Here is a 49,734-nt window from a genome sequence, read left to right on the forward strand (position 1 = left end):
TCTCCAAAAACTGATTTGATTATTCGTTTCGTATTTCGTTTCGATGTGGAGAAGTATAAGTATGACTGGTGGTTTTTAAAAATTATCAATAATTATAAAAATGATAACATAACGTTATTAACGGCTTTCATAGGGCGTGTGCTGGCAAACATAGGCGTTTCGTTGTTATCCAACAGCCTTCGAGAGCAGACAGATTGCTAGCAAGTGTCGAAACAGGCTTTTCTCTATTTCTGAAAGGCCGATGTCCTTTATGAGTTTGATGTGGGTATACTCCAACCTCAACCCCTGTTGGTTGACCTACTTTCCAAACATTGGGAGTGCTAAGTATGCGGTCATATTTATTTATCCATTACAAATAGGAAATTTTCTCCATGCGTAAATCAGATAAGAAAGTTGAAAATTTAATCAGAGACGTACTGACCGAAGTATGTGAAGGGACGCTAAAAAGCTACGATGGTTTTCTTTGGGTGACTCATACTGTCAAATTCAATTCTTTTCCACAGAGCTTAAAAATCGTCTGCGTATTCGAAACCAATCAAGATAGATCAAACTTTTTAATGGGAGAAGGTCAGCAGCATGTCTCAACGACTATCCAAAAGGCGTTTAGTAAGGTCGGGGTGCAACTAAAGAACGTAAGTAAGCAAATTAGTTACGATATACGGTAAAGTGCCTAAATCTAGTCATTCCTGTAGCTTACTTTTGCCCCATTAATTGGTAGACCTTTACTCATTCACATCCTGTTCATGGGCTTTTGCCCTATTAAAAGTTATCCATTCTTCTCATGTTGTTGGCTGTTAATCCCCGATATGTGATACGGGGTGAAAGTCTCTATTACAAATGCAATCAGCCACGTAAAACAAGTAGTTCAGTACCTTTATCTTTGATAGATTTATGTTCTTATGAGCATATGCTTGATTTCAAAAATTATTCTTTATGGCTGGGCTAAAGATTGGGAAATCTATACAAACTCGAAAAGCAGGTCAGGGATACTGATGCTAAACACAAAAAGAAGCCACTCCGTCTCACAAAGCTGGTTGATTATCTGTTAGAAAAAGAAAGGTATTTGGAGGCAAAATTCTATTTTGAGCAACTATTTAAATTGAAGCCAGACTCTCTTTCAACAGCAATTCTTGGGATGAAAGTTAGCACTGCTACTTTTGATTCGCATCGCGCTAAACAATTCAATGAGACACTTTTTAAGCTTAAGTATGACTCAGAAAAACATCGTCTTTTGCTTCTATCGTACTTCTATGCAGTGCACGACATTCCGAAGTGCATTGAAGTTTTCGACCTGTTCAACCAACAGAACAAACTTAGTAATGAAACGATAGATAAGATGTACGATATTACAGTGAACAATACCAACTATGCTTTATTGACTGTTTTGTTGAAAATATTAAAGCGAAATAAAAAAGTGCTTAATAATCGAGGCTCGAATCACTTAAGACCAATTGCCATCACGGAGTTACTTAACACAATTGTGAGAGTCGCAAATAATGGATAGTTACTTAATCGTAAAAATACTGGACTCTAATAGCCTAGTTAGTTCTTTGACTGAAGTGTATAAGGATGCCGAGTTGCGCTCTTACAAAGCAGACAGTGACGACGAAATCCAGCTGTTTAAAGACTCTGCCAAGCTCAATGACTACGACTATGACTCTATACAAGTTTATTCTAGGATTTGTACCATAACTGAGGCAAATGATACCGAGAGCGCAATCACTATCGCAAATAGCATAATTTCCGAAATTCTCGATTTAAAGGCAATTAACCACCCAATATCTCGCATTTCGTGTACCAATGTAGGTTTTATTAAAAACCTTAATACAGGTATATCTAGTGCTATAAGCAAAGATGGCTTCAACCTAACGACTTCTTACATGACTCGATATACCGAAGTAAATAGGTATGACTTTATAAATGTCGTTCAAGCGAATGATTCTGAATTAGCTGAACGCTACATTAAAGCAACTCATTGGTTCCGCCACGCGAAACATGAATCTAATGTCCAACTAAAAATTCTCTTTCAGTGGTTTGCTTTAGAGGCTCTACTCAAGGAAAATGATAACGATAACATTATCCCCACTGTTCGCTGGTTTTTAGGTTTTCCTAACGGTAAAAAGCAAGCCGAAGTGTCTCCAAGTATGATGCAATCACTACGTGATAATAGTGACTATGTTTTTTGGAGCAAAAGGATAGATGACCTCTTAAATCAAATTAGAATTTTGAGAAACAAATCAATTCACGAGGGAAATAGACAAAAAGATTATGCGGATAATCTATTAGACCTTTACGAAAAAATCATGATTTACTCTGTTTCTCGGTGTTTGGGAGCTGTTCAAACTGCTATACAATCAAGGATATTGACGGTATCTGAGTTCAAAGACTATGTCCCTGTACTATTTCAATACGGCACTCGGCAAGTCGAGGATGTTCTTTACAACATAATACACACGTTTAACGAGCATCGTTCAGCTATTCAGAATTGACTATTTAGCTTTTAAATTGGAAAAAATAACGTCTATCTTTATCATGAGATAGTTCTAAACGACTATGGTGGCGTCTTAGCCTCTTGCATACTTTTGGAATTGTTTGCCCATTATCCCAGCACTTGATTGTCCTCACTTTTAAAACAAAGTTCCGCAGTCAGCTCTAGCGTAAGGCCGCATTAAAATTCACGAAAAATATAGTTTTTAGTCATTTCGTGATACTTCATAGTTAACTCTCTCTAAAGAGAAAGAGTTTATGAATCGTGAATTAGAATAGACGTAAGCTGCATTAAACATAAGGGCACAAAGCGCGCACTGTACGAAGGCGTATTGATTAGTAATGTTTGCCTTATAAAAAGTCATTCACGAATTGCTAATGTTCGTTTTTAGTAACGCATTTATGTCCAATAATCTGTTATAAAGCTGTTCCGAATAGAACAAGTATCTCTCCGAGAAAGCAACGCCTCAATGAGTTTGATGTGACTATATATTTAAGGCGTTTTGAGAACACTTACTCGGTTAAAGCACCACAAAACGCTATGCCTTGGCTTATGTTACTCTTTTGCATTTCGGCTTGTGATAGCTCCATCACTTAAGTTTCATCCTAACGGGTTTGTCCCAGTCTTCTTTTGGCAAGCCTGTCGTTGGGTCTTGTTCTCGACAAAGCCATGCTCTGACTTCTACTTTCAACTCCCCAGTTTTGGCTTTGTTGAAGCGCAATGTCATGAAGTGTTCTTTCGTTCGCTCGCGTAGGTATTTAATCTCCAAAAGGTCGAACTCTGTACTAACAGACCATGGGTTGCCATAACCAATTTTAACTTTGTCTACGCCATCAATATCAATGGCAGGAAAATACTCAAGACGTTTGTCTTCATCGGCTTTGGAAACAGCAAGACTGCTCACGCCACTTAAATTGGACATGGGTGAAGAAACGACTTCAAACAGGCGGTTTGCACGTCCTTTGAAGTTCACTTTGCAGATGCGTCCATAGTGAATATCACCGCTCAGAACCAATATGTCATGCGGGGCATCTTTGATTGCTTGGACAACAGTACTGTAGTCCTTAGTGTAGGAAACGAAGTTTCGGTCGGAATCACTGCCTTTGGGTTCAATTATTGGTTGAGACAACACAAGTACCCCTGGTGATTTCAATTTCTTTATCCAAGTGCAGATTCTCTCTATGTTTGCGGCTGGAAGGATTCTTGATTTCTGTCGAAAGCTTCTTAGATCAGCAGTACAGAAGGATACGTCGTTTCCGATATCGAAAATTCTTACTGGTGTTACTCGCTGTACATGAATCAGACCGTCTCGCGCTGTGCTTTGCCATGCTCGCTTAATTGCGGGAACTCGAAGTGCCTGAATGAATGGAGACCAACCTTCGATAAATGGGTAGTTATTCCAATATTCGTGGTCGTCTGCTAAAAACCAAGTTCCACCGTTAGAGAGTACGCCTCGAAGGCCCTGCCACTGCATCGCATAATCATCTGCAACTCGTTCTCTGACTTCTTTAGGTATGGGGCTTAAAGAGTCCGCCCCGATATCAAGGTAGACTTGATCACCGGTTAGGAAGGATATGTGTGGCCTTGCTTTGGCTTTTTTGCTTTCCATTAAAGCTTGGTAGCTTGAACTTGTTTGTCCGCCATCATGTTCTTCATAGAAACAGCTTCCAAGCGATACGGTAAAGCCTTTGTCTAAACTATCCACACTGTCGGGGAGTGTCCAAAAGCTTCCTTTGGCTAGGATTAGTTCCTCGTCTTTCTTTGTGTCTTCATTAGGAAAGTGTTCGACAACCTTGATCCAGTATCTTTGGCCAGGATTGAGATTAATTACGTTGGTTTTTTTATAGAAGCGCTGACTAGTGATGGCTTTGAATGGTCTTTCCCAGTCAGATTTTCTAATCTTAGTTATTTTTGTTGTGCCGTCGGTATCATTTGAAACAATGATGCTTACTTTGTGTGGCTTTCTCATGTGGTGATAGAGTGTGCCAAACCATAGTGTCGCACATGTTTTCGTTACTTCATGTACAACGAGACTCCATTTACTTTCATTTATAGGTCGCCATTGCTCATCCATAGATCGTCTCTCCCTTGTTCAAACCAATCAAGTTTAGGTGACCATATAGGTTAGGTCATTTATTGACCGAAAATCAGTGAATGAGCTTAAAAAAAAGAGCTCAAATGAGGAAGGCATTGCGCTTTGGTGGTTTTCATACCAAAAAAACTCAGTAAAGTATTGGTCAGTGGATGACTAGACTAAATTACATCGTCTTACGTAAGCAACTTGCTCTCCTACTGGCTTGGAAGCAAATCGTCGTACACTTTCAGGTTCAAACAGAACTTGGCATTTTGCTAGTTCAATCTGTTCGTCCATTCCTGCATATCTAGCAGATATCTTTATCAACATACTGCTATTCTCGACCTTGTCTGGCTCTGTATTAAATCTATCCCGAAATTTTGAATACTTTAATATAGATTCAGAAAAAATTGGCGAGAATTGGACTTCAAAGCGACGGTGCTGACCATTATCAAAGACTTGATTATCCCAAGGTACTAGTGATGTAGACTTGACATAATTGGTGACACCTTCTGCAACTATATGTGTGACAGGAAGAGATATTTCTCGCTCTATTAACTCGGATTCAATGGTGACAGACATGTCGACGAGAGTACGAAGAATTGTGTCGTTGTTTTGCATTAGTACTTCAAATGATATTGCTAGAGGAGCCTCACCACACGCCTTACCGAAATCTAAAACAGCTTCTTTAACCTTTGCGTCAGAGTCAAGAATAACTCCACAACGAATTTCGATCACGTCAATATTGGCAGCAAAGTTAGGCGTAGTAAACCGATCCAAAATTTCATTCCAATAAAGCATTGAGGCTAGAATGGCACTTGGTATACCTACAAACGCTGCGATCTTTCCAAAAACATCACCTATATGAAGAGCACCAGAAAAGATACGTTTAAATAGACTATTTTGTTCATCCATATTTTAGTCTCTTAATTGGTTTAGACTACTGAACTCAGGCTTATCTAGTAAATACTTAAGATTCTTTTGATCAAGACTGGCTTCGAGAGTGTCAAACTGCTCAGACAATTGTTGTTGGTTTCGTTTAACTACCATTTGATTTACTGCCATCCACCTAAGTTGCACTTCAGCTTCATAAGTTTCTGGGCATTTACACCTTGGAGCAATAGGGTTTGGTACGCTGGGAACTCCAATTATTACTCCCTCGCTCTTGACCTTTAAAGAATTACCTAGTTCAGGGCTACACTCTTGACCTTCCTTACTTTCTAACAAATATTGGCCGCTGATGATTTTGTCTAAATATTCCGATGAGGTCATCGCGGCGTACTCGCAACTTACAATGACTTGACCTGATTCATCAACTTTGATGTCAAAATCATTAGCTTCAGAGGCTGGTACGGATAAACCTAAGCCAATTGACATACCGATGATCGAAACAAATATACTTTGGTTCATATCTACCTCCTTATGATTCGATGTGAATATCCGTATTACTGATTCATTGTAGTTTATAACTGAAGTGGCCGACAAAATTGGCCTCTCGATAAGAGGTTTTGCTATACTCTTGTTAATTCCTCATAAGCTAAATTAGCTAGAACGGTAACTCACCTTTGTCCAAAAGTGAGTCGAAACTCTCATGTAGGGTTCATTCCTTAACGAATGCTTTCCGAGTTTCCACTTAGTCAATCAGGCTATTTCAATAAGCTATACGCACGCCTCAAGTCTTGACATCATGCTATGGGAAGCAACTCCCCAGTGGAGTCTCAAGAAGGGGTGGGGTATATTTGGAAGCGCCGAATCGCTATAAAAACAAGCAGCTAAGATTGCTTGAGGTTGATCGATTTATCGTCAAAATGTATTAGATATCAAAATCTAACCTACGATTTTCCTACACATAACACCAAAAACAACAAAGGGCTAGCAATCACTAACTTGCTAGCCCTTTTAATATGGCGCTCCCGACAGGATTCGAACCTGTGACCTGCCCCTTAGGAGAGGTGGAAATTAGGTTTTTGGGAGATTTTTTGGATTTTTACAGTCTTTAAATATGTTTTTAAATTCAAAGGGTTACTGGATCTTGTTGTGTTTTTTAGTTTCACTGCCTTTCATAGTACTTCACGCTAACTTGACCCGTTACTTGACCCAATATTCACTGCAAAATTGGTAAAGTTACTTGTCAATATAGTTTGTTGCATTCAATGAATCTATGGTCAAAGTCTTCATTTCTGCACAATACCCATAATTAATTTAGGTAGTACTTTATGGGAACGACACTTACACAGACAAAGATCAATGGCGCAAAACCGAAGAAAAGCAATGCGTACTATATTTGGGATAAAAATGGGGAGAGAGGCTCGGGTGTTCTGGGAGTAAAGATTACTCCATCGGGGAATAAGCTTTACTATTTCAGATACATAGTTGGCGGAAAATCAAAGTTCATAAAACTGGGGTCAGTCTCGGGAATGAGTCTTAAAACTGCCCGAGAACATAGAGTGGAACTTTCTGCTCTTTTGGCTAGCGGAATAGATCCAAAGGAGAAAATGGAGAATGACAAGCGCAAAGCCGAAGAGGAGCGACGTCGCCAACAAGCGCATGGGGCTTTCGCTGACCTTCTAGATGTGTTTTTTGAACATCTTTCATCAAAACACAAAGACCCAGAACAGCGAAAACGTTGCCTAAGCCGATATGAACGGCATGTTAAATATTATATTGAAGGCCAGATTGCACCTGACCGTAGGGTTAATACAATCACTAAACAGGACATACTTGCTCTTCTTGGGAAAATAACACCTTCGGCTCCTGTGCAGGCAGATAAGATTAGAAGTATCCTTCACAAAATGTTCGAACTAGCCATCGATTTTGATGACGATCCTGCTAACTACCAAAAAAACTTGAGGTTCTTCACTCAAGTTAATCCTGTAAGTCGAATCAAGAAACAGAACAAAAGCAAGCCTGGTCGCAGAAGTTTATCGCTTCATGAAATCCAAAGGTTTATGGATCCAAATAATGAGAAGTACTTCGACAAGCGTATATTTTTGTTGCTCAAGATGTCGATTTTTCTGGGCGGGCAGCGACCACTAGAGCTACTTCTTTCCAAACGGTCATCGTTTATAGGTTCTGATGACATGTTAGTACTAGAAGAGAACTGTACCAAGACCTCGGTAGCAAATGTTCTCCCCATTGGACAAAACGTTCAATCGATGATTGATGAAGTTGATAGTCTTCGTTTTATTGATGAAGCTCATAACCCATTACTGTTTTCCGCATCCAATACTATGGGGCATGTTGACCCTAGCTACGTAGCAAAACAGTTAAGGAAATTTTGTGAAACGACGGGATTTCCCAAGTTCACTCCAAGAGATCTTCGGCGTTCAGTTAAAAACATAATGCTTGAACTGGATATTAGGCGAGATATAACGAACTATATTCAAAATCACTCGTTTGGTGACGTAGCCGAGGCGCACTACATCACCTATGAGTTCATGACACAGAAGAAGAGTGCCTTGTCGTTGCTTGAGAGCAAGCTGACTGAAATACCACCAGCCAAAGCAAATTAACAATCGCCTATTTTTAATGGAAAGCTACTGAGGCTGCATTTATGGTGCCTCAGTTCTTTCTCGCTATTTCACTAGCATACAAATGGTTATGACATTTGGGGCAGGTAGGTTGCCCTGGTAATGAAGCTTGCCATTGGCAGTTACACATGATGCATTCGAATGTTGCTGTTCTTTTGGGTATCGGTGGCGGAGGAGCTATCGGTTTGCTTCTTGGCGCAAGCCAAGGGTCGTTGTGTAGAGAGAATGAACGGCCTCTAGAACCAGAATGATTAGTTGTTGAGTGAGGTTTGGCTTGATAGCTAGCGATAGCCGAGTTCAAACGTTGATATGCTGCTTTCTGCATTGATGCTTTTCGCGGGTGAAATACCCAACTTTTTGATGAAAGGTCATTCTGTAGAAACTGCTCCAGCCTATCTAGTTGCCGAGTTCCAGTTCGATCTTCTTTAAACAAGTAGTGTGTATCATCGAGTTTAATTTCTAGCACACCACTTTGTTGATTGTTCGAAGCATCAAGCTCAGTAGGGAGTGGGCGACTTGGATGGGTAAAATAGATGGCAAAAGAGAAACCTTCAACCTTACCAACAATGTCGACAATACAATTTGAAAACGGTACTTCCTTATGGACGTCATTTAGTTCGATAGTTGATTGCTTTGCTATCAGAAACTCTTCTTTGAAGTGGGCTCCCTTAGCTAGGCGATCTACCGTGCACTTGAACTCTGGCAGAGCGATCTTAATCCCTGTTTCAATTACTTGTCTTGCCATCATTCTGACTGAAACAAAGAAGGAAAAGTCACACTCCTTATCTGTTTTATCTACCTTGCGAGTTGCATGAGCAAAGTGCCATTGTTTCTCCTCTCCTTGTCGGGCTATGAGTGGGGTGTGACAAGACGGGCAAATACAGCCACATTTCTTTCCGCGAGCAACATCAGAGACATCCACAAAAGAGTGGTCTTCGTTTCTCAAGCCAAAAGGAACGTGCTGAAGAGTCATATTGCGTTATGCTATTAATTGCTAGGCCGTTGGAATCATAATAAGCTAGAAAGCCTGATCAATATGTTAGACAGTTAGCAATAATGCTAATGGCTTGATATGTATTAGTTCGTATTACGCGGTTCGTAATTTACGAACTGAGACTGGAGTGCTTTAATCTCAATCAAACTTAAGAGTGCAACGATGCCATATTGCAAAACAACTTTAGCAATCACTTCAGAAATGAATCCTAGAGAAGTGATAAACCAATTGTCCAGAACAAAGTTTAAAGCTAGAGCTGTTAGATGTGAGTGGAAAGCGCATCAATTTGCGATCGACAACGGTATGAACAACGTTCGTGCTGAGATTAGCAGTGACAATGCTCAAATCTTGTTTTGTTGTCGCTATTCTCAATACGTCAATGTGATCGAGAGCATAGTTAGAGAGTTTGCTGATGAGCAAGGACTATCACAAGATAGTCGTTGAGAGTAGTGTTTAAAGAAGAAGCGCTGAAGTTAGCGGAGAAAGTTGGAGTAGCTGCGACAGCGAAGCAATTGTTGTTACATGAATCTCAGAACTATGGTGACGTGGGGAGCTAAAAGCGATATCAGTATCAGTCAGCGAGGAAAAGATTTAGCCGCGGAAGTGCCCAAACTCAAAAGACAATTGGCTGAGCGGGCTGAAGAGCGAGATATTGTAAAAAGGCCCCACAACCTAAAGTAGATTGCTACGAATTTATGCTCTAACACTCGCTGAGCTTCAGCATTGCCCATATGGCTTAGGTGTTCGGCGTTTCACGAATTGGGTTTTATGACTGGATTAAGCATCGCCACAAGGCTATCCAGCATAAGGTAACAGATACGAAGGCCAAAGAGGAGTTTTGATATTAGCAAAGGCCGTGATGGCTCAGGGCGCATCCAGAAAGAGCTGGCGGAGAACGGTGATAACGGCAATGTTAACACCATTGCCGCGAGTATGAAGTGGCAGGATTTAATGCCGAAAGCGGCACGTAAATATAGGTGTACAGCGGACAGCAAACATACTTTGCCAGTTGCTCCGAACCTGTTGGCTCAAGATTTCAATGCGGAGTCTCCGAATCAAAAATGAGAGCGAGATATCACTTACGTGGCGACAAGTGAAGGCTGGTGGTATTTGACGGTGATTATAGACCCTTATTCAAGGCAAGCTATCGGTTGGTCTAGGGATACTCGAATGACGGCAACTCTGGTCTGTGATGCGTTATCAATGGCCTTGTCTCGTCGTGGCTTCCCCGAGCAAGTTATCTTTATAATCTAAAGCAAAGTATGAGTAGGAATGGAAATTGCTGGGACACTGTTTGTGTTGAGAGCTTTTCCATTCAATGAAAGTGGAAGCGATACAGTATGAGCCACTCATGAGACGAGATGCGCTAAACGATCTTTGAATACATAGAGGTTGATTATAGTTGGACAAGAAGGCACTGTGCTCTCAGGTATCTAAACCCAGTTAACTTTGAAAATCAAAATGTCGCTTAATAGAGTGTCCAGTCTTGCTGGAACTGTTCAAAACACTCAAACGACCTTATTTCACATTCAAGGAGTTCTAATGAAATATGCAGCAGCGCTGGCTTTAACTCTTTTAGTTAACATCGCACGCGCAAGTGAATGGTCATGGGAGTCAAACAATAGTCTTGACGACACATACACCACAGCTCAGATAGCTACTCGAATCAACCCAGATGATGGAACTAAAGATTTATACATCTCTGTAGCTAGTATTGAAACACTTGATGATACCTTCGAAAGGTATGTGTTGTTCACCAATGCTAATAATTACGCATCACTGTGTTTCAAACCAGAAGACTTCCGTCAGGAAGTCGTACTTGAAATAGGTAACGCTAACATTGCGTACACACGCAAATGTACACCCACAAGTGACTTTCTTCGTAGAGGTTGGACATATTACCCATCAAGTAAACGTGCAGCAAATGCTGCTATCACACAATTCAAGTATGCCAAGAAATGGATACGCGTTCAGTTCCCTGATGATAGTAGTGGTAACGAACGTTTTACTTACTTCGATACCACTGGATTTACTAGAGCTTTTAATAAAGCGAAAGTAATCAAATAACTATGCGCTTTAGTCCAAAGAGACATCCGTCCCTTTTTTATGGGACGTCTCCTCAATGTAACTGAAGCAACGTAGGAGACTATTGTGTCTACATTTAACGTATAAAGCCCAGTTCAACCAAAGAACTAAGATGCAACCATCATCTAGGGCTTGATTGTTCAAAGCCCTCAGTACATCACTGAACAGTATGTGTCATTCACTGAGTTGGAATGTTACCTCGTCATAAAGTGATTTGCCAAATCTTATAGATTCGATTCCGCTCGACTAAGAGTAGGGGTAAAGAACCTATAGTTGCTTGGGCTTCGAATGAGTAATATAGCGTCAGAGGATTTATGACTAAGAATAAACAGAGAAAAGAGCGCAAGAACTTCACAGAAGAAGAAGCAAAAGCTTTTGCCGAAGCTGTTAACTCATCAGCGAGAAAAGTGCACCCATCCAAAAAAAATAGTACGAACAACATTGGTTGAATTTTGCACACAGATAGTGCGGAGAGGAAAGGGTTTCGCACTATCTGTGTGCGAGGCTTTGGCAGGGAAAGTGCCGTTAATGGCAGTGTTAGTGCCAAGCTTGGCAGAGAAAGTGCCATTAATGGCAGTGTTTTGAAGTGCAGGAATTAGAGAAAACTCTGATCAAACGTCCTGAAAAAATTTCGTTCCTTACATTAGTGATATAAATTTATAATTGTTATGAAAGTTATAATAGTTATACCACATTTTTCGATTGAAATAAATTGAAAATCAGTACTAAATCTTGCAGCTATGGCTTGAATTGGTTTTTTATACTAAATAATTAGTTGTTGTCAAACAGCTAAAAAACGTGGAATTTCTCTCATATCGTTCGCACTCACTGAGTGTGAAGGTCACAGTATTCAAAATCAGTACGTAATTTAAACAAGCCATAAATAATCATTTACTTCACCACTTATCTTTATTGTTCTTCAATTATTATAGCGTAAATAATTGAAATAAAAGGGCTATTTGACCATTTGGTTGTTCTGGGTATAAGATGTTGACTATGGCTCAGTTGATAGGGGTGAACAACATGTGTGACGTAGACAAAAACTCTAACAACTCAAATGAACTAAGAAGATTCAAACGCACGGTAGAGCTGCTAAACAGCCTGAACTGGATACTCTCGTATCAAGTTCCTCACGATTCTCAAGCAATGGCACTTAAGCTCATTCATCAGTCAGAAACATACTATCTCTCAGATCAGTTCTGTAATAACGGAAAAATCCTACCTGCTTTGGAAAAATACATCCCTAACTTAAGGCGCATGGGGGATCTAAATGCCATTGACTGGCTGTACTCAGAAAAATGTGTATTAGTTCATCGGGTAGAGGCTGAAAGGTTTCAACACGAGGTTGCTTTTGAGAATGGCTTAGATGTTAATGACGCCCTAACCGCCATTATCGCTAAACAAAATAAGTATGTCACTGCGTCACCAATGTCACTGTTGCTATCAGGAGATATAGATGCATTTGAAATTTTCTTCGATGATTGGCATGACAGTGACCATCGTGAAATCACTACATCTGAGATCGATTGGTTTAAAGCGTGGCTAGAACTATATCTAGAACATAATCCCCGTTGAAACTTGTTCATCTCGGAGGCAATTATGAGCCAGATCCAAAATGCGGCTAAGCAAATAGCAAATCTATACAACTTTTCCCCCACATACCCTGAACAAGTTTTCGAGTACAGTTCAGATTGGTTGGAGCTGCAAATCAGAGCCCCATCTTGTTTTCCACCCGAAATTGCACAGACTCTATCTGCAAGAGAAAAAATAGCGTATGACGATAGATGTCCAAATGAATGGGCTAGCATCTTAAGGTGTTGCCCCGCGATTGAGAGTATTTATCTAGCGCCTGGGTATAGAGGGCAGGGGTTCTTTCAATATCTCGTATCAGAGCTTTTGTCCTTGGAGCGAGTGCGTTATGTGTGTGTTAATAATGTCTACAGCATTGAACTAGCGCAACATTTGACAAGAAGCCCTGCTTGGAGCAGTTTGTTGCCGCTGAACCCATTTGATATAAAGCGACTCGTTCCTTACTGCTCACAAGATCCAGAGGCGTATCAGTCAGTGATCAGAACTATTGACGATTACATTGATGTTCCTGGAACGTACTTGCCCACAGCGATAAATCTCAAGCAGAAATTTATTGAATTGGTTGAAAGCCAGTCTGCAAGTAGAGGCCAAGAGGGGCTGAGCAGGGTAACTATTGATACACACGTTTGTGGCTTGCCAGAAACAACCGTCGAGTTTCTGCGAGGGATGAGGAATTATTACACTGATGAAGCCGCGTTCTCTTCATACCAACCTATTAAATGAGGTATCAAAAAACAACCGCTAAATGATAACAGTGATGCCCCCCTATAAAAGGTATCATAAAAATACCTATCAATTATATGATACCAATGTTATATTGATGCTAGGTTTTATGATACTGGACGTGAGATGACTGGACGCACTTTTGCCTACTGCCGTGTTTCAACAACGGAACAAACTACACAGAACCAAATTTTAGCTATTCGCAATGCTGGCTATGATGTGATTGACTCTCGTGTAATCAGTGAAACCGTCTCTGGTAGTACGAAGGCTACAGACAGAGAGCAATTCTCAAACCTAATCGAACATAAAATAGAAGCAGGTGACACCTTAGTCGTTCTAAAACTTGATCGACTTGGACGAAATAATATTGATGTTCAGCAAACGGTAAGTTTACTCGATAGTAAAGGTATTCGTGTTGTCTGCCTAGATTTACCAGTCGCTGATCTTAGCTCTTCCGAAGGAAGGCTGATGTTGCAGATGTTCTCGGCATTTGCTGAGTTCGAGAGGAATAGAATAAGGGAACGAACTCAAGAGGGATTGGTTAGAGCGAAGGCTGAAGGAAAGAAGTTAGGTAGACCTAGAGCAACGAAAACAACTAAGTTGGTACAGGCATGCAAGTCACAAGGTATGTCTCAAAGTAAAGCGGCTGTACAACTTAACTTGGGTATCGCTACTATTAAGCGCCACTGGAATCAAGATGTATAGTGGATTTAGTTACCGCCATTAATGGTTATGGGAACTTTAAAATCTGCCGACGAAAGAAATTCCCAGTTTATCAATCTTATCTAAGGAGTGATAAAGTTGCGCATAATAGTTTGTCTTAGGATCGATTGTTATATATCTATCATTGTCCACGATTTTAACTTTGTTGATACCTGGGTTACTTAAAGCTGATATGTAGCCTATAGGGTAGTCTGGCTCAATACTATAGGCATACCCAGCGTTGTCAGTGCAAGATAGGCTTACTATATCAAAACTGGCTATCATTTTATCTTTCTCTATATTTGATGCTCTGACGCCTAGGCGGCAATCCCCACCATCAAAAACGTGCTCACTTGATGTGGAAGATATTGGAGAAACGGTTGTCACGATAGCAAAGGTATAATCGTGCTCAGTATTAGCTATGTGCGACTGGGGGCTGTTCAGCCATGGCAATGACAGAAACTTAATCACAGCGGCGGAACTGCTTGGAATGCTGTAGTTAGATGCTTCCAGCTTGGCTAATTTTAAGCGCTTTTCCATAGCACCATCGCCTTGTACTGCTACGAGTGTCGGTTGCTCATACCCGATAATCTGTTTCATATCTTGCACAAACCGCATCCCAGTATCTTTTGCTTCATAAACATAAGAAGTGGTAGTTAAGAGCGCCGCGATAGAGATTACTATTTTGTTTTTGCTAATGATTTCCTTGAGTCTGGTAAAGCCCATTGCTCTCTCCATTAGATATTACTAACTAACTTTTTCTACAGCCATGCCACTTTGCTCTGCAAAGTGAATCAATCGAGTGATATTGCTGAGGCTCCACTGGTTGGTGATGGCTATCACCTCGTCGTTAGGCAGGGTAATCAGCGCGTCTTCATCGCTGTGGAAGCGACGAATTCTACCTTGAGGTATATCATCCGCTAGGATGGCAATGCGTCGTCTTACTGGCTCGTTATATGCGTTGAGTACATCATTCAAGCTGTGTGGCTGATGCTTCTCGATCCAGTCAGTGACTAACGCGAGCGCGAGGTGACGCTTTTTATAGGTATGACCGTTATAGCGGTACTCCGAGTAATCTTTTTCGCCTTTTTGAACGCTTGTGCGCTGCTCGGCACGCTTCTCGCGGAACTTCACCTGGTACTCTTCTACCTCGGGTACAGGGATTATCTGTTCGGCATTGATCAGTACATCTTCTTTGTAGCGGTAGGGCGTAAGGCGCACACAACTGATATCGATGCCTTTATCACGCAGCCACAAAACAGAAGTGGTGAGTTCTTTACCGAAGTCTGCTGAGGCTAGAACGATTCGAACATCGTTACCAAAGTCATCCAGGCTGTTTTCATCAAGATCGACAAACTCCAGGATGGCTTCGCGGGCTTCAATCTCTTGGCCTTCTTTCTTTAAGTACTGAGCATAGTAGTCACACGCTTTGTCGAACGTCATGGTAGAGATCATTGCGGCATATCGTAGCGCTTGCAGTTCCATATGCGCACCGATTTCATCCCGTTTAAGCTCGATGACGACTAAGTTGGCATTTTTGTCGATGGCTAATAGATCAATACGGCGACGGCTGTCTTCCCAGTCTGAAAACTCTTCTGATATCACCAAACAATCAGGAGCGATGGCATCAATACAGCCTTTCAGCGCTTCTTGTAAATCGTGCCGCTCTTGCAGCCCTTCGGCTGCAAAAGTGGTCGGTGTCAGTGCGGTGAGGTTTTTATCAGCGATGTTATATAAACTCAAAAGAATCCCTTATCCACTCTCTATGCTGCATTCGTAGAAGCCTCTTCGTCATTGATTAAGCGAGAAACCAAATTAAACATTGGTCTGAATATTTCGAACTCCTCTTGGGACAATGATGGCACATAGTCTTTAGCAAAATGAACTTTGTCACCAGAGAACACGATTCGTTCTCCCCCACAAGAGGTAGGTTCTTTTTGAAAGTAAGTCCCCAACAGTTCTTCTTTATAGAACAAGATCTCTATGGCTATATGTGAATCTGACCCTCTTCCCCATGGAGTATTGTCAGCTTTTAAAGCCTGTTTCTTGATAGCAGCAATGTCGGGAACAGGTAAGAGCATCACATATTGGTTAACAGGTGAGTTGCTTCTTTTTAGCTGCCTAGCTAAACCTTTGAAGGCGTTTGTTTCGATGTCTAGTCCCTTATTTCTGCTTGATAGACCATTCCAATCATCGAATGCCTCATCAAAGTCGAATAAGGCAAAAAATTTACGTTCAGGATGATTTTGTCTTAGTTCATCTCTAGACATTAAGTTTCTTAGGAAGTTACGGTCAAATGCGTTGTGGATACAGAATGGGCGAGGCTCTTCATTAAATAGCTTTTTCCATGCAATATCCAATATGTATTCGTCAGAGATACCTTCAGTAAAGAGCACTGGTTGATCAGAGTTTCTTAGATAAGTAGAAATGCTCATTACTGTCTCATTTTCGGCAAGGGTTATTTTATTGCCTGATAGAGACTTGATGGCGTCACTCTTATGTATACTGACAATCTGAGAGTCTCCATTTTCAGAGCGTTGGATGCTGTTAAGAGTTTGCGTAGCTGTGGTCATCAAAGTCGCAGCACTATGAGTAGCCATTAGTACTTGATTGGTAGCTTCTGCTGAATTGGAAATACTGTCTATTTGTGTAAGAAAGTTAAATTGCCAATCTGGATGTAAAAAAGAATCTGGCTCATCTAGAAGTGTTAAACAGTTTCTTGATTTGAAGAGTTCGGTTAGAGAGTAAATGTATACTGATTGAAATTGTCCATCACTGAAGAAGTCCAGCCCTACCTTAGTTGAATCCAAAAGTGTTAACTCCGCATGAATATCATAAAGCATTTCTAAGGTTTTAAGATTGTCAAAGAGGCCAAACAAACTTGCAGGATCTAATTCTTTGAATTCTTGTCTAAACAATTCGATATCAATGTTAAGTTCATAGCATTGCTCTGCATTATTGTAGATGTCTCTGTGCTGAAACTCACCGCGAATGCAATTCAAGAGGCGATCAACAAACTCTCTTGGTAGTGCTTTAAGGCCCCAAAAATGCGTTCGTTGATCAAACTCTTCAATTGAGACGTCTCTTGCATATGTCTTTCTTGGCCTTTTTAATTTTATTTTGATAGATGCTTGTTCGTTTTTTAAACCAAGTTTTTCGTAAACAAGCTGCCTTGCTTGGTTATCTTCGGGTAGGAAGGTGATGATAGAAAGTAACAGTTGTTTGTACTCCGAGCCCATACCAATGAAAACGCGGCTGTCATCTATTTCTGCTTGATCAATGTTTCTACGATGATTCTTTTCATATTTGTCTAACAAAGCAGAGATGTTGAAATTTTGACCAGAGTAATAGATGAGGACATTGTCGGGAAAGAAAGTACTATTCACCTCATCTAAGTTGCTGGAAAGGACAGCGCCATCGTAGCTCCAAACTACCTCTGCTGAGTTAATAGAGTATGTGATCTGATACGAAAAACCTGGAGCAAATGGTTCACGTGAGTTCTTAATCTTACTTTCATAAACATGCCTAAATATCTCAAGTAATGCTTCGAAAAAGTTAGATTTTCCAGAGCCATTTTTCCCCACAAATAATTCCAGAAAACTAGGATTTTCAAAGTCCAAGTTTAGGTTCTTAATGTTTTTATATTCACTGATAAAAATAGATTTTAAACGCATCGTTAGTAAGCCTGTTGTGTCATGACGTCACATAGAGTTGTCTTGGTTTCGGAGCAGCCAGTCAAACGAGTTCTCAGCTTATCACAGAGTGCAATAAGCTTATTCGTTTGACTGACGACCTCAACTTGAATGTTTTTGTTTGTTGGAAAGGTAACAGGTAAACCCTCTACAACCTTCTTGCTTATTTTAGGCATGGTTCCAGAAGTCCCCGTCATTTGTTTCCACATGTGCTCTCTGGATGTATTAGCTGATAGAAATAGAGAAAGAAATTCTGGGGAAATTAGCTGATTAACGCGTAGCTTCATCATTAGATCGGGATAAATATAGTTATGATGGTCTTCTTGTATTAAGACATTAGAGCCTACAAAGTTCGCAGAGTTTCCTCGTTGAATTAGTATATCTCCACGAGTGAGGAATAGGTAAGGCTTGTCCTTAACATCGACATCAATATACTTAGATTGTTCTAGATCGAGAGAACCATACGATGTCGCACCAAGTTTAAGAACCTTGAGTTCAGTCCTACTTGGTGCTTCTTTTGGAGATAAACCATTTCTTGGCCCAAAACTAAGAAGCTCCTTAAGCATTGTCTTTCGAGAGTTGCCAAAGGATACGAGTTTACCCATCACCGCCAGTTGTAGGATAGCCTGCTTGAGCTGTTCGATACTCTCTTCGGTCGTGAATAAGGTATCGAAATGCTCACTGATTCGCGCCCAGTTTTGCATTAATTCGTCAGCATCGGCAGAGTTGGTGAGTGTGTCCAACAGAGTTGTTACCAGCACTTGATGCGCTTCAATACTGACTTCGGTTTGTTGCTCTAGCTGGTCGCAGAGAGCCATTAGCTCATCGACTTTTGCGACGATACGGTGTTGTTCCTCAATTGGGGGAAGTGGATGTACAACTTTCTCCATTCTCTCTTTAGTCATATGAATCATCGCTATACCGTTACCGCTAGCTTTGATTCTTTCAGATATAGTTTGGAGAAAAATCTTCGAGAAATGTTTATTTAAAACAGCCTCATTAAATATATCCATTTTCCAAATATGATAGTGATATATCACTTTACCGCCGTCCCAAATGAATGGCCCAAAAGAGGCAGACCAAGCGTAAATAAGGTCTCCAGAACTAATGTACTTGTTGTCCTCTAACTCAAGGTTTGAGTAATACCACTCATTTGAAGTGAATAAGTTACCTACTCTAAGGATTGGGGTTCCGCTAGATAACATTTCCGCTTTTTTATAAGCTCGACCATTTACTACGTGGATAAGGTCTTCTATCTTTGCTGATGCCCAACTGTCAGGGTATGTAAAAAAATGCTCTTTATTGATGTTTTTTTTACTTCTACTCTTTTTGAGTAACTTCTTTTCTATTAAAGAGGCTTTAACTTCTAGAGATTTTTCTATAAGTACTTCGGCAGGCTCATCATTAGGATCTTGAGGAACGAGTTTTCCTCGAACCGCTAACTCCAGAATTAGCTCGCGCAGCTTTTTAACGCCATAAAGTTCTAGTTTCTTGCTGCTACCGCGACCAGAGGCCGATTTGGTCTTAGCTGCTGAAGTCCAAATATCAATATGTTCGGTAATTAGGTTCTCTACAGCCATTATTGCTCACCACCTTGCTTTTTATCTTGAATGGTAGAGTTAAGCGCATCGCCGAGAATGCCTTTCAGTTGGTCACGCAGTGCTTTAATGTCTTGTTGCTGCTGTTGATAGTTCGCCAGTAACTCTTCAGGGTCATGGCTGACTAGTTCGTCCTGATACGGGTTTTTAATATCAAGGTTAAAGTTGCGCTCGATAATGTCTTCAATCGACACTTTCCAAGCTTGCTTGGTCTCGATGCGGCTAGCGAATCCATCGGCCTCGTTGCCCCACCAATCGATCTCTTGCTGGAACTCTTCAAACTTCATTGGTTTGGTTTTGCTGTAGTTCTTCACGCCTTCTGGGTAAGGGTGCTCATAGAACCACACTTCTTTGGTCGGTTGGCCTTTGGTAAAGAACAGAATATTGGTCTTAATACCTGTGTATGGGTTGAACACGCCATTAGGTAAGCGAACAATCGTGTGCAGGTTACACTCTTCCGTCAGCATCTTTTTGATTTTGGTTTTTATACCTTCACCAAACAAGGTGCCATCAGGCAACACCACACCAGCGCGGCCATCTTTATCCAATACTTCCACAATAAGCTGCAAGAACAGATCGGCGGTTTCACGAGTTTGCATTTCGGCAGGGAAGTTCTTTTCAATCCCGTCCTCTTCTGTGCCACCAAACGGTGGGTTAGTCGCAATCACATTGATATTGCTGTCCCAGCTTGAAAGGGGCTTGTTAAGCGTGTTGCCGTGCTTGATCTGCACAGGGACCTCGATGCCGTGGAGCATCATATTGGTGATACACAGTAAGTGTGGAAGCTGTTTCTTCTCTACACCATGAATTTGCTTTTGCAGCGTTTGGTGGTCGGAAGCGTTTTCAACGTAGTTATTCTTAACATGGTCAAACGCGCAGGCTAGGAAGCCGCCCGTGCCTGTCGCGGGATCCATAATTTGTTCGCCTAGCTTTGGATCCAGTCTGTTGACGATAAAACGAGTCACCGCGCGAGGGGTATAGAACTCACCTGCATTACCTGCGCTTTGTAGATCGCGTAGGATCTGTTCGTAGATATCACCAAAGAGGTGACGTTCTTTAGAATCTGTAAAGTCGATCTCGTTGAGCTTGTTAATCACTTGGCGCAGCAGTGTGCCATTTTTCATGTAGTTGAAAGCATCACTAAAGGCTTCTTTCACCACAAAACCACGGGGGTTGGTGTCTTTCGGTGCGGTTAGGTTTTTTAACGTCGGGAATAGGTCATCATTGATGAATTCCAGCAGCTCATCACCTGTAATGCCTTGGTTATCTGCCGCCCAGTTACGCCATAGGTATTTCGCTGGGATGGGTTCGCGGTAATCATCTAACTCGAACTCTAGCTCTTCCTCTTGAGCATCAAACACTTTAAGGAATAAAAGCCAAGACATTTGGCCTAGACGCTGCGCGTCACCATCCACACCCGCATCTTTACGCATGATGTCTTGAATAGACTTGATAACTGAACTGATTGACATGAAGCTCTACTACTAACTGGCTGAAAAATTGTGTCAGAGTATACCAGAACTGAAGTTAAAAAAGTGAATCTGAGTCTATGAAACTAGATGGTTATATGTGGTTTAATGGGCATTAATAGAGAATCAAAATAACCCGACAAGTTAGATAAATATTATGAAGATAGAGTGCCCGCATTGCCAGGCAGATAATGATATTGAATTTGCAGAGCACATCGCGTGTAAAGAGTGTGAGAAGCCGTTTAAGGGGTTTAAGTTTAGCAAACGTAAATTTGTTTCAGCCAGTACAGCATTAGCGGTTGGGCTTATTGGAGGCTACAAGGTCAATGGTACGCTAGAAGAAGACCGCTACCCATTAGAGGTAGAGTACGCAATTGTTGATACCTGCGTAAATTCTTCAAAAAATATGGTGTCGGTGAGCTGGTATGAGAGTAAACGAGAAGCGTGCTTGTGCGCTCTTGCGGAGACAGAAAAGTCATTGACGTATTCAGACTATAAATCGGATCAGCAGCAGTTTTTGCTTAGCTTTAAACAAAATGCCAAAGGGTGTGTTTAACTCGAATCGAAGGTGAGGCAGCGAATGCTGCCTCTAATCGTTATTAACGTTTTGGTGTATTACCACGACCTTTGCCAGAAGGTTCGCCAGTTTTGCTTGGGTAGTTTGGATTTGGTTTGCTCATGAATTACTCCTTACTTGCCTTGTTTTTGATTGTTGGCAGCAGCGCGCTGAGCGCGAGCAGCAAATGAATCTTTGGATACTTGTCCACCATTTTGTTTTGCTTGATTCGCTTGAATACGAGCAGCGGCTTCTGGGGTCATTGGTGCTTTGTTTTTAGACATATTATTTTCCTTTTCGTTGAATTGATTACTCGTCTCCGCTGAGACAATTGCATAGTAACTAGTGGGGTAGGGACAAATGGGGACAGCTCAAAAACAAAAGCAAATTCGAACCATGTTGGATGCATTAGGTTGGAGCCATAGGCAACTGGCCGATGTTCTTTATGAGGAACTTCAGTGTTCTGAGTATGAAGATATGGAAGATGCTTCACTTGAGGAACTTCGTAAGTTTCGGGAGGCACTTAAAAAACAATTGCAGAGAGGCTCCACTCCAGAAAGTCGACTTGAGCAGTATGTGAAAGTAATCTCTGACCACCCTGACTTTGTCGCGTTAAATTTGGACGCTGTTACACCTAGGTATATTAGGCATCAAAATCTGAATGGCGAGCTGCAAGACGAACTTGCTGAGATTTCCAACTGGCTGGACGATGAGCACATTAACTGATCGTATTGCGGGGTTACCAAAGCCATTTCCTTTATTTTTGATTGATTAAATCGAGAGAGGTATACCGAATGTATAAAGGCCACTGGTATGATGTCATGGGCAAAGAAAGAACCGACCTTAGGGCTATGAGTCTTGATTTCGACTCACTCAGGGCTGCGCTTGATGAGGCACTAAATGTGCTGCCAGATACTTGTTTGATTGTTATGAACGAGCGTTTGGATTGGGGGTTAATCTCAATAGAAGGTTCGAAAAGGATGCTAATTTGCAGAGACTAGTTGGTTATGTGCGGTTTCTATATCATCTTTGTTGCTTGCTTCACTGTTCCGTATATAGGTTACTAGTATCATAAAAAGCTCTAAGTGTGGAAAGGAGCTTTATATGACTTGTAGTTGTTGTAACCGACGCCTTAAAGTGGGAATGATTCATAAGAAAGACCCACAATCAGGTAGGAAATATAAATCGTGTCCTCATTGCTCTGAGGCAAATGGAGGAGAGCATGTCTTTCATCCGTATCCTTCATCTTTTGGTAAGACTCCCGCCCGAGTGACCGCCCGAAACCCCGAAGGCTATCAAAGTTACTGCCTTGACTGTCGAAAGCTCGATAGAGGCGTTCAATCAATGACCCACTTGAACGGAAAGACTTGTAGCAATCTAGTTTAGGAACTTAATGAACTTATACCAAGATGATGCTGTGAGGTGGCTGTCAACGCTCGATGAGTCGAGCGTTGATTTGCTGATTACAGATCCACCTTACGAATCTTTAGAAAAACACCGAAAGATTGGTACAACAACGAGGCTGAAGGTCAGTAAGTCTTCGAGCAATCAATGGTTTGATATATTTCCGAATGACAGGTTTGAAGACTTATTGCGAGAAATCTATCGAGTGTTGAAGCCGCATTCTCACTTCTACCTATTCTGTGATCAGGAAACGATGTTTGTCATAAAGCCAATAGCGGAGAAGGTTGGCTTCAAATTCTGGAAACCAATCATCTGGGATAAGGTCACTATTGGTATGGGCTACCATTACCGTGCGCGACATGAGTACATATTGTTTTTTGAAAAGGGTAAGAGAAAGCTCAATGATTTAGGTGTGCCTGACATATTGACCCATAAACGAGTCTATAGAGGGTATCCAACTGAAAAACCAGTAAGTCTCTTGGAAGTTCTAGTCGCTCAAAGTAGCAGAGATAGCGAGCTAGTTGTTGACCCATTTTTCGGTTCTGGCTCGACCTTGGTTGCAGCTAAGAACCTGAATCGCAAGTTTAAAGGGTGCGATATTTCTCCGTCTGCTCATGAGCATATCCTTCATCGTTCCGATTTTGGATCCTGATGGTTAACAAAGTGGAACGGCTACCAGAAGGTAGCCGAGTAGCAATGTGGTAGCGGTGGATTAGGCTGATTGATAAATTTCAGTTTCCAACTCAGAAATCGCTTCTAAATACTGCTCTTTTCCTCCAAAGTACTTTTTGACGATCTCAGCAGGTCGTCCCATCTCGTCAAAAGGCTTAACTTTGAGTACATGAATATTTTCAATCTCTTGAACGCCTTCGTCTGCGTACTTGTCTAGTAAATTGTTCAACACCTGCTGAACCGTTTCACCGTACTTAGTGAAGTAGTTGCGCTTTTTGACATTGTCAGCCCGTTCTTTTCTGGTGAGTGCTGGTTGGTCATACACGACATGACAAATCATGTCGAATGGGTCGAGATCTTTGCCGACTTCCAGTTCTAACGCTTCCCAGATAATGCCTTCCTCTGCCAGTTCATCGATGATTGCTTGCTTTTTATCAGCACCTTGCCAGCGCTTAACAAAGTCATCCATTGAGGTGAACTGTTTTGCCATCGTCTTGCGGGTATAGTCTTTGAACGATTCGGTTACGAGTTTACCGTCGGCATCGTAGTATTGAACACGCTCGGCAATGGCTTTCACTGTTACGCCGTTGACATGAAACTTTCTAACTCGGTTTTCATCCTGCCAATCATCATCGGCATTGCCACCATCAGAAGGAGATGAACCTGAGTCGTATGAAGCTTCTGGTTCTTGGATGCTTTCAGGGTCGATATCTTCCCCTTCAAATGGATCATCTTGTTCAAGCTCATCCTCACCATCGATGATCTCATCGAGTCCTTCATCGGTATCGAAGTCTTCTGGTTTTGTCTCTTTAACTCGCTCTGGGACACCATCAAAGCGCTCATCGGCGAACAGTTCAGTCGCCTTTTTGAAGTCAAGAATGGTAAACCATAGCTTTCCGTAACGATCGTCAATACGAGTACCACGACCGATGATCTGCTTAAACTTAGTCATCGACTGAATGCCCTGGTCAAGAACAACCAGTTTACAAGTTTTTGCATCGACACCTGTTGTCATGAGTTCTGAGGTGGTCGCGATAACAGGGTAAGCCTTTTTGGGGTTGATGAAGTTATCAAGCTGAGCTTTGCCGATTTCATCATCACCTGTAATTTTCATTACGTATTTTTCATTCTTAGCAACTTGCTCAGGGTTGCAGTTGATCAGCGCTCGACGCATACGCTCTGCATGGTCAATGTCATTACAGAACACAATGGTCTTCGACATGGGGTCGGTGCGCTTGAGGTAGCTGGTGATGGTCTGTGCAACCAGCTCTGTTCGCTCATCAATGACCATGGTTCTGTCGAAGTCTTTCTGGTTGTAGATCCTGTCTTCGATGACTTCACCATGTTTATCGACTTGCCCTTTGGTTGGTCGCCAACCTTGTAAATCTACATCGATATCCACTCGCACAACTTTGTAAGGAGCTAAGAAACCATCTTCAATACCTTGCTTTAGAGAATAGGTATAAATGGCATCGCCAAAGTACTCGGTGTTAGACACGATGTCGGTTTCTTTTGGTGTCGCGGTTAATCCTATTTGAGTCGCTGACCCAAAATATTCAAGAATCTCACGCCACGCGCTGTCCTCAGCGGCACTGCCACGGTGACACTCATCAACGACAATAAGATCAAAGAAATCAGGTTCGACCTGTTTGTATGCTTTCTGGCGCTCTTCTGGGCCAGTCAGAGCTTGATACAGAGCTAGGTGGATTTCATAAGCAGGATCGACGGTTCTCCCTGTGACCTTGGTCATAGCGGTGTCGAACGGTTGGAAGTCGTTGGTCTTAGTTTGATCTACTAGAATGTTTCTGTCCGCCAAAAACAGGATGCGTTTTTTAGCTCGAGACTTCCATAGTCGCCAAATTATCTGGAAAGCAGTGTAAGTTTTGCCCGTACCCGTTGCCATAACCAATAGTACACGGTTTTGTCCTGCTGCCACCGCTTCCACGGTTTTGTTTATCGCTTGTAGCTGATAGTAGCGCGGAGATTTACCGCTACTATCATCATGGTAATCTTGAGTGATGACTGGAAGGTGCTCGGTTTTGTAGCCTTTCCAAACGCAGTACTTGTCCCATAGTTGCTTGGGTGTTGGAAAGTCTTCGAGTCTAATTTCTGTTTCGAGCTGTGCAGGATTGGTTTTATCATGGAAGATAAAACCATCGCCATTTGAGGCAAAGATAAAAGGGACTTCGAGCAGGCTGGCGTAGTCCAATCCTTGTTGCATGCCTTTACCAATTTCATGCTTGTTCGCTTTTGCTTCGACAACGGCTAGAGGCATGCTCGGTTTATGGTAAAGGACGATATCCGCAGACTTAACCTTTTTCCTCGCTGCTGCCTGACCCCGAACGATAACTTTACCATCACGTAGTTTTACTTCTTGACGAACCTGCGACATATCATCCCATCCTGCACCTTTGATAGCAGGAAGAATGAATTTCGTGATGATGTCGGTTTCAGATAGCTTTGATTTATTGATTGTCGATTCCATGCGATTAGCCAGCCCAGTACAAATGCATTTCATGACTATACCAAAGGATGCATAAAAGCAGAAAAGAAACTGATTCATAAAGAGATCTTGCGAAGTCGTCCCCTTCGCCGAAGGCGGTAGGCATAGGCTGACAACCCTGCTTGCGCTGGAAACGCGAAACGACGGTTGTCGTATCAGTTCTTAGCTTGTTTAAGAATTCTTAAATAGGCTAAGAACTACTAAGAATTTTGGGCGTGTAACTCATATTCCCGCGTGAATACGCATTTGATGTGCACTGGTGCGGTTTAGAGCAATTGTTGCCTATATGCTTGAGCGAATTCATGTATTGTCACTGTAGCTCGCTTCTGTGAGCCATTGTAGTTTGATATCTTCAATCCGATGCTACCTAAGAGTCTTTTGAAGAACGATGTTGCTTTGTTGGCAGTATCCATTTGTTTTGACAACATTGATCTTACCTCGGAAGGTAGTTCATTCTTTATGACATAAACAGCTTTAGCAAACGCATACACTTCCTGGCGTGTAATTGTTATTGATGAATGGTCTAGTGCCCCCAGATTTAAGAGGTACTTGTTCAGTAGTTGAATGAGCTGAAGGTGCTTTTTTTCATATTCACAGGCCAGTTGTGGGCAGAAAAGGCTTTGAAATAACGGCTTGTTGGTAAAACCTTCGTCAAAACGGATCAACTCTACCGAGAACAAGTGCTTCGGATACTCAGACTCAATTTCAAACCTTCTGATTCTGGCTTCATCAGCAAAAGTTACACAATGTGTGTATTGAAGTTGTTTAATTTCGCTCGGGCTAATTCCTTTTTCTGCTTCGAAAATCGAGATGGCACGTGATTCTTTGGTTAATCTTCGAAGTTGTTTAAAATGCTTAAAACCGAGAGTAGTTATTGAGTCACTGCATTGCATAACTTGCGTTTTGAAGCCCGCACGCAAAAGGCTCCAATACATACTCAATGCTTGGTTTTGATTAAATAGGGCTTTTCTTGTTTCGAATGCATGGCGCAAGCGATCACAGCTATTGGTCTCAATTGTAGGCATTCGATGATGGGTATCGTAAATCCTATTTTGAGTGACAAGAAAACGGATGTTGTTGCAAGCCCTAAATCGACGTCCGAAGTTAATCAACTCGTAGGGAGCTAGTGTGAGCTCACTAATCACGTTCACTTCGTCGGTGAAGTCGCTTTCGATGGAGAAGCCCGATCCAAGGCATGGAGAAGCAATTATCTTATGATACTTCATTACTTCTGTAGTAGGGTCTTCAAGTAGTTTACGTTGCTTTGGAAGTCCTTTATTTTTGCTGTGAATGACGAGGATACCTTGTTTTAACGCTTTTTCTTCACATGGGTAACCATTTTTCGTACAGCCTAGCTCTATAAGCAGTGTCTTAATGACGTTTAGCGAGTCACATAGAATTACTTTGTCAGTTTTTAAGTTATCTGAAAGCTCGGCGAAATAACCAATCTTATCCTGTACTACAGCGGTAATGTTACGGTAAGGATTGTGCTTGTTTTTTATGACGTGAACTTCGCTTCTGAGCCCGCTTAGCCATTTGAGCGTAATATCTGATACATCTGCGTCGGCTACGACTAACTTAGGTACTCGCTTGATAGCCTTTTCGAGTAGCGCCATAACTTCGTATCTCGGCAGAACAGACTCATCGATAGTCGAGATTGTTGAAATGACTTTTTCGAATTCATCAATCAACAAAACATCACACTCTAGAAGATATGCTGCTAAGTGAGCTTTGATTGCGCTATTCACAACAAGTCCAAGAGCAGGCGATTGCTCAAGATCAGGTAGGCTCACGGTCTTATAAAATGACGCGTTGCTAGCCTTGCAGAACTGCTCTACTAATGCGATTAAGTAAGATATGTAGACGACCTTTTTGGGAGAGTGTGCACTCGAAGCTAATGGTTGTAGCCCTTTCTTTGTCTTACAAGTTCCAGTACCACCAATTAGGACATAAGTCCCTACTTTGGAGGTATTGATCGTTTCTTGAATATTGTCGAATGATGTGACTTCGGTGAAATGATGGTATGCACTTAGGCTGACAGATTTCTCTAGCTGTTGATAGTGATGGCGCATCAACGATTTCAAAGCGCCTAGTATCTCGTTATAGCCTTTACAAGCAGGTGATAAATAGGCGTTGACGCACTCGGTTTCATTTTTATATTGAAGAGGGATTTTCTGTATCAAATACCCAGCGAGGGCATTGGCAATCTCTGTTAACGGGGAGACCCTAAATGCACTCCACAAGTAACCGAAAGCGTTTTCGGCGACTCGGTATACCGTGTTTGTGGAAATATCAAGAATCGCAACTTGGAATGTAGAGAAGTTATCTAGCATGACTCTTGCTGTATGTTCGGGGAACCCTACAGAGTCTACTGCCAGTGTGATAGAAGCGTAGCCAGCATCTGTATAGAATTTGACGATTTCAAATAGATTGTTATTACCTGTTTTTAGGCCAACAACTCTGCACTTGTCATTGTCTACGGGCATGTTTGGTTTGGTTGTTATCACTACATCAAGGATTGTTGAGTTTACATATAGAATGTGCTCTGAACTAAGCTCAGGCGCTATGATTTGTGTGTTCATTGTTTTTCTTATTGTGTTGAACTAGAAGGGCCAAACTTGCTTGTATATATAATTAAATAACAACTTTGGCCTTGTTGTGTGCCAGCCAGCGGCTGAACATGTCGATGTATTCAAGCGACTTGTCGCTTGGACTATTCTTTAACTGACATTCTGTTCAGTTAACCACTGCTCGATAGCCTCTCTCCTCCAAAAAAAGATGCGTTCGCTGACGTAGGTTGGAGTTGGAAAGTTTTTAGTGTTTCTGATTCGCCAGAATGTAGTTTCGCTAACCCCCAGAAATTCACGAGCGTCTTTAGGTCTGAGTAAAGTCTTGTTCGTCATATAGTCACCTTTATTATTTTTAGTAGTGGTTGAAATCTGATGAAACTCTATGGCATACGATGCTAAAATCACAGAATGGTAAAAGACGACAATCTATATTGACAGAGGGGTGCATGTTAAGAAGTCGAGTGTTGGAGAACCTTGAAAAGCTTGATAGGGAGGCTTTGGCTGTAGGTAAGCGGCTTACTCAAAAAAGAGGTAGCCAAAATCTGTGTGTGATTGATGCATTTGACACCCCAATGGATACGAGGCTGGCAGAGTATCTTTCTAATCGTCTGAGGTTTAAGAAAAAGTACAACGGGCTGGTGCCGAGAACTGCTCGTGAACTCATTGTTTATATGGGTGGGATTAAGTCATCAATTGAAGTTCTTCAAAGCTATCAAAAGTGCGCTTCTCTATCTGAGCCTAAAAGCTATGTGGATGCGGTTGATGACCTTGAATACCTTCTAGTACTGGCGAAAGGTAAAACAGCTCAACATGGACTAAGAAATACACCTAATCCATTGCCGTTTTGCGCTTTATGTTGGCGTCGTATTGACGGTTCTTTGCATTACTGTCGCCAACATCACCCATCTCGAAGTTCAAAAAATCATAAGCTCGCCAAATACAAACTAATGAAAGCTATCGAACGACATAGCTCAGTTGAGAGCATTATATCTCAGTTAAAAGGCTACAAAGAGTTCAAAGCACGAGACCGATTACTGGCCAAAAAGCTGTACACGTGGACGTCTAGCTTTAGTCCTAATCCCAATCGGCTAATTCACATATGGAAAAGTATTGAAAATAGCCCTTTGAGAGAGCAATCAGAAGCAATAGTTGAAGCTCTGAAGTCAATCTACCCAGTGGCAACGGCTAAATTTCGATTTCCTGAAGTAGGAGAGGAGCTTGATGAGCTATCGGATTGGGTTCTCAAGGTTTTGGCAGATTTTGATGAATCAGAGGCTTACTGCTGGCTAACGAAAGGTGACAATGTGTGGTTGGATAATGCGACGGATATTGAGATCATGATGACGTTTGCAAATATGGTGTCTAGGCTGGAGGCTACGCTGACAATTGATGCGTTGCCAGTTCCGAAGAATGGCCCAGATAAAGGTTATGGAGCAAACCAAGATTTGCGAAGTAAGCTTGAGCAGCTAGTAGCCCAACAAAAGTCGTCAGGTACAAAAATTAATCAATCAGCCATTGCACGTGAGTTAGGTTTATCAAGGCAACGAGTAAATGTTTTGATTAAAGAGACGAAGTTACTCGCTACTTAGTGTTGGTGTATCAATTTGCTACCTATAAAGTGAAAATGCGGGATTCACATTCATGGTCTTGCAACTTGAAGCCTTATCGTTAACTATTTGTGCTTTATAGCTGGGTTTTGTGCGGAACTAGCTAACTTGACCCGTTAGTTGACCCCAAAGCAGAAGAAACAAAAAAGAGTTAGCAAAATAAATCGCTAACTCTTTGAAAAATATGGCGCTCCCGACAGGATTCGAACCTGTGACCTGCCCCTTAGGAGGGGGCCGCGCTATCCAGCTGTGCCACGGGAGCTTATGACTAATAATACTCAATTATTTTAATAAGTTAAGTCGCTTTTCTACATTTATTATAGTTTGTTCATCACGTCACCAATTTGAATACTGTTGGCGAGGCTTGGCTGGTCGACGGTTGCTTCAGCATCATTTTCATAGACGCGTGACACGGTTAGGGTGATGTCGCTCTGACTCACTTTATTGCGCGGCAAACCATTCTGGTCGATAAAGGATCCTGTATGCCAAAGTTGCAATCGGTCTCCCGCTTGCACACCGTGGACTCGGCCTAAGTCGATGGTGACTTTATTGCCGTAAGAGGCGACCACTTCAGGCAAGGTCATCTTACAAGAGATCTCTGCTTCGAGATCGAGCATGATATTACGGCTGACTTTCTGCATCATTTCGCCGTAAGCGGATGTCCAGAAACGAGCACTTTTGGTGTCAACTTTACTGGTTTTAGCAAATGGCCACTGGGCGATCTCACGGTAATTACGTTGATAGATTTCATGGCCTGTTTTGCCGTCGTAGACCGACATATCCATAGCAAACTGGCGATTGATTACATCATCGGACAGCAAACCGCCCTGAGTTATGGTGGCTGTCAGATCGTTAATCTGTCCGGTTACTAAGTATTGTGCTCCCAGATCTTCGGCGATCATCTTAATACGCTCAGGTTGGCGTTTATTAATCTCATAGCGTGTGGTACCGACCGAAACAAAACTGTATGAGCGATGTTCAAGCTGATTAGAGATAACAGAACTAAAGTCTTCACCCAGGTCGTATATTTGCCCCATGACCGCTTGTTGTGGATCAACGATATCAAACATTGCCACGCCAAATGTCTTTTTGTATTGCTCGTTATGGCAAGCCTTTGCCGTTGGGTAAATGTCGATCCGCGCTTTGACGACCATTTGATTGCCGCTTTTGTATTGATCGTCGATGACGATCTGGCGAACTTCGGAATCAATGAATTGGTATTGTTTTCTATCGTCTTCGAGCAACGGCGCTAAGTTTGCAAGCCCACCGATATCAGCTCCAGAGAAGTCTACTGCTTTGTAGACGGCATCTTCTAGTGCGTAGATCCTTGCCGCTTTCTCAGAGGAGACGATGGTGGAAGTACCGGTGACTTCATACCATGCAGCAAAGGCAGAGCTACTGCTAAAAGTAACCAATACCGTTGAAATTAAAGAAGAAACGATTTTTTTCATACAACCAATCCAAATGCGGAACAATATTTGCTAGCTAGTTTGTAGCGAATATTGGAGCGGGCTTTCTTATTAAGGACTGAATGAGAATAGCAAGGATTGTTCCAACCTTGAAAAGGTGGAGAACCTATCCATCCAATTAATAACTTTTTGGAGAGTGTGTAATGAAAAAGTGGCTCCTGATGGCATCAGTGTTAACACTGACCGCTTGTGCCTACTCACCAATCTATAACGGTAAGGAACCCTATTCCGGCAGTAAGTTTATGCTGATGGAAAGTCCTCGCCATACGATGGATTATTTCGTCGAGAGTTTGACGGAAGACTTAGTTGAATCGAACACTAGCGTGTCGTCTCGCACTCCGATAGCGGTGGCATCGTTTGTTGATTTGCAGAATATGGATGCGACGAACTGGTTGGGGAACTCGGTATCAGAGGGCTTTATCTACCAGCTTCAGCGCCGTGGCTTTAAGGTTGTTGACTTCAAGACAACGGGCTCAATTCAGGTGACCAGTCAAGGTGACTTCGTACTAAGTCGTGATTGGAAAGATCTGGCCCAAGAGCAGCAGATTCAGTTCGTCTTGACGGGAACCATGTTGCGCCAAGAAGGTGGTGTACTGGTTAATGCTCGTGTTGTTGGCATGCAGTCGCGTATTGTGGTCGCTTCGGCTCAAGGCTTCTTGCCTGCTGACCGCATTGGCCGTGATTTGGATACGCTGAATCAAATGCGTACCGAAGATGGCGTTCTGATTCGTTCAGACCCGACTATGACGACACCTCATACAGTCATCTTGCGCCCATAGGAAAGGATAATGAGATTTTTATTTGCCGCGCTTGTAGCGCTTGTGATGATGGGTTGTACTCCGATTACAGCCATGGACCAGAACACACTAACGGCGGTGGGCTATGCGAGTATCAGCGAGCAAACTGGCCGCAATGAAGAAGAAAAGCAAGTTCGTGCCATGCGAGCTTCTAAGATTGATGCTTACCGCGAGTTAGCGGAGCAAGTGTACGGCCTACGAGTGTCTGCTCGTGCTGACTTACAAGATCAACGCTTGGGTGTTGAATCGACAACAGGCGCGGTAGATGGTGTCATTCGTGGTGCGGAAGTAGTTCGCAGCTATAAAGTTGGTGACAGCTATGTTACTGAACTGCTACTCGATATTGATAAGATGAATCGTCTAAGAGACTACGGCGAAATCCGCCGAGTGCCTGAGAAGAAACGTCAGAGCTTGTTCTAATATCAATACTCTAGATAGCAAAAAGCGGCAACAGTTCTCCTGTTGCCGCTTTTTTGTATTTGAGATATTAGGCTTTTAAGTTAGTTCCTAATGTCGACAAGGTGTGGGTCTGGCCACCTGCGTTGTAAGTCATGCCCACTTTGCCATGACTTTGCTGCATCAAATTATTGAGCTTATTAAAGCTTAATTGGGCGCGTTGTAGACTCTGACCATTGATGTCGTTGAGTTGTTGACAGTCGAGGATAATCGACTTAATGTCAGCCACCTTTTGAACCAGCACGGCTTCTTCGGTGAGTCTTGCTACATCTTGATGTTGAGCCAGTCTTTGATCGGTTTGTTGAAGCTGACCAATGATTGCCATCTTTTCTTTGGCAAATCTTTCAATTTCAGATGATTCGCGAGCAGTAATGGCCTTGGTCTCCTCGGAGAGGAGCATAGACAATGCTTTTGCATTTTTCAGTTGGTATTCAACCAAATCAACCAGTGCTGCCATTAGTATACCTGTGAGTATTATCTGTTAACCTGTTTAGCGTAATCCGCCAAGTTCGTCTTCGAACTTCATCATGTTGTCTGCCAGTTTTTCAGCATCGACGGTGTAAGAACCGTTCGAGATTGCTTCTTTGATTGCCGCAACTTTTGCCGCGTCAAAGGTAGGCTGACTTGCCATTTGTTGATGCATCTGACCAATCGCTTTACCGCCTTGGCTCAGTGTTACGGCATCTTGCTGCGCTGATGATTGACCAACTTGAGCTGAACTACTGTCTTTGCTTGCTTCCGAACGGGCAGGAGCGCGACTTGTCGTCGTTAGCGTCTGTCCAGAACGAATATTATCAATGCCTGCCATCGTTTAGCCTTCTTGTTGCCTAATTTGCATAGTTTACCTGTATATCGAGCATATCGACCAGCGTAATGATTACTTTAGGAAAAAATCAAAAATTAACCGTGATTTCCGCAACGCCAGTAACAATACCCTCAATTATACGCTGAGACTTGTCATTTTTCACTCTTACTTGATCGCCGTTAGCGCCATCGGTAAGTGCTGTGCCTTTAGTGGAGATGGTCATTTCACCTTTCACTGCACGAATAACGACTTTTTCGTTGCGGCAAACAACACAGACATCATTACGCTCAATAACATCACCCATCTTCATGTTTTTCTTGAGCTTTGCGCCAACTACTTGGTCAAACTCGGTAAAGCCTTGGCGGCGAAAACGGTTCTTATCCACCATGCTCATCGTGACATCGTCACTGGATACAATATTGCCTCGAGATAACGGGCGAGTTGCGGTCACTAAGGGCAAGGAAATGGACATTCGAACGGGTACGTAAAGTCGCCAATTATCTTCCGGACACTCCACCAAAACGGTGACATTACTGCTGGTGTTGCGGGTGTTTGACGACGAGGTCAAAAGCGGAGAGGGGCAATCTGTTGCATGTACTCGAGAGTCGATACGGCCAGGTGTGGCAACAATTTCACCGCCGATAGGTTGCTCAATAGTATTTAAAACATGAGCTTGGGCAGCCTTTTGAATGTTTTCTATTTGCTCAGGCGTTGCTGCGTGCGTTAATACACTAAAGAATAACGCTTGCCAGACGATACAGAGGGAAAGCCAGTTGCGCCTTAACCTCGTTTTGTAACTGGATGTACACAAAAAAGATGTCTTATTATACAGCATTCTGTTTCTCGGGTTCCTTGTTGCCTGTGTAGACTATCACTTTTTTAGCTTTAAAGTTTGAGATGGAGATGAACTTATGACCGGTATCTTGGATTCGGTGAATCAACGAACGCAACTAGTTGGTCAAAACCGACTAGAGCTACTGACGTTTCGTCTGATGGGCCGCCAGCGTTACGGCATTAATGTGTTCAAAGTTAAAGAAGTGCTTCAGTGCCCTAAATTAACGCGCATGCCCAACCTACATCGTCTTGTCAAAGGAGTGGCTCATATTCGTGGTCAAACTATCTCAGTGATCGATTTAAGTCTTGCTGTCGGTGGTCGACCAACAACGGACATTGAAAACTGTTTTGTGGTTATCTCAGAGTTTAACCGCAGCGTACAGGGATTTTTGGTAAGCTCTGTTGAACGCATTATTAACATGCATTGGGAATCGATTTTGCCGCCGCCAGAAGGGGCAGGCAAAGCCAACTACCTGACAGCTGTGACTAACATCGACAATGAATTGGTTGAGATTCTGGATGTTGAGAAGATTCTCGCTGAGATCTCGCCTGTGGTTGAGACCATGGATAGCAATATCGCTACGGAAATTGCCGCTGCTGAAGAGAAAGAGCAAAAGCAGATCGTTAAGCGTATTATGATTGCTGATGATTCCGCTGTTGCACGAAAACAGGTCCAACGAGCCATTGAGTCTATTGGCTTTGAGTCCATTTTGGTGAAAGATGGTAAAGACGCTTACAACAAGCTGACAGAGATGGCAGCTGAAGGCGATATTCATGATCAGATTTCCCTGTTGATTTCTGATATTGAAATGCCAGAAATGGACGGTTACACCCTAACGGCAGAAGTGCGCCGCCATCCCGATCTTAAAGATCTTCATATTATTTTGCATACCTCGTTAAGCGGTGTGTTTAACCAAGCAATGGTAGAGCGAGTAGGGGCTAACGAATTCATCGCTAAGTTCAACCCTGATGAATTGGGAGGCGCCGTCAAAGCGGCCATTTTGCCGACAAATTAAACAAACAAAATTAGAGCTTGTAGTCGCTTGAGAAAAGCGTATAAAGCAAGCCTTCAAAGCAGTATAGAGAAGTGAATGACAGCGATAACCATAAGCGATCAAGAGTATCGTGATTTTAGCCGCTTTTTAGAGTCCCAATGCGGTATTGTTCTTGGCGATAGTAAACAGTATTTAGTCCGCAGCCGTTTAAGCCCGTTGGTGGCAAAATTCGGTCTAGTCTCTTTGTCTCAGTTATTAAGAGATGTGGTTACTGGACGCAATCGTGAGTTAAGAGTTGCCGCTGTTGATGCCATGACCACCAACGAAACCTTATGGTTTAGAGATAACTACCCATTTACGGTGTTGTCTGACAAACTGCTCCCAGAACTTGCCGCCAACAAGCGACCGATTAAAATTTGGTCGGCTGCGAGTTCTTCTGGTCAAGAACCGTATTCCATGGCGATGACAGTTTTGGAGACACAAAACAAGAAGCCGGGAATGATCCCTAACGTGTCGATTACCGCGACGGACATCTCGTCTACGATGTTAGATATGTGTCGTCTTGGAGAATATGACAACCTCGCGTTGGGTCGCGGTCTATCACCGGAGCGTCGCCGAGTGTTTTTTGAAAACACCAGTAACGGTAAGATGAAAGTGAAAGACAACGTAAAGCGTTTGGTGAACTTTCGTCCGCAAAACCTGATGGACTCGTATGCGTTGTTGGGTAAGTTCGACATTATCTTTTGTCGTAACGTACTGATTTACTTCTCCCCTGAAATGAAGTCTAAAGTGCTGAACCAAATGGCACGTAGCCTAAACCCAGGTGGTTACTTGCTGTTAGGGGCATCGGAGTCGCTAACGGGGCTGACGGATCAATTTGAAATGGTGCGTTGTAATCCGGGCATTATCTACAAGCTCAAATAGCTAATAGTTATTCTCCACAATCTTTACCGTATCTAGCCTTGGTTTTCGCCAAGGCTTTTTTCTTGCTATTCTCTAGGTTCAGTGACGGTTTGGAGGCCATCACTGTCGACATTCCTAATTAAACCCTCCGCCAAAACTGGCGTACATTTTGCTCTCTATCTTTGCCAGAAGGAGCACGATGAACGTCGAATTGAATAGCGTCATCAGTGGTTGTTACCAAAAAATAACTTTTGGCGCGGAAATTGCTTTATCTCTGTATAGGGCACGTATTTTTGAACGATGAGGTTTCAATGGCCATCTCTTTTAACAATGCATTAGGTATTCATCAGTACACCGTTGGTGTGCGTGAGAAGAATGCTGAAGTCATCTCCACCAATATCGCGCAGGCGAATACGCCGGGTTATAAAGCGAAGGGGATGGAGTTTGATCGTGCGTTAAAAGCGGCAAGCTCAGGGGCAAGTATTGGGCTTAGTCGAACTGATGGACGGCATATTTCTGCCTCTACTAACGTCAGTGGCGAAATGCTTTACCGCATTCCGACACAGCCAGATACCGGTGACGGCAATACTGTAGACGTAGATTTAGAAAGAAACTTGTTCATGCAGAACCAATTAAGACATCAGGCATCACTCGATTTCTTAGGCGGCAAATTCAAAAATATGACCAAAGCGATTAAAGGGGAGTAATTTAGATGAGCTTATTTAATGTATTTAATGTGACAGGCAGTGCGATGAGCGCTGAGTCGGTTCGTCTAAATACCACCTCAAGTAACCTTGCCAACGCTGACAGTATTAGTAGCTCGGCAAAAGAGACTTACAAAGCTCGCCACGCCGTATTTGGCGCGGAACTGAGTAAAGCTCAATACAACCGCGATCATTCAGTACCTGTGAAAGTATTGGGTATTGTAGAGAGCGACAAACCCTTAAGTGCAGAGTACAACCCAGATCATCCACTCGCTAACGATGAAGGCTATATCTACAAGCCGAACGTTAACGTGATGGAAGAAATGGCCAACATGATTTCAGCTTCGCGCTCATACCAGACTAACGTTCAGGTAGCGGACGCGAGCAAGCAAATGTTGTTGAGTACTTTGCGAATGGGTCAATAGAGATAGGAGTAGCTCATGGCTGGAATCAACAACGTTGGTCAAGGCAGTTTATCCTACATTGACCAACTGAAAAAACTGCAAGAACAAAGCAAGCCTGAAGAGACAACCGGTAAGCAGGATCTGAAGCAAGAAGACTTTTTGTCCCTACTCACCAAACAGTTGGCTCAACAGGACCCATTTAAACCAGTCAGCAACGACCAGATGATTGCTCAAATGGCGTCGTTTGCCACGGTAGATGGTATTGGCAAGATGAACACTCAGTTCGAGAGTTTGAACTCGTCAATGACGTCTAACCAAGCACTACAAGCGTCTTCACTTGTTGGGCGTGATGTCTTGGTACCCGGTGCGGCTGGTGTGAAGGAAGCAGACGCTGGCATGGCGGCAATGGTCAAATTGCCACAGTCCATGGATAACGTGTTTGTTCGTGTAGAAAATGAAATGGGTCAATTAGTACGTACCTTTGATGTCGGCGCAAAACCTGGCGGTGATGCTCGTGTCGAATGGGACGGTAAAGATGATCAGGGTAATCCAATGCCTGCAGGTAAATACAAAGTGAAAGCTTCGGGTTTACTTGATGGAGAAAGCCGCGAGTTCGAAGTGTCGACTTATGCGAACGTGAACAGTGTGCTTCTTGGTAAAGGGGATGGAAACGTACTACTCAATCTAGCTGGCTTCGAAAATCCAGTTCGGCTAGCAGAAGTACTGGAAGTCGGCAAAGCGTAACCGCTGGCTAGATTAGGAGATTAGGAATGTCATATGTATCTTTAAGTGGTCTATCTGCGGCTCAGTTAGACCTCAACACCACCAGTAACAACATTGCCAACGCCAACACATTCGGCTTTAAAGAGTCACGTGCCGAGTTTGGTGATGTGTATTCAAACTCACTATTTACTAATGCGAAAACCACACCGGGTGGCGGTGCTCAGCCAAGCAAGATTGCTCAGCAGTTCCACGAAGGTTCGAGCATATCGACTAACAACCCAATGGACTTGCGCATTAGCGGTACTGGCTTCTTCGCCGTATCTAAAGATCGTCTTGTACCACAGCAAAATGAGCTAACGCGTAACGGTGCTTTCCACCTAAACAAAGATAGCTACATGGTGACGTCGAACGATGAGTTTCTACTGGGTTATGAGGTGAATAAAGATACCAATGAGGTTGTGTCTTATGAGCCTCGTCCAATCAACATACCGCCAGAGTTTGGTAAGCCGAAACAGACTGCGAATATTGAGATTGGTGTGAACCTTCCTGCTAATGGTGATCTAAAAGATCCGGCTCTGTTCGACTTTACTGATCCTGAAACTTATAACCGTTCAACATCATCAACGATTTATGATTCCATGGGACAGTCGTACAAAATGACGACGTACTATGTGAAAGATCAAACTCAGCAAAACACGTGGCAAAGTTACTACACGGTAACCGACGGCCAGGGTGAAAAACCAGTGAATATCGCTGGTGGTGATGCAACAACGCCAACAGGGCATGTTGGTCATACAATGCGATTCAACAACGACGGTACACTAGCGAGCTTGAACAATGGGCAGCCAATTGTCACTACTGATCTTGGTGCAAATGGTATCGATATGAACGGTGCCGATCCTGCACAGACATTGTCGTTTAGTCTTGATAGTGCCACTCAGTTTGCCGCTCCGTTTGAACTGACTAAGTTCCAAGAAGATGGTGCGACGACTGGCTTCCTAACTAAAGTCGACTTTGATGAGCAAGGTAACGTGTTAGGTACTTACTCAAACGGTGAGAATGTGACGTTAGGTCGTGTCGCTATGGTACGTGTAGCGAACGAACAAGGTCTTGATAAGAAGGGTGGTACCCAATGGGATTCTACGACTGCTTCTGGTGCTAAGATTTGGGGCGAATCAAACAAAGGTTCTTTTGGTACCATCAATAACGGTACGCTAGAACAATCGAACATTGATATGACCCAAGAGTTGGTAGACCTGATTTCAGCGCAGCGTAATTTCCAAGCAAACTCACGTGCTTTGGATGTACATAACCAGCTACAACAAAACATTCTACAAATCCGTTAAGTCATAGTATGAGTGGCTGTCAGTCACTCGTCGTTAATGTCTTGAAAAATCAAGCGTACGGGTGCATATGGACATTCGTACGCTGTTTTGCGTTTCAACAAAGCGGTCATATTGTTGCCGCACCGTTGCCACCTTGCCGTTTAGCTTTGCCTCTTCGATAGAACATCGGTTGCCGATCCTCCGCTTTCTTACCTTATTTCCCTTTATTCCTTTGATTTATAAAGAATAAAATTAATGGCATAGTCTTTGCTTTATAAGCTCCGTACTTTGAATTTTGGAGCTATCAATGGATCGTGCCCTTTACCTCTCAATGAGCGGCGCAAAGCAGAATATGCAAGCTTTGCAGCTTAGAGCAAACAACCTTGCGAACGCGAGCACGCCTGGCTTTCGAGCTGACCTTGCCCAAGCGCGCTCAATGCAAGCGTATGGTGAAGGCATGCCAAGTCGTGTGTTTAGCATGACAGAGCGTCCAGGACATAACTTCGAGCAAGGCAGTGTTGTGACGACAGGTCGCGACCTTGATGTCACTATTGAAGGCCAAGGTTGGATTTCAGTATTGGATAAAAACGGCAAAGAAGGGTTAACCCGCAACGGCAGTTTACGCGTGGATCAAAACGGTTTGTTGGTCAATGGCAACGGTAACCTTGTGTTAGGGGAACGTGGTACGCCAATTACTGTACCTATTCCATTGCGTAAGATTGAGATTGGCCGTGACGGCACCGTCTCTGTTATACCGCAAGATGCACCTGCTGACGAAATGGAAATCGTTGACCGTATCAAGCTCACCAATACTGATAACCGTTCACTATTCAAAGACACTAATGGTTTATTTCGTAATAAAGATCCTCAATTAGGCTACACCGCTTCAGCCAATGTACAGCTTATGACCGGGGCTATTGAAGGCAGTAATGTTAATGCCGTTGGTGAAATGACAAGCTTAATTGATTTGCAGCGTCAATTCGAAATGCAGGTCAAACTGATGAGTACCGCAGAAGACATGGATAAGGCTTCAGACTCATTGCTTCGCATGGGTTAATAGGATTGAGAGAGGAAGAATAGAATGCATCCGGCACTATGGGTAAGTAAGACTGGCTTAGACGCTCAGCAAACCAATATTTCGACAATTTCAAACAACCTAGCGAACGCATCAACCATCGGTTACAAGAAAAGCCGTGCGGTGTTTGAAGATTTGTTTTATCAAAATATCAATCAGCCTGGTGGTCAATCATCGCAAAACACCGAACTGCCTTCTGGCTTAATGCTAGGTGCTGGTTCAAAAGTGGTGGCAACGCAAAAGATCCACACACCGGGTAATGCTCAAACTACGACCAACAGTCTCGATATGATGATTGAAGGTGATGGATTTTTCCAAGTATTGATGCCAGACGGCAATATTGGCTATAGCCGCAACGGTCAGTTCACGCTAAACGATGAAGGGACTATTGTTACGTCTGGTTCAGGCTATGCGTTGGAACCAGAAATTGCGATTCCTGAAGATGCGATTTCCATTACTGTGGGTACCGACGGTGAAGTGTCCGTTCGAGTACGTGGCCAGCAAGATAACCAAGTCGTGGGTAATATTACCACTGTCGACTTCATTAACCCTGGTGGTCTAGAGCCTATCGGTCAGAACCTTTATTTACCAACTGGCGCTAGTGGCGATCCAAATGAAGGGGTTCCGGGTCTAGATGGTTTCGGTCAAATTCGCCAGTCGATGTTAGAGACTTCAAACGTTAACGTAACGGAAGAGCTCGTTAACATGATTGAAGCGCAGCGCGTGTATGAAATGAACTCTAAAGTTATCTCGTCAGTCGACAAGATGATGAGCTTTGCTAACCAGCAGCTTTAACGAATAAGGACGACATTGAATGAAAAAGTTATTGTGTGTCTCTTTACTTGCTGTGCTCTCTGGTTGCGCTCAGTTTGGTCAGGAAGAGTCGGTAGACGATGTCTCGAACAGCACGACGACGGTCGATGCTGTTGAAGGAGATAAAACCCAATCGTCTGGGATTGTTGATACGCTACGTGGTCGAACTGACCCTGTTGCCGATGACCCAGCATGGGCGCCGATTCACCCAAAAAACAAGCCAGAACATTACGCAGCGGCAACGGGTTCACTGTTTAATACTCACTACGCGCGCGATTGGTATGATGATTCTAAACCCCGTGGCATTGGTGACATCATTACGGTAGAACTTAATGAAGCAACGAAAGCAGCAAAAAGTGCTGATGCGGATCTCTCGAAAGCCAATGACTCTTCAATGGATCCACTTTTCGTTGGTGGTAGACCCGTCACCGTCAATGACTATGACTTCTCTTATGAGTTGAAGAACGACAACAACTTCAAAGGTAATGCTTCGGCCAATCAGAGCAACAGTTTATCAGGTTCGATTACCGTAGAAGTGATTGAAGTGCTTGCCAATGGTAATCTCGTCATTCGTGGTGAAAAGTGGCTAACTTTAAATACTGGAGATGAGTACATTCGTTTAAGCGGCACGATTCGCCCAGATGATATTGAGTTTGATAACACCATCGCATCTAACCGTATTTCTAACGCTAGAATTCAGTATTCGGGGACCGGAACTCAACAAGATATGCAGGAACCTGGATTCTTGGCACGATTTTTTAATGTCTCTCTATAGGGATAGGAATCGACGAATAATAAGCGGCAAACCCTCTCCTCAGAGGGTTTGTTTGTTTTTAGGGTAACATGATGAAAAAATTCACGTTTTTACTTCTTGGTTTATGTTTTGCTGCGGCAAGTGTCCAAGCGGCACGCATTAAGGATGTGGCAGAAGTTGCCGGGGTGCGTAGTAACCAATTGGTGGGTTATGGTCTGGTGACTGGTCTTCCGGGCACAGGTGAGAAAACGCCGTTTACAGAGCAAAGTTTCCGCTCGATGCTTGAGAAGTTTGGTATTCAAATGCCAATAGGCTTTAAGCCTAAGTTCAAAAACGTGGCAGCGGTTATCGTTACCGCAGAATTACCTGCGTTCTCAAAACCTGGTCAGCGTGTGGACGTGACAGTTTCTTCAATCGGTGCGGCAAAAAGTCTCCGTGGAGGTACCTTGATGCAGACCTTCTTGCAAGGTTTGGATGGTGAAGTCTATGCTGTGGCACAAGGTAATTTAGTGGTAAGTGGCTTTAGTGCCGAAGGCTTAGATGGCTCTAAGATTGTGGGCAATAACCCTGTGGTCGGAATGATTTCAAGCGGTGCAACGGTTGAACGCGAAATTCCAAGTCCGTTCTCTCGCGGTGATTACATTACCTTTAACCTTCTGCAATCAGATTTCACAACGGCGCAAAACATGGCAAATGCCATCAATGACTTTCTGGGTCCGCAAATGGCGAGCCCATTAGATTCTACCTCTGTTCGAGTTCGTGCGCCTCGCGACCTCAGCCAACGTGTAGCTTTCCTATCAGCGGTTGAAAACGTTGAATTCGATACCGCAGACAGCGGTGCAAAAATCATTGTTAACTCGCGTACAGGGACAATAGTGGTTGGCAAACACGTCAAGCTTAAACCAGCGGCAGTGACTCACGGTGGTATGACGGTTGCTATCAAAGAAAACTTGAAAGTAAGCCAGCCCAATGCGTTTGGGGGTGGCGATACAGTGGTGGTGCCTAACTCAGATATTCAGGTAACAGAAGGCTCGGGCAAGATGTTCAATTTCCAACCGGGTTTGACCCTTGATGATCTTGTTCGTGCCGTCAACGAAGTGGGCGCAGCACCATCAGATCTTATGGCGATTCTACAGGCGCTTAAGCAAGCTGGTGCCATTGAAGGTCAGTTGATCGTTATCTAGGTAAGTATCATGATTAAGAACTCCAATGACATCGGTTTTATCCATGATATCAGTAGCCTAGATAAGCTTCGTCAGAAAGCCGTGAGTGGCAAAGAAGGCGATGATGATGCGGCATTACGCGCTGCAGCTCGTCAGTTCGAATCTATCTTTACTTCTATGATGTTAAAGTCGATGCGCGATGCGAATACTCATTTTGAATCGGATCTGACCAATAGCCAAAACGGTCAATTTTACCGTCAAATGCTTGATGAGCAGATGTCGAGTGAGTTGAGTGCCAATGGTTCTCTGGGATTAGCAGATATGATCGTCGCTCAGCTTGGTGCAGCACGTTCACCAGAAGCGCACGCTGCAGCAGGCAGTGAAATCCGTATGCGTAATGAAGCGTTCGATACGTCACTTAATCTCCCTTACGATGAAGCAAAGGCTCGTAAAACTGCGAAATCACTGGGCCTTGACGGAGCCCCTGTTGCTCAGCCTGTTGATTTCAAGACACCACAAAATTTTGTCGAGTCTTTGAAACCATACGCGGACAGAGCAGCTCAGTCGTTAGGGGTGGATTCATCGTTACTATTAGCGCAAGCGGCTTTAGAGACTGGTTGGGGGCAAAAAGTCGTCAACAACAGTAAGGGCAGCAGTAACAACCTATTTAATATTAAGGCTGACAGAGGTTGGCATGGCGATAAGGTCGCAACGCAGACACTGGAATACCATCAGAATGTACCTGTGCAAGAACGCGCAGCATTCCGTTCTTACGACTCGTATGAAGACAGCTTCAACGATTATGTGAAGTTTCTTAATGACAATCCACGTTATCAGTCGGCATTGAATGGTAACCAAGGTTCTGAACGTTTCATTCGTGATGTTCATCAAGCTGGATATGCGACAGATCCAAACTATGCAGACAAAGTGTTGCGCGTTAAGGCGCAAATCGATGATATGTCGCTTTAACGGCTATCGATAGTTTTCCTTATACTTATTGGTCCCGGCAAATCGCCGGGATTTTTCTCACTACCTTCATCTTTTTCCGTTCATTCTTATCTTTTTAGTGCCAAGCTCAGCGGCAAAGATACTCTGGCATATATATTGCAAATTAAACGGCAGAGTGGCGTAACTTGTGGATTTAGTTAGGCTAATTTTGGTTTTTTGGAGGCGATATGGCGTCAGATCTTCTGAACTTAGGTGCGCAAAGCGTACTGACAGCTCAGAGACAGTTAAACACGACTGGTCATAACATTTCTAATGCAAATACAGAAGGTTACAGCCGACAATCTGTTATACAGGGGACCAATACCCCGCGACAGTTTGGTGGTCAAACCTACGGTATGGGAGTGCATGTGGAAAATGTTCGCCGCTCGTGGGATCAGTTTGCCGTCAAAGAACTCAACATGGCAACGACTCAGGTGAATTATCGCAACGAAAACCTGACTAACCTCGATATGATGTCGGGGATGTTGTCGTCTATGTCGTCTAAAAAGGTGCCTGAAAGTCTTAACGACTGGTTTGATGCTGTAAAAACATTGGCCGACACCCCCAATGATATTGGTGCGCGTAAAGTCGTACTTGATAAAGCCAACTTGATTCGTCAATCGATGAATGATTTCCACGATACGGTTCGTGAACAGCGGGATAACGTCAACAAGAAACTCGAAGTGAGTGTTGAGCGAGTGAACCAAATCGGTATCGAAATTCGTGATATTCACCGCTTAATGATGCGCTCGCCTGGTCCACATAACGACTTGATGGATAAGCATGAATCGTTAATCAAAGAGTTGTCCGAATACACCAAAGTGACGGTGACGCCTCGCAGGAATGCTGAGGGCTTCAACGTTCATATCGGTAATGGTCATACTTTGGTATCGGGTACAGAAGCCAGTCAGTTGAAGATGATTGATGGATTCCCAGATACTCACCAACACCGCCTTGCGATTGTTGAAGGCAAAGGCATTAAGCCAATTACCAGCGATGATATTGGCGGACGCTTAGAAAGTATGTTTGAAACTCGCGACAAAGAGATTCCATACGTTTTGGATGAACTCGGTCGTCTCTCTATCGCTTTTTCTGAAAAAGTAAATGAATTGCAAGGGCAAGGGCTTGATTTGAATGGTCAAGTCGGACAAAACCTGTTCGCGGATGTCAATACTCTCGCGTTTGCGAAAGCAAGGGTCGTTGCACCAGTCAACTCAAGTGCCGACGTGGCAGTGTTTATTGATGATACCTCACAACTCAAGGGTGGCGAGTATTCATTGAAGTTTGACGGTGCTAATTACCATGTGACCAACTCAGATGGTGTGACTCAGTCTTTCTCAGGCCCGAGCATGCAACTAGATGGCATTCGAGTCGAAATTGGTAATCCGCCTGCCATTGGCGAAAAGCTTTTGCTGCGTCCGACGAGAGACGGTGCAGCCAACATGAAAATGACGACTAACGACCCAAAAGCCATAGCGGCACAGAGCTTTGAAGCCTCAACCACGTTTGCGCAGGGTGATGCCAAATTTAAAGTCTCGTCAGTGGGCAGTTTGAAAGAATTTGAAGTGGTAGTGTCGCCAACGGGGACGGAATTTGCCGTCACTGACAAAAGCGGCAACGTATTATTAAGTCCAACGCCTTATCCTCCGACTGGTCCGGTGACGGTGCTTGGCACCACGTTCGAGCTCAGTGACGGAGCGATGGCAAATGACAAGTTCACCGCTAACCTCAATCCGGCAGAGGGTGATAACGGTAACTTGAGAAAAATGCTGCATATTCAGACTGATAAATCGATGAATGATGGCGACTCAACGGTCATTGATATCTATCACAACTTAAATACCGATGTGGGTTTGAAAGCCTCGACGGCGACTCGTTTACAGGAAGTCGCTGAGCTTGAGCATGAAAACGCGCAAAGCCGAGTAGCGTCTATTTCGGGCGTTAACCTTGATGAAGAAGCGGCCAACATGATGAAGTTTCAGCAAGCGTACATGGCGTCTTCTCGAGTGATGCAGGCGGCGAATGAAACCTTCGATACTATCTTGCAGCTAAGGTAAGGAGCTAGATTATGATGAATCGAATTTCTAGTTTTCATAATTACCAAACGGTGCAAAATGATATGCGCCGCCAAGAAAACAAAATTCATGAAAACCATGCACAGCTCGCCTCTGGTAAACAGCTGCAAAAGCCAGCGGACTCACCACTAGCGACGCATTATTTGCAAAAACTTAAACAGCAGACGCAGCAGTTGGATCAGTACGACAGCGCCATCACGTTGTCGAGAAATCGCCTTGAGCATCAAGAAGTCATGCTCGGTGAGACAGAGCAGTTTGCCGATAATGCAAAGCGATTAACGATGCAAGCGATCAACGGTGCGCTTTCTCCCGAAGATCGTGAAGCCAAAGCTCGTGAAATAGAGGAGTTGGCAAAGAACTTTCTCGCACTTGCTAATACACGTGATGAATCGGGTAACTATAGCTTTGCTGGCACAAAACCTAAGACTCAACCATTTTTCGTCGATGGGGAAGGGCGTATTTCTTACGCTGGTGATGACTATCAACGCAAAATGCGCATTGCAGCAAGTCTGGAAGTGGCTACGAGCGATCCAGGTAGCAAACTGTTTATGGAGATTGATAACCCACTTGGGGATTACAAAGCCAATTATCAGCTGCAAAAAGGCTCAGAATTGCTACTTGAAAAAGCCACTAACAGTAATGCCAACGACAACAGTACTTACAAAGTAACGTTCGTGGATATGGGTAATCAGCAATTCGGCTATCAGCTTGAACAGAACAATACTGTTGTTGCTGCGGGAAATTTCGACCCAAGCCAAGGCATTCAATTCCAAGGGCTCAACATTCAGACCAAAGGGCAAATTACACCGGGGGACGCGATTGAAATCGAACCTCAAAAAACATTTAGCGTCTTTGATACGTTTAATGATGCGGTGTATTGGATGGATAACGATGTAGCCGATGCTTCGGCCAGTGCTCAGCTTCATCAGGTCACTGAGCAGTTTCACGCAGCATTTTTGCACTTAACCAGTTCACGTACCGACGTTGGAGTAAGGCTAAACAGTCTTGATATCCAGCAGTCGCAACATGAAGATTTTAAAATTTCGCTCGCTCGTTCTAAAAGTAATTTTGAGGATCTCGATTACTCAAAAGCAGTCATCGACTTTGAAGAGAACTCACGAGCACTGCAGGCTTCACAGCTTGCTTTCGGAAAAACCAAGGACCTGACGTTATTTAATTATCTATAGCGAAAGTTTGGCATCTCGGTTGCCGCATGAGCATTGCCATGTGTGCAGAGGTGAGAACGTTAGGTGGCAATCTTAAGCCACTTTGAACGCGCTAACGAGGTCATGGTATGCATTGGTTCAATGAAAGAGCTTTAATGTATTGATTTATAATTGAATGTATTAGTTGGCATAGAAAATGCTAAACATGAATACAAAGTACCCGATTAAGGGCTAACTCGATAAATAAGCACTTTAGATACTCCACCTGATACGGGGTATTAGGTGGGCGTAGTAACAATATTGAATCAACAATGTTTGTTATTAAGTGAGCCTACTTGAAGCTTGCGAACTCAATTAGGAGAGCACAATGGCAGTAACAGTAAATACAAACGTTTCGGCTATGACAGCCCAACGCTACCTGAACAAATCCAGCGATGCGCTAAATACTTCAATGGAGCGTTTGTCGTCAGGTCACAAGATCAATAGCGCACGAGACGATGCTGCAGGTTTGCAGATCTCGAACCGATTAACAGCGCAATCACGTGGTCTTGATGTGGCAATGCGTAATGCTAACGATGGTATTTCGATTGCACAGACTGCGGAAGGTGCCATGAATGAATCTACTAGCATCTTGCAGCGCATGCGTGACCTGGCGATTCAATCGGCAAATGGTACTAACTCTCCTGCTGAGCGTGTTGCAATTAATGAAGAATCTAATGCACTTCAAGCGGAGCTAAACCGTATTGCTGAGACCACCTCATTTGGTGGCCGTCGTTTGCTTAATGGCAGCTTCGGTGAAGCGTCATTCCAAATCGGTGCTAACTCGGGTGAGGCTTTAATTATGGGCCTAACCAGCATTCGTGCGGATGATTTCCGTATGGGCGGGACCACATATACCGCAAACAACGGTAAAGGTGCCGATTGGCGTGTGGATAACACGAATAACCAGTTGGACATTAGCTTTACGACCAAATCTGGCGAAGCAGTCGCTATCAACATCACAGCAAAGCAAGGCGACGATATTGAGCAGTTAGCAACGTATATCAATGGTCAGTCTGACAAGATTAGCGCTTCTGTAGGTGATAACGGTGAGCTTCAAGTGTTTGTCGCAGAACCTGACATTGACCTAAACCAGTCAGTGACAATTGGTGGTTCGTTAGCCACAGACTTAGACTTACAAACTGCATCTGCTGCTCAGTCTACAGTGCAAGATATTGACATGACTTCAGTCGCCGGATCGCAAAACGCTATCTCGATTATCGATTCTGCACTTAAGTATGTGGATTCACAACGTGCAGATTTAGGGGCGAAGCAGAACCGCTTAAGCCACAGCATTAACAACTTGGCGAACGTTCAAGAGAATGTTGATGCCTCGAACAGCCGAATCAAAGATACCGATTTTGCTAAAGAGACAACCGAAATGACCAAGAACCAGATTCTACAACAAGCTGGTACGTCAATTTTGGCGCAAGCAAAACAGTTGCCTAACTCAGCGATGTCTCTACTACAATAGAGATAGTGTCCGAGTTCTAAGTGACAGGAACATAAGCCAGACGTGGCAATAAATTTCCTGTTGCTTGGCAAACATACTTTGTGATGTGTTGGGGCTCTCTCTCTCAACCTGCCTCAATACGGCATCAAAGTATGTAGGTTAGCTAGGGTGTGTTTATTTCTCTCTGATCTCCGCACGCTACTAGTCACCACCCAGCCCCAGTTCTCTCAAAGGAAAAGGGGCTTTTTCTTTTCTTAAGATCCACAACTCACGTCTAGCAAATTAAGCAAAATTCCAGTGTTTCGGCGGTATTTCGCTAAACTTTAGTCTTTTCTTTTTAATCTTTCGTTAACTGCTTAAATCCTAATCAAGCGGGCGTTTTCTTTTGTTTTTTCGAGTTTTTTTCTAAAGGTTTTTTCACTCGTGTCGTTAAAAGATTAACTTTGAGAGAACTACTTGGTTTTCCGAGACGTCGGAAACCGCTACACCGGAAAATCAATTGGAGAAACAACATGGCAGTGAATGTAAATACTAACG

46 protein-coding genes, 1 tRNA gene and 2 pseudogenes are annotated in these 49,734 nt (G+C 43.2%); 30 read left to right on the top strand and 19 right to left on the bottom strand.

The window, feature by feature from the left end; translation table 11 throughout:
- The first annotated feature begins 371 nt into the window (after positions 1-371).
- Both L2W36_RS18065 and L2W36_RS18070 read left to right on the top strand, forming a co-directional pair.
- Complete coding sequence (locus L2W36_RS18065) at positions 372-665, top strand: Fis family transcriptional regulator (protein ID WP_236110885.1); 294 nt, start codon at positions 372-374, stop codon at positions 663-665.
- 831 nt (positions 666-1,496) lie between these two features.
- Positions 1,497-2,489 carry a HEPN domain-containing protein gene (locus tag L2W36_RS18070; RefSeq protein WP_236110886.1) on the top strand — a complete coding sequence of 331 codons (993 nt, stop codon included), beginning with the start codon at positions 1,497-1,499 and terminating at the stop codon, positions 2,487-2,489.
- Between the two features lie 46 nt (positions 2,490-2,535).
- Here the strand turns inward: L2W36_RS18070 and L2W36_RS18075 are convergent.
- From L2W36_RS18075 to L2W36_RS18090, 4 genes and pseudogenes are all read right to left on the bottom strand, one after another.
- Positions 2,536-2,650: pseudogene (locus L2W36_RS18075) on the bottom strand (regulator); the annotation flags it as partial.
- 427 nt (positions 2,651-3,077) lie between these two features.
- On the bottom strand, positions 3,078-4,562 hold the full coding sequence (locus L2W36_RS18080; RefSeq protein ID WP_236110888.1) for a hypothetical protein: 1,485 nt from the start codon (positions 4,560-4,562) through the stop codon (positions 3,078-3,080).
- A gap of 174 nt (positions 4,563-4,736) precedes the next feature.
- Positions 4,737-5,477, bottom strand: coding sequence for a hypothetical protein (locus L2W36_RS18085; RefSeq protein ID WP_236110890.1), 741 nt, complete (start codon positions 5,475-5,477; stop codon positions 4,737-4,739).
- Between the two features lie 3 nt (positions 5,478-5,480).
- On the bottom strand, positions 5,481-5,972 hold the full coding sequence (locus L2W36_RS18090; RefSeq protein ID WP_236110892.1) for a hypothetical protein: 492 nt from the start codon (positions 5,970-5,972) through the stop codon (positions 5,481-5,483).
- Positions 5,973-6,778: 806 nt separating this feature from the next.
- On the opposite strand from L2W36_RS18090, the gene L2W36_RS18095 reads away from it, so the two are divergent.
- Entirely contained in the window at positions 6,779-8,074 is a 1,296-nt protein-coding gene (locus L2W36_RS18095; protein ID WP_236110894.1) for a tyrosine-type recombinase/integrase, read from the top strand.
- A gap of 49 nt (positions 8,075-8,123) precedes the next feature.
- On the opposite strand, the gene L2W36_RS18100 is transcribed toward L2W36_RS18095, so the two are convergent.
- Positions 8,124-9,065 carry a competence protein CoiA family protein gene (locus L2W36_RS18100; protein ID WP_236110895.1) on the bottom strand — a complete coding sequence of 314 codons (942 nt, stop codon included), beginning with the start codon at positions 9,063-9,065 and terminating at the stop codon, positions 8,124-8,126.
- Between the two features lie 183 nt (positions 9,066-9,248).
- Here L2W36_RS18100 and L2W36_RS18105 point away from each other — a divergent pair, with 183 nt between their 5' ends.
- The 7 genes and pseudogenes from L2W36_RS18105 to L2W36_RS18130 all read left to right on the top strand — a co-directional run bounded on the left by L2W36_RS18105 (position 9,249) and on the right by L2W36_RS18130 (position 14,189).
- Positions 9,249-9,530, top strand: a complete 282-nt coding sequence (locus L2W36_RS18105) for a hypothetical protein (RefSeq protein WP_236110896.1) — start codon at positions 9,249-9,251, stop codon at positions 9,528-9,530.
- Positions 9,527-10,558 (top strand): annotated as a pseudogene (locus tag L2W36_RS18110) (IS3 family transposase). Before L2W36_RS18105 ends, L2W36_RS18110 begins: the two are co-directional and overlap by 4 nt.
- 70 nt (positions 10,559-10,628) lie before the next feature.
- Positions 10,629-11,153: a hypothetical protein gene (locus L2W36_RS18115; RefSeq protein WP_236110897.1), complete on the top strand. Its 525-nt coding sequence runs from the start codon at positions 10,629-10,631 to the stop codon at positions 11,151-11,153.
- Positions 11,154-11,485: 332 nt separating this feature from the next.
- On the top strand, positions 11,486-11,620 hold the full coding sequence (locus L2W36_RS27360; protein ID WP_268680669.1) for a hypothetical protein: 135 nt from the start codon (positions 11,486-11,488) through the stop codon (positions 11,618-11,620).
- 547 nt (positions 11,621-12,167) lie between these two features.
- Positions 12,168-12,746 (top strand): hypothetical protein, encoded by a 579-nt coding sequence (locus L2W36_RS18120; protein WP_236110898.1) that lies wholly within the window; start codon positions 12,168-12,170, stop codon positions 12,744-12,746.
- Between the two features lie 24 nt (positions 12,747-12,770).
- Positions 12,771-13,484 (top strand): hypothetical protein, encoded by a 714-nt coding sequence (locus tag L2W36_RS18125; RefSeq protein ID WP_236110899.1) that lies wholly within the window; start codon positions 12,771-12,773, stop codon positions 13,482-13,484.
- Between the two features lie 126 nt (positions 13,485-13,610).
- Positions 13,611-14,189 (top strand): recombinase family protein, encoded by a 579-nt coding sequence (locus tag L2W36_RS18130; protein ID WP_236110900.1) that lies wholly within the window; start codon positions 13,611-13,613, stop codon positions 14,187-14,189.
- A gap of 36 nt (positions 14,190-14,225) precedes the next feature.
- Here the strand turns inward: L2W36_RS18130 and L2W36_RS18135 are convergent, their stop codons facing one another.
- Genes L2W36_RS18135 through L2W36_RS18155 form a run of 5 tightly spaced genes read right to left on the bottom strand, consistent with a single transcriptional unit; the run spans position 14,226 to position 20,948 of the window.
- Complete coding sequence (locus L2W36_RS18135; protein ID WP_236110901.1) at positions 14,226-14,912, bottom strand: hypothetical protein; 687 nt, start codon at positions 14,910-14,912, stop codon at positions 14,226-14,228.
- Positions 14,913-14,933: 21 nt separating this feature from the next.
- Complete coding sequence (locus L2W36_RS18140) at positions 14,934-15,929, bottom strand: hypothetical protein (RefSeq protein WP_236110902.1); 996 nt, start codon at positions 15,927-15,929, stop codon at positions 14,934-14,936.
- Positions 15,930-15,949: 20 nt separating this feature from the next.
- Positions 15,950-17,860, bottom strand: a complete 1,911-nt coding sequence (locus L2W36_RS18145) for an AAA family ATPase (RefSeq protein WP_114322584.1) — start codon at positions 17,858-17,860, stop codon at positions 15,950-15,952.
- A 2-nt stretch (positions 17,861-17,862) separates the two neighbouring features.
- Positions 17,863-19,458 carry a restriction endonuclease subunit S gene (locus tag L2W36_RS18150; protein WP_236110906.1) on the bottom strand — a complete coding sequence of 532 codons (1,596 nt, stop codon included), beginning with the start codon at positions 19,456-19,458 and terminating at the stop codon, positions 17,863-17,865.
- Complete coding sequence (locus tag L2W36_RS18155) at positions 19,458-20,948, bottom strand: N-6 DNA methylase (RefSeq protein WP_236110907.1); 1,491 nt, start codon at positions 20,946-20,948, stop codon at positions 19,458-19,460. The genes L2W36_RS18150 and L2W36_RS18155 overlap by 1 nt, the downstream gene beginning before the upstream one ends.
- Before the next feature lie 154 nt (positions 20,949-21,102).
- Between L2W36_RS18155 and L2W36_RS18160 the strand changes: the two genes are divergently transcribed.
- On the top strand, positions 21,103-21,501 hold the full coding sequence (locus tag L2W36_RS18160) for a hypothetical protein (RefSeq protein ID WP_236110908.1): 399 nt from the start codon (positions 21,103-21,105) through the stop codon (positions 21,499-21,501).
- A 134-nt stretch (positions 21,502-21,635) separates the two neighbouring features.
- Here L2W36_RS18160 and L2W36_RS18165 read toward each other — a convergent pair whose 3' ends face one another.
- Positions 21,636-21,785: a hypothetical protein gene (locus L2W36_RS18165; protein ID WP_017790133.1), complete on the bottom strand. Its 150-nt coding sequence runs from the start codon at positions 21,783-21,785 to the stop codon at positions 21,636-21,638.
- Positions 21,786-21,861: 76 nt separating this feature from the next.
- Here L2W36_RS18165 and L2W36_RS18170 point away from each other — a divergent pair, with 76 nt between their 5' ends.
- Both L2W36_RS18170 and L2W36_RS18175 read left to right on the top strand, forming a co-directional pair.
- Positions 21,862-22,227: an elongation factor Ts gene (locus L2W36_RS18170; RefSeq protein ID WP_236110909.1), complete on the top strand. Its 366-nt coding sequence runs from the start codon at positions 21,862-21,864 to the stop codon at positions 22,225-22,227.
- A gap of 667 nt (positions 22,228-22,894) precedes the next feature.
- The gene (locus L2W36_RS18175; RefSeq protein ID WP_236110910.1) at positions 22,895-23,557 is read left to right on the top strand and encodes a DNA-methyltransferase; all 663 of its coding nucleotides are present in this window, start codon (positions 22,895-22,897) and stop codon (positions 23,555-23,557) included.
- Between the two features lie 60 nt (positions 23,558-23,617).
- Here the strand turns inward: L2W36_RS18175 and hsdR are convergent, their stop codons facing one another.
- The 3 genes from hsdR to L2W36_RS18190 all read right to left on the bottom strand — a co-directional run bounded on the left by hsdR (position 23,618) and on the right by L2W36_RS18190 (position 28,983).
- Entirely contained in the window at positions 23,618-26,062 is a 2,445-nt protein-coding gene (gene hsdR / locus L2W36_RS18180; protein ID WP_236110935.1) for an EcoAI/FtnUII family type I restriction enzme subunit R, read from the bottom strand.
- 284 nt (positions 26,063-26,346) lie between these two features.
- The gene (locus L2W36_RS18185; protein ID WP_236110911.1) at positions 26,347-28,662 is read right to left on the bottom strand and encodes a hypothetical protein; all 2,316 of its coding nucleotides are present in this window, start codon (positions 28,660-28,662) and stop codon (positions 26,347-26,349) included.
- Positions 28,663-28,800: 138 nt separating this feature from the next.
- Positions 28,801-28,983 carry a helix-turn-helix transcriptional regulator gene (locus L2W36_RS18190; protein ID WP_236110912.1) on the bottom strand — a complete coding sequence of 61 codons (183 nt, stop codon included), beginning with the start codon at positions 28,981-28,983 and terminating at the stop codon, positions 28,801-28,803.
- Positions 28,984-29,096: 113 nt separating this feature from the next.
- Between L2W36_RS18190 and L2W36_RS18195 the strand changes: the two genes are divergently transcribed.
- The gene (locus L2W36_RS18195) at positions 29,097-30,239 is read left to right on the top strand and encodes a hypothetical protein (RefSeq protein WP_236110913.1); all 1,143 of its coding nucleotides are present in this window, start codon (positions 29,097-29,099) and stop codon (positions 30,237-30,239) included.
- Between the two features lie 203 nt (positions 30,240-30,442).
- On the opposite strand, the gene L2W36_RS18200 is transcribed toward L2W36_RS18195, so the two are convergent.
- Together L2W36_RS18200 and L2W36_RS18205 are read right to left on the bottom strand one after the other, a co-directional pair.
- Positions 30,443-30,519, bottom strand: a tRNA-Arg gene (locus tag L2W36_RS18200).
- 55 nt (positions 30,520-30,574) lie between these two features.
- The gene (locus L2W36_RS18205; protein WP_124940115.1) at positions 30,575-31,708 is read right to left on the bottom strand and encodes a flagellar assembly protein FlgT; all 1,134 of its coding nucleotides are present in this window, start codon (positions 31,706-31,708) and stop codon (positions 30,575-30,577) included.
- Positions 31,709-31,869: 161 nt separating this feature from the next.
- Here L2W36_RS18205 and L2W36_RS18210 point away from each other — a divergent pair, with 161 nt between their 5' ends.
- Positions 31,870-32,505 carry a FlgO family outer membrane protein gene (locus tag L2W36_RS18210; protein ID WP_006069933.1) on the top strand — a complete coding sequence of 212 codons (636 nt, stop codon included), beginning with the start codon at positions 31,870-31,872 and terminating at the stop codon, positions 32,503-32,505.
- A 9-nt stretch (positions 32,506-32,514) separates the two neighbouring features.
- Positions 32,515-32,943, top strand: coding sequence for an LPP20 family lipoprotein (locus L2W36_RS18215; protein ID WP_006069934.1), 429 nt, complete (start codon positions 32,515-32,517; stop codon positions 32,941-32,943).
- 67 nt (positions 32,944-33,010) lie between these two features.
- On the opposite strand, the gene L2W36_RS18220 is transcribed toward L2W36_RS18215, so the two are convergent.
- From L2W36_RS18220 to flgA, 3 genes are all read right to left on the bottom strand, one after another.
- Entirely contained in the window at positions 33,011-33,436 is a 426-nt protein-coding gene (locus L2W36_RS18220) for a flagella synthesis protein FlgN (RefSeq protein ID WP_124940114.1), read from the bottom strand.
- Positions 33,437-33,469: 33 nt separating this feature from the next.
- The gene (gene flgM, locus L2W36_RS18225) at positions 33,470-33,787 is read right to left on the bottom strand and encodes a flagellar biosynthesis anti-sigma factor FlgM (protein ID WP_006069936.1); all 318 of its coding nucleotides are present in this window, start codon (positions 33,785-33,787) and stop codon (positions 33,470-33,472) included.
- Between the two features lie 85 nt (positions 33,788-33,872).
- Entirely contained in the window at positions 33,873-34,619 is a 747-nt protein-coding gene (gene flgA, locus L2W36_RS18230; protein ID WP_031493497.1) for a flagellar basal body P-ring formation chaperone FlgA, read from the bottom strand.
- A 76-nt stretch (positions 34,620-34,695) separates the two neighbouring features.
- Here flgA and L2W36_RS18235 point away from each other — a divergent pair, with 76 nt between their 5' ends.
- The 14 genes from L2W36_RS18235 (at position 34,696) to L2W36_RS18300 (ending at position 49,218) form a co-directional block, all read left to right on the top strand.
- Complete coding sequence (locus L2W36_RS18235) at positions 34,696-35,634, top strand: chemotaxis protein CheV (RefSeq protein ID WP_006069938.1); 939 nt, start codon at positions 34,696-34,698, stop codon at positions 35,632-35,634.
- 75 nt (positions 35,635-35,709) lie between these two features.
- Positions 35,710-36,537: a protein-glutamate O-methyltransferase gene (locus L2W36_RS18240; protein WP_006069939.1), complete on the top strand. Its 828-nt coding sequence runs from the start codon at positions 35,710-35,712 to the stop codon at positions 36,535-36,537.
- Positions 36,538-36,827: 290 nt separating this feature from the next.
- Entirely contained in the window at positions 36,828-37,223 is a 396-nt protein-coding gene (flgB, locus tag L2W36_RS18245; RefSeq protein ID WP_006069940.1) for a flagellar basal body rod protein FlgB, read from the top strand.
- Between the two features lie 5 nt (positions 37,224-37,228).
- On the top strand, positions 37,229-37,645 hold the full coding sequence (flgC, locus tag L2W36_RS18250; protein ID WP_006069941.1) for a flagellar basal body rod protein FlgC: 417 nt from the start codon (positions 37,229-37,231) through the stop codon (positions 37,643-37,645).
- Between the two features lie 15 nt (positions 37,646-37,660).
- A complete protein-coding gene (gene flgD / locus L2W36_RS18255) occupies positions 37,661-38,368 on the top strand; it encodes a flagellar hook assembly protein FlgD (protein ID WP_006069942.1) in 708 nt (235 codons plus the stop codon).
- A gap of 26 nt (positions 38,369-38,394) precedes the next feature.
- The gene (gene flgE / locus L2W36_RS18260) at positions 38,395-39,693 is read left to right on the top strand and encodes a flagellar hook protein FlgE (protein ID WP_006069943.1); all 1,299 of its coding nucleotides are present in this window, start codon (positions 38,395-38,397) and stop codon (positions 39,691-39,693) included.
- 286 nt (positions 39,694-39,979) lie between these two features.
- Positions 39,980-40,729, top strand: a complete 750-nt coding sequence (gene flgF / locus L2W36_RS18265; RefSeq protein WP_006069944.1) for a flagellar basal-body rod protein FlgF — start codon at positions 39,980-39,982, stop codon at positions 40,727-40,729.
- A gap of 24 nt (positions 40,730-40,753) precedes the next feature.
- Positions 40,754-41,542, top strand: a complete 789-nt coding sequence (gene flgG / locus L2W36_RS18270; protein WP_006069945.1) for a flagellar basal-body rod protein FlgG — start codon at positions 40,754-40,756, stop codon at positions 41,540-41,542.
- A gap of 19 nt (positions 41,543-41,561) precedes the next feature.
- Positions 41,562-42,335, top strand: a complete 774-nt coding sequence (flgH, locus tag L2W36_RS18275; RefSeq protein ID WP_006069946.1) for a flagellar basal body L-ring protein FlgH — start codon at positions 41,562-41,564, stop codon at positions 42,333-42,335.
- A 71-nt stretch (positions 42,336-42,406) separates the two neighbouring features.
- Entirely contained in the window at positions 42,407-43,498 is a 1,092-nt protein-coding gene (locus tag L2W36_RS18280) for a flagellar basal body P-ring protein FlgI (protein WP_006069947.1), read from the top strand.
- 9 nt (positions 43,499-43,507) lie between these two features.
- Positions 43,508-44,446 carry a flagellar assembly peptidoglycan hydrolase FlgJ gene (flgJ, locus tag L2W36_RS18285; RefSeq protein WP_236110916.1) on the top strand — a complete coding sequence of 313 codons (939 nt, stop codon included), beginning with the start codon at positions 43,508-43,510 and terminating at the stop codon, positions 44,444-44,446.
- Between the two features lie 206 nt (positions 44,447-44,652).
- On the top strand, positions 44,653-46,521 hold the full coding sequence (flgK, locus tag L2W36_RS18290; RefSeq protein WP_236110929.1) for a flagellar hook-associated protein FlgK: 1,869 nt from the start codon (positions 44,653-44,655) through the stop codon (positions 46,519-46,521).
- A gap of 11 nt (positions 46,522-46,532) precedes the next feature.
- Entirely contained in the window at positions 46,533-47,726 is a 1,194-nt protein-coding gene (flgL, locus tag L2W36_RS18295) for a flagellar hook-associated protein FlgL (protein ID WP_006069950.1), read from the top strand.
- A gap of 346 nt (positions 47,727-48,072) precedes the next feature.
- Positions 48,073-49,218, top strand: coding sequence for a flagellin (locus L2W36_RS18300; protein ID WP_006069951.1), 1,146 nt, complete (start codon positions 48,073-48,075; stop codon positions 49,216-49,218).
- Positions 49,219-49,734: the final 516 nt, after the last annotated feature.

Source organism: Vibrio sp. McD22-P3, assembly GCF_021568915.1.
Lineage (GTDB): Bacteria > Pseudomonadota > Gammaproteobacteria > Enterobacterales > Vibrionaceae > Vibrio > Vibrio mediterranei.

Excerpts from the sequence above, each read along its gene's own strand:
- L2W36_RS18065 (WP_236110885.1), top strand. The coding sequence starts at position 372 with ATGCGTAAATCAGATAAGAAAGTTGAAAATTTAATCAGAGACGTACTG.
- L2W36_RS18070 (WP_236110886.1), top strand. The coding sequence starts at position 1,497 with ATGGATAGTTACTTAATCGTAAAAATACTGGACTCTAATAGCCTAGTT.
- L2W36_RS18080 (WP_236110888.1), bottom strand. The coding sequence starts at position 4,562 with ATGGATGAGCAATGGCGACCTATAAATGAAAGTAAATGGAGTCTCGTT.
- L2W36_RS18085 (WP_236110890.1), bottom strand. The coding sequence starts at position 5,477 with ATGGATGAACAAAATAGTCTATTTAAACGTATCTTTTCTGGTGCTCTT.
- L2W36_RS18090 (WP_236110892.1), bottom strand. The coding sequence starts at position 5,972 with ATGAACCAAAGTATATTTGTTTCGATCATCGGTATGTCAATTGGCTTA.
- L2W36_RS18095 (WP_236110894.1), top strand. The coding sequence starts at position 6,779 with ATGGGAACGACACTTACACAGACAAAGATCAATGGCGCAAAACCGAAG.
- L2W36_RS18100 (WP_236110895.1), bottom strand. The coding sequence starts at position 9,065 with ATGACTCTTCAGCACGTTCCTTTTGGCTTGAGAAACGAAGACCACTCT.
- L2W36_RS18105 (WP_236110896.1), top strand. The coding sequence starts at position 9,249 with ATGCCATATTGCAAAACAACTTTAGCAATCACTTCAGAAATGAATCCT.
- L2W36_RS18115 (WP_236110897.1), top strand. The coding sequence starts at position 10,629 with ATGAAATATGCAGCAGCGCTGGCTTTAACTCTTTTAGTTAACATCGCA.
- L2W36_RS27360 (WP_268680669.1), top strand. The coding sequence starts at position 11,486 with ATGACTAAGAATAAACAGAGAAAAGAGCGCAAGAACTTCACAGAAGAA.
- L2W36_RS18120 (WP_236110898.1), top strand. The coding sequence starts at position 12,168 with ATGGCTCAGTTGATAGGGGTGAACAACATGTGTGACGTAGACAAAAAC.
- L2W36_RS18125 (WP_236110899.1), top strand. The coding sequence starts at position 12,771 with ATGAGCCAGATCCAAAATGCGGCTAAGCAAATAGCAAATCTATACAAC.
- L2W36_RS18130 (WP_236110900.1), top strand. The coding sequence starts at position 13,611 with ATGACTGGACGCACTTTTGCCTACTGCCGTGTTTCAACAACGGAACAA.
- L2W36_RS18135 (WP_236110901.1), bottom strand. The coding sequence starts at position 14,912 with ATGGGCTTTACCAGACTCAAGGAAATCATTAGCAAAAACAAAATAGTA.
- L2W36_RS18145 (WP_114322584.1), bottom strand. The coding sequence starts at position 17,860 with ATGCGTTTAAAATCTATTTTTATCAGTGAATATAAAAACATTAAGAAC.
- L2W36_RS18150 (WP_236110906.1), bottom strand. The coding sequence starts at position 19,458 with ATGGCTGTAGAGAACCTAATTACCGAACATATTGATATTTGGACTTCA.
- L2W36_RS18155 (WP_236110907.1), bottom strand. The coding sequence starts at position 20,948 with ATGTCAATCAGTTCAGTTATCAAGTCTATTCAAGACATCATGCGTAAA.
- L2W36_RS18160 (WP_236110908.1), top strand. The coding sequence starts at position 21,103 with ATGAAGATAGAGTGCCCGCATTGCCAGGCAGATAATGATATTGAATTT.
- L2W36_RS18165 (WP_017790133.1), bottom strand. The coding sequence starts at position 21,785 with ATGTCTAAAAACAAAGCACCAATGACCCCAGAAGCCGCTGCTCGTATT.
- L2W36_RS18170 (WP_236110909.1), top strand. The coding sequence starts at position 21,862 with ATGGGGACAGCTCAAAAACAAAAGCAAATTCGAACCATGTTGGATGCA.
- L2W36_RS18175 (WP_236110910.1), top strand. The coding sequence starts at position 22,895 with ATGAACTTATACCAAGATGATGCTGTGAGGTGGCTGTCAACGCTCGAT.
- hsdR (WP_236110935.1), bottom strand. The coding sequence starts at position 26,062 with ATGGAATCGACAATCAATAAATCAAAGCTATCTGAAACCGACATCATC.
- L2W36_RS18185 (WP_236110911.1), bottom strand. The coding sequence starts at position 28,662 with ATGAACACACAAATCATAGCGCCTGAGCTTAGTTCAGAGCACATTCTA.
- L2W36_RS18190 (WP_236110912.1), bottom strand. The coding sequence starts at position 28,983 with ATGACGAACAAGACTTTACTCAGACCTAAAGACGCTCGTGAATTTCTG.
- L2W36_RS18195 (WP_236110913.1), top strand. The coding sequence starts at position 29,097 with ATGTTAAGAAGTCGAGTGTTGGAGAACCTTGAAAAGCTTGATAGGGAG.
- L2W36_RS18205 (WP_124940115.1), bottom strand. The coding sequence starts at position 31,708 with ATGAAAAAAATCGTTTCTTCTTTAATTTCAACGGTATTGGTTACTTTT.
- L2W36_RS18210 (WP_006069933.1), top strand. The coding sequence starts at position 31,870 with ATGAAAAAGTGGCTCCTGATGGCATCAGTGTTAACACTGACCGCTTGT.
- L2W36_RS18215 (WP_006069934.1), top strand. The coding sequence starts at position 32,515 with ATGAGATTTTTATTTGCCGCGCTTGTAGCGCTTGTGATGATGGGTTGT.
- L2W36_RS18220 (WP_124940114.1), bottom strand. The coding sequence starts at position 33,436 with ATGGCAGCACTGGTTGATTTGGTTGAATACCAACTGAAAAATGCAAAA.
- flgM (WP_006069936.1), bottom strand. The coding sequence starts at position 33,787 with ATGGCAGGCATTGATAATATTCGTTCTGGACAGACGCTAACGACGACA.
- flgA (WP_031493497.1), bottom strand. The coding sequence starts at position 34,619 with ATGCTGTATAATAAGACATCTTTTTTGTGTACATCCAGTTACAAAACG.
- L2W36_RS18235 (WP_006069938.1), top strand. The coding sequence starts at position 34,696 with ATGACCGGTATCTTGGATTCGGTGAATCAACGAACGCAACTAGTTGGT.
- L2W36_RS18240 (WP_006069939.1), top strand. The coding sequence starts at position 35,710 with ATGACAGCGATAACCATAAGCGATCAAGAGTATCGTGATTTTAGCCGC.
- flgB (WP_006069940.1), top strand. The coding sequence starts at position 36,828 with ATGGCCATCTCTTTTAACAATGCATTAGGTATTCATCAGTACACCGTT.
- flgC (WP_006069941.1), top strand. The coding sequence starts at position 37,229 with ATGAGCTTATTTAATGTATTTAATGTGACAGGCAGTGCGATGAGCGCT.
- flgD (WP_006069942.1), top strand. The coding sequence starts at position 37,661 with ATGGCTGGAATCAACAACGTTGGTCAAGGCAGTTTATCCTACATTGAC.
- flgE (WP_006069943.1), top strand. The coding sequence starts at position 38,395 with ATGTCATATGTATCTTTAAGTGGTCTATCTGCGGCTCAGTTAGACCTC.
- flgF (WP_006069944.1), top strand. The coding sequence starts at position 39,980 with ATGGATCGTGCCCTTTACCTCTCAATGAGCGGCGCAAAGCAGAATATG.
- flgG (WP_006069945.1), top strand. The coding sequence starts at position 40,754 with ATGCATCCGGCACTATGGGTAAGTAAGACTGGCTTAGACGCTCAGCAA.
- flgH (WP_006069946.1), top strand. The coding sequence starts at position 41,562 with ATGAAAAAGTTATTGTGTGTCTCTTTACTTGCTGTGCTCTCTGGTTGC.
- L2W36_RS18280 (WP_006069947.1), top strand. The coding sequence starts at position 42,407 with ATGAAAAAATTCACGTTTTTACTTCTTGGTTTATGTTTTGCTGCGGCA.
- flgJ (WP_236110916.1), top strand. The coding sequence starts at position 43,508 with ATGATTAAGAACTCCAATGACATCGGTTTTATCCATGATATCAGTAGC.
- flgK (WP_236110929.1), top strand. The coding sequence starts at position 44,653 with ATGGCGTCAGATCTTCTGAACTTAGGTGCGCAAAGCGTACTGACAGCT.
- flgL (WP_006069950.1), top strand. The coding sequence starts at position 46,533 with ATGATGAATCGAATTTCTAGTTTTCATAATTACCAAACGGTGCAAAAT.
- L2W36_RS18300 (WP_006069951.1), top strand. The coding sequence starts at position 48,073 with ATGGCAGTAACAGTAAATACAAACGTTTCGGCTATGACAGCCCAACGC.